Origin of the sequence: Pseudovibrio denitrificans JCM 12308, from assembly GCF_001310815.1 — a bacterium.
Lineage (GTDB): Bacteria > Pseudomonadota > Alphaproteobacteria > Rhizobiales > Stappiaceae > Pseudovibrio > Pseudovibrio denitrificans.
Genome location: NZ_BAZK01000007.1, coordinates 169836 through 226701, shown reverse-complemented (window position 1 = coordinate 226701; position 56866 = coordinate 169836). Strand labels below are relative to the sequence as shown.

Below are 56866 nucleotides of genomic sequence, written 5' to 3'. Positions count from 1 at the left end.
CATCACGCGTGACGCCTGGGCAACAGGCTTGCTTTATTTCGCTGAAAAGCCGGGTTTTGCAGACAAGGAGTAAATCAGCCGATAGTCTTCGAAGATTGCTTCAGAGATTTTATCGATGCCTTTTTCACGCGCTATTTTGCTTTATCAGATCAGCCTCACCAGCTTTCAGTTTCCCCGCGCTATGCTGGGCGTGCTGTTTCCTTATCTCGTCACCGTCTACCTTGCCGAAAGTCCGGAGCGGGTCAGCTATGCTATGACGGCTTCTATGCTGCCCAATCTGTTTGTGCTGCTGTTTGCTGGCGCTGCTGCTGATCGCCTGAACAAGCGCAGGCTGCTGGTTCTGCTGCACGTTGCCAATGCTCTGCCGGTATTCGGGTTGGTTTTGCTGCTGCACTTTGGCTGGGTTGGGTTTGAACAGCTGATCCTCTTTGCCCTGATCTCCGGCAGCATGCTGGCCTTCATCCAGCCAACGCTGGACGGCATGCTCAATCACATCTCCTCCCACAACATCGGGCGCAGCGTGACCCTTTCCGTCGGCATGCTCTATCTCGTTACGCTTGCCGGTTTTGCTCTGGCCAGCACCGTAGAATGGATCGGCCTTGCTCCATTGCTCGCCGCTTCTGGCGTGCTCTTTCTCACCGGCATCATCACCAGCCTGCGCTTGCCGGATACTTCGACTTTGCCCAAAACAGACAGGCCCAGCATCTTTCGTGAGATCCGGGAGGGGATCGGATTGGTGCTCTCCTCTAAGACGCTAAGATTACCGGTGCTTCTGATGAGCTCGGCGGGCCTTATTCTGGGTGGACCCTACGCCGTGCTGGTGCCTCTCATCCTGCGGGATACCTATCAGGCGACAGGGTTCGACTTTGCCCTGGCCTTCGCCACCTTCATGATTGGCGGAGCCTGTGCCAGCGGTTTGCTGCTGAGAGTAGGAGCCATTCGAAACCCGGTACCTTTGCTCATTGTGGGGTACAGCTTTGGCGGCTTTGCTCTACTCTTTTGGGCTCTCTCTCCACCTTACTGGGCTTTCCTCGCCAGCATCTTCTTTTGGGGTATTGGCGGCGGCATCTGCCTCAATATGAGCCGCACCATTTTGCAGGAGCAAGCGCCTTCAACCCACAAGTCCCGCGTGCTCAGCGTCATGTATCTGGGTGATGAAGGCGGCGCACCTCTCGGCAGCCTGATGACCGGCGCCCTCATACCCACCTTCACCCTCTCCACCGCCTCTGCCATCCCCGGCACCATGGTTCTCCTCATCTCCTTCCTCCTACTGCTCGCCCTCAGCCTTCAACGCCGTGGTACGCAGGCAACACCGGATGTGGGTGGATAGAGGCAGCACGGCATGTGTCTTGACTTCCCGTGCAAACCGCATAGTCTCAGCGGCATTCAAGACGTGAGGAGATAAAGCGATGAACAAGAACAGGACAATCCATTCGACCTGCCCTGTTTCTGTGAAAGTTCATCACCATGCCTTTATCTATCTCCCTCAACCACGTGTCTTGGGCGCTTCCTGACGGCACAGCCCTTTTTTCTGATCTCAACCTTCAGTTTGCTCCGCACCGCACCGGCCTGATCGGTCGTAACGGCACGGGCAAAACAACGCTGCTGAACCTTATCAGCGGTGCGCTTTCCCCTGCTTCCGGCTCAGTTTCCGTCAACGGTTCCATAGGCCTGCTTAAGCAGCAGCTGCAAAGCGGACCGCAGGAAACAGTGGCCGATCTGTTTGGCATTTCCGAAGCTCTGCACATTCTGCAAAAGGCAGAAGCGGGCACGGCTAGCATGGAAGAACTGGCACACGCAGACTGGACGCTGGAAAGCCGGGTGGAAACCGCCCTTGCCTCAATGGGATTGGAAATCGCAGCGGACCATCCCCTTGCAGCCCTTTCCGGTGGTCAAATCACCCGTTGCCGCTTAGCAGCCCTCCAGTTTCACGACGCAGACTTTCTGCTGCTCGATGAACCCACCAACAATCTGGATGCCGATGGACGGGAGGCTCTTGGAGCTTTTCTTGCCAAGTGGCGTAAAGGGGCGATCATCGTCAGCCACGACCGCGCCTTGCTGGAGCAGATGGATGGCATCGTGGAGCTAACCACACTGGGAGCCTCCGCTTTTGGCGGCAACTACAGCTTCTACAAGGCACAGAAAGCACTTGAACTGGCAGCCGCTGAGCAGGATCTGGCGTCCGCTGAAAAGCGTATCGGGGAGCTGAACCGCAAGATCCAGAGTGTGGCAGAACGCAAAGCCCGCAAGGATGGCGCCGGCCACCGTGCCCGTGCCAAGCGCGACCAGCCCAAGATCGCCCTCAATGCCATGCGCAACAAAGCGGAAAACACCCTCGGCGAAAACTCCGTTCTGGCGAGCCGATTACGGGAGGACGCTGAGCAACAGTCCAAAGCTGCCAGGGAAAAGATTGAGGTTCTGGAACCCCTCAGCATCACCATCGCCTCCTGCGGCATTGCCAATGGCCAACGGGTGCTGACAGCTGAAAGCCTGAGCATCGGCTACACAGCTGACCGGCCATTGCTGCGAGACTTTTCGATGGTCATCACCGGGCCAGAACGTGTCGCCATCAAAGGTGCCAATGGCTCCGGCAAAACCACCCTGCTGAAAACGCTGGTGTGCAACCTGCCGCCCCTCTCGGGCAACTGCCATCTCGATCCCTCTGCCCGCGTGCTAGACCAGCATGTAAGTCTGCTGGACCCGGAGCTTTCAGTGCTGGAGAACTTCCGGCTGTTGAACCCGGAGCAAGATGAAAACACCTGCCGCGCCATCCTTGCCCGCTTTCTCTTCCGCGGGGAGGCCTCAACACAGCAGGTTAAAACCCTCAGCGGCGGCATGATGCTCCGCGCTGGCCTCGCCTGCGTTCTGGGCGCCGCCCAACCACCAAAACTGCTCATCCTGGACGAACCCACCAACCACCTCGACCTCACCACCGTTGAAGCCATAGAATCCGCCCTCACCACCTACAACGGCGCCCTCCTCGTCATCAGCCACGATGCAACATTTCTAGAGAACATTGGTGTGACGCGAGAGGTGGTGTTGGGGGAGACGGTGGGGGTGTAGGCTCAAACGAGAAAGCGGAGGCTCGACACCTCCGCTTTCCAAATAATTAGAATTTGTAGCTCACTGAGCTTTTAAAATTTATGCCTTTATCTGGTGCAGCCCCGTCAGCGAAGTAAGGCCGGTAGTTCTTATTGAACAGGTTCTCAATAGATGCCCGGGCCTCAAGCCCTGCGAACCGACCTTCCTGCGGTGTCCATGTCAGGAACACATCGTGGACGGCATAGCCCTTACTCGGGCTATAAAGGCTGGTGTAATTGTCCGGAACTTTAACCTGCTCATCGACGAAACGACCTTTCCAGCCAAACGCAATATCCGCTTCTGGCACTTTGTAACCAAGACTGAGGACCAGCTTGGTCGGTGCGACTTCAGACACATACTGATCAGTTGATGCATCAACGTCCTTCAAAGTTCCATCATGCTTGCCCTGCATTCGGGAGAAAGCAATGCTGCCGAAGAAACGTTCGCTATCGTAATAAAGCTCCGCTTCAAAACCCTGAGTATAATAACCCGCGAGGTTGCCATAGGTTGGAACCGGATCATCATACTTCTTCGAGTTTTCACTCAGGAGACGATAGATGTTGTTAGAGACATCGTTTCGGTAAACTGCCACACGCGCCTTAACCGTATCGTTTTCGAGCAAAACATCTTTGAAGGTGGAAGCTACACCGATACGCTTGGCAGAAACACGCTCATTTTGCAGCTGCGTTGCTGTGGCGCGGGTGCTGCCAACATCATAAAACTCATCAATCAGGGGCGCGCGCAGCTTGTATGCATAGTCCCCGAAGAGTTTGATGTTAGGCGTGAGAGAGTAAACTGCGCTGATGCTTGGAGAGAACCCGAAACGCTCTACAGTGCCGTAATCATGGTTCATCGCCGGGTTGTTATACTTCGTTGCCAGATTGGCTTCACCCTTTGAGTGAATGTAGTCGTAGCGCAAGCCTGGTGTTAGTTCGAGCGCGCCATAACCGAGCGTGTATTCCCCCCAGGCAGACCAAATTGTCTGCGTCCCACTCGGGATGTTGTAGGGCTGTAGTCGGCCATCATTATACTCCGGTCGTCCAACATAACTCTTCTTGAAAGCCATGCTGTCACGAACTTCATGACGCAGCTGCACGCCGTATTTCAATGTGTTTTCAAAATCACCCCAGTTGAAAACGGAGGTGTTTTTAAGATCCAGCTTGTAGATGGAGTAATCCAACGTGCTGTCATCACCGCCAACATAAAGCCCAGCACTGTAGTCCGGGTCAGTAACTGGAACGCGGCGTGTGTCGTGCTGCGCGGTTTTGGAGTATGACACCTCGAACTCCAGATCAATCAGCTCACTGTCAGGATTGTACTCATAGGTCCCGCTGATTGACGTGTCCTTCATTTCACGATCAACGGCCTGCGTTTTCAGGTACTCATCAAAAGAACCGTACTTGTTCAAGGACCAATCTGATGCGGTGATCAAACCACGCCGTGCAGCCCAGGGCTTGTAATCATCGCTGTAAGAATGGATCCCGCTCAACTCGAAGAAATGATCTTCCCGTTCCAAGCTTGCCTTAAAGTGCCCGGTCAACAAGTTGCCCGCTGAAAGCGCGAGTTCTTCATCATTACCAGCGACAGAGTAATCATCATTGGAACGATGGGTACCTGCGATCAGAACCTCAAACCCCTGCTCTTCAGAACGAGCATAGGTTGCTGCAGATTTCACAAGTTCATTGCCATTGGAAGCAAAACCGACTTTAGCAAAGGCACCATAAGACTGACCATCACGCAGCATATCCGAAGCAGCTTTCGTGGTCATTTCAACCGAACCACCAAACGCACCATACTTTTCAGCAGAAAACGTGCCCTTAGTGATATCGATGACCTTCAGCAGTTCAGGGTCAATAAAGACGGAACCCTGCTGGTATTTTTCAAAGGACTTCTGCGCACCATCAATAGTGATTTCAATATCTTCAGAGTCACCAAAACCCATTATGTTGATGGACTGTCCTTGCACACGACTATTACCAATCAACTCAATGCCAGGAAGGCTGGAAAGCAAACCCGGGATCGTAGCAGACTGCGTGCGATCAATAAGGTCACTGCTGATTTCAGACTGAGCAATCGTGTCTTTGTTGTCCGCGGCACCCGTCACCACAATCGGATCCAGCGTTTCTGCATCTTCGCCGTCTTTTGTTTTGCTGGATTGAGCTTGAGCAGAATGCACAGATAGAGAGAGGGTGCAGGCGACAAGCACAAAGGTGCTGCAAGCCTGCTCCATCATTGGAGAGAACTTCATTATTTTACCGATGTTTATAGAAAGAGGTATTGGCTTGCGGCTGCCCTCTACCTATAAAACATGAGTTATATAATCAAGTTTTATTTTTGGAGTTTTGGATAAATTTTCTTCATCGTTTGCAATGCGAGGAAATCGATTCTCATTTCACGGCATCTACAACTGCATAAGTAGAATCTCAAATCAGCTCGCATTCCTGACCTCACAAATGCTTCACCTGCAGTGCCCCGCCCCAGCGGCTGTTGAGGTAGTCGGCGACGAGGGAGCGGTGGCATTCGTGGGGGAGGTTTTCAGAGCATAGAAGGCAGGCGTCATCAAACATGTCTGCCTTGAACTTGCTCTCCACCTTGCGCTCAGAAAGCAGGCCCATGAACCGGTCTTTGAAGATGGTCCAGTCACCCTTTTCCTTTTTGAAGGCCTTGAACATATCCTGATCAGGCGCCAACAGAGGTTGATGCTCATAGCCTATGCCGCCAATGGCCTCTAGAAAGAAGGAGAGATCATTGGACTTGGCAAAGCCAGCCAGTTGAGAGGTGTTGTTCAGTCGCACATCAATCACCTTCTTCACGCTCGCTTCTTGCAAGCGGCCAAAGAAGTTTTCTGCGGTGGTTTTGGTGAAGCCGATTGTGGTCAGGTTGCTCATGGTCGTCTCTCGGGCACAAGGTTCTTAGTATGGTTTAGTTCATCAGCAGCATAGGCGCCATGCTGGCGATCAAAAGCAGGGCCATGCCGATGTTGAACACCGCAATCCTATTGCCTTTAGCGAGCAAGTTGCGCAGGGCTGAGCCAGATAGCGCCCATACGCTGATACTGGGAATGTTCACCACCGCAAAGACGGCAATGAGCAACAACAGGCTGGTCATGTAGCTCTCTGCGCTGGTGTAGGAAACAGTCACAATCAGCGCCACCGCCCATGCTTTGGGGTTGAGCAACTGAAACAGAGACGCCTGCACGAAGGAAATCGGCGCAGCCATTTTTTCCGTTTCCCCTGGACCAAGCGCACGGCTACGGCCAATCTTGAGCGCCAGCCACAAAACATAAGCAGCGCAGGCAACCCTCAATGCGGTGTAGAGAACCGGGAACTCAGCAAGCACTTGTCCAAGCCCAACGCCGACGCCAAACACCATGGAGAGAAACCCGAGGCTGATGCCAAACACCAATGGCAAAGACCGGCTGAACCCGAAGTTTGCACCCGAAGCCAGCAGCAGGAAGTTGCCCGGACCAGGTGAGATGGACATAACAAAAGCAAAGCCCATCAGGCGAGGGCACTTTCAAAGCTCATGGAAGACTCCTTTTTGTGACCCAAGCTTTGACAGGTTCGCGCCGCCAACATAATGTCTGTGCATCTCTCTTTATTATTCAAAACGCTCAATTGCCATGGAAATGAATAGAAACGACATCCTCTCGGAGATTTTCACCGGACTGCGGATCTCAAGTGATACTTACTTCAGAACGCACTTTGCCGGAGACTTCTCTATCGCTATTCCGACAGAGCAACGGCGCATCCGGTTTCACCTTGTCCTACGCGGTTCCTGCTGGCTTTGCATGGAGGGTGAGCCGCCGGTGTATCTGGAGGAAGGCGACGTGGCGCTGATCCCCAATGGCGCAGCACAGATGATCAAATCAGACCCCGTTTTACCTTCGGTTGGGCTGGGTGAACTCCTCACTAACGGCGCCTTGCGCGATGGATGCTTGCATGTTGGCGAAGGGGCTGACACCACCTCCCTGTTCTGTGGATTCTGCCAGTTTGATGAAGAGTTGGATCACCCTATTCTCTCCAGTCTGCCCACCTCTTTAAGCTTCGCCTGCAGGATCTGGGGTCTGAGCCGTGGCTGGCCGCAACGCTCAAACTCATTGCGCTGGAAGCCAACTTCAACGGGCAAGGGTCCAGCGCGATCCTGAACCGGTTGATTGAGACCATCGTCATTCAAAGCACGCGAACACTCAGCGCCCGTCCCAGCAAAGATGCACAGGCTGGATTCATTGCAGCCTTGGGAGATAAGTCCCTATCCCGCGCCATTACGGAGATCCACCGTGCGCCGGAGCAGAACTGGCAAGTCACACATCTGGCAGAGATCGCGGGCATGTCGCGGGCCAGCTTTGCCCGCCACTTCATCCGCTACGTCGGCAAGCCGCCCATGGAGTACGTTCGCGACTGGCGCCTGATGCGGGCCCGCAGCCTGCTGACCGATACCAACCTCAGCAGCGAAGAAATCGCCAGCCGCTGCGGCTACAACTCCCTCCCCTCCTTCTCCAAACTCTTCAAAAAACGCTTTGGTGTAGGGCCGGGAACATTTCGGAGGAATGGTGGGAGAACTTAACTTCCAAACCGTGCCTGAGCTTCTGAGACCACGAGGTCGCGGAACCATTTGTGTGCGGGGGAAGTGCGGTTGCGGATGTGCCAGATGGCGCTGATGCCGACATCAACGACGGGCACCGGGCACTTGCAGGAGGCAAGGCCAGATTTAATACCCCCGCAGATCAGCTTGCGGGGCATGGTGGCGATCAGATCTGTGCCCGGCAATGTGGCCGCAAGAGCGTTGAAGCTGGGAGCGGAGTAAACCGTTTGGCGTTTGTGGCCCAACTCAGCCAAAGCACGGTCAATGAACGTCACCTCATCAGCCGTCACCAGCATGTTGGCGTGTGGAGCGGCAACATATTTCTCCAGCGTATCAGGGGCATCGCGAGTGATGGGGTCGTAGAACACCACGAACTCATCCTCAAACAGCGTCTGCGCGACAAACTCATGGGAGTCCGGTGGGGGCAGCGGCGTGAACAGCAGGTCAGCCTCTCCATCCACCAGCGAGGCCACCTCATGACGATGAGACAGGCGGCAGCGGAGCGTGACGTTGGGCGCTTCTTTGCGCAACCGCTTGATAACAGAGGGGATCAGCAGATTATGGTCTTCGTCACGGCAGTCAATCACGAAGCGGTTGGACGCAGTGGACGGATCAAAGCTGGAAGGCTCTCCTATCAGCGCCAGCGTTTGCAGCAGTTCCTCGACCATGGGCAGGAGCGCATCCATGCGCTCTGTTGGCACCACATTGCGGCCAGCCTTGACGAACAGTGGGTCTCCCAAAAGACCGCGCACCCGCTCCAAACCATGACTGACGGTGGATTGGTTCACCCCCATCATCTGGGCAGCCTGCGTCACTGATCCGGTTTCATGGATCAACTTCAACATCATCAGAGCGCGGCCATCGAGGCCCAAATAATTCATTTTCTGCATAGTTCTTATTGAATTAATGCATTTGAATTCATTAAGCCAGCCCCTCATGTTTCGGCAGAACACGCACTCTCACTTTCAAAGGAACAAATGATGCAGGATAAGAGAGTTTCTGTCGCTGTTGCGTATCACTCCGGTTTTGGTCACACCGAGACACTGGCAAAGTCCGTTGTAAACGGCATCAATACCATTGAAGGCGCGGATGGCGTTCTGGTGGATGTCACTGGCCTGAATAATGATTTCACCATTTTGGACAATGCAGACGCCATCATCTTCGGCTCACCGACCTATCTGGGCTCTGTCAGCGGGCCGTTTAAGATGTTCATGGACGCTACCGGTCAAATCTGGATGCACCGCGGCTGGCAGAACAAGCTAGCAGCGGGCTTTACGGTTTCCGCCTCCCCAGCAGGTGACAAGCAGAGCACCATCATCCAGATGTCCGTTTTTGCCGCGCAGCATGGCATGATCTGGGTGGGTGCCAACGATGAGCCGGGCAATAACTCCAGCACCAGCACCGCAGATTCCATCAACCGCCTCGGCGCGTATCAGGGCATGATGGCTCAGGCTAACGTGGATGAAGGACCAGAGGTGGCGCCTCCAAACGCAGACCACCGCACAGCAGAATCCTTTGGCAAGCGTATTGCTGAAGCTTCCATGCGTTGGGGCAAAGCACCAGCTACACCTGCGCCAGCACTGGAAGTGACCGCTTAGGCACTCCAACACCAACGTGAAAGTCGCCCCTCCAGCACCACGAGGCAGGAGGGAAAATCAACCCCAAAAACGGCTTTTGCAAACTGGCCCCTCACTCGTTGAGGGGCCTTCTCATCAGGCAGCCTGAAAGTCGTGCAGGATCACGTTGAAGCCTTCGTCCACCATTGGCGCTTCAAAGTATTTGGTGAACTGCTCAAACTGCTCTTCGCTCACCGTGAACTGATGTTCACCAGCCTCATTGCGCACCCATAAACGCGCTTTACATACCTCATCGGGTACAGAAAGATAATGCAGCTCGTGGGCAACGTTGGCGGCTTCAAACAAGCTCTTCAGCCATTTGCGATTGCGCATCGTGTTGGCGGGAAAATCCAGCGCAACAGAAACCCCATGCTGAAGCAAGCTGACAATGTGCGGACCAATTGCCTGCCGTAGGCGGGCGGAATATTTGACGTAATCTTCCAGCGTTTTCAGCTCATCAGGAAAGAGCGTTGCGTTCCAGTGATCCTCACTGATCAGCACTGCACGGTGGTCTTTCACCAGATGAGCCAGCAAAGTGGATTTACCAGAGGCAATCTTTCCGCACACCAGAAGCAGCTTTGTTTCCTGAGCAGTCATAATTACCTCCGTAAAATAAAATCAAAACTATAGAGCCATCATACCAAGATTCACCTCAGGTTGCACAATGCGACATAGCACCCCGAAAGCGCGTGAGGCAGGCCCAACACCATCACGCAAGCTTGGCCATGCTGCGTTGGATCTCAGAGAGCCATTTCTTACGTTTGCTTTCCTTGCAGAACTTCACGTAAGTCAGGTTAATCCAGTTGCGGTTCTTCACGCCCATCTTCCAGAAAGTGCCGGTCAGCAGAGCTTTCTTGATCGCATTGCCGAAGATCAGGCGATAGGCGATGCTTGGGGTGTTCATGGTGGTAATCATGGTGACACCACGCAAGCCAGAGAGTTTGCAGAGCATGCGGGTGCCGTGCTCGTTGTAGTCATAGGCAATGCCGGGAAAGATCACTTTGTCGATGAACTTTGGTGAGCGCAGGCATCAGCTCCCACCAGATTGGGAAGATGAAGATGATATGCTCAGCCCGTTGCAGGCGCTCTTTGTAGTTCTGCACTTGCGGGTCCAGCAACTCAGCGGATTGTTGCGGTTGAGTTCTGGCAGAAACGAAGGCTTTCAGATCTTTCGATCTCATCACCGGATCAAACTCATCCTTGTCCAGATGGATCAGATCCACCTCATGATCATTGCTGAGCAGCCCTTTCATGACAGAACCGAGCACTGCGTTGCAGTAGCTGCCCTCATAAGGGTGATTGAAGACGATTAGGACGCGCATGTTTTGCTCCTCTCTTGTTTTTTCGCAAAACTAGACTGGAGCAGCAGCAAACCGCGTTATCCTTTGTTAACGCCTTTCATACTTTTTCCGAATGCGGCTGAGAGAGACCGGCGTGACACCCAGATAAGACGCGATGTAGTGCTGAGGCACCGTTTCAAAGAGCTTGGGATTGGACTTCACCAGCTCCTCATAGCGCTTTTGCGGGCTGAACCTGATCGTGTTGAGGAACAAACGCTGGTAGGATGCCAAACGAGCGATGAGAATATCAAAGGTGAGATTGCGGAACTCTGGATTTTCATCAAGCGCTTTGAAAACGCTGTCTTTTTCAACCACTTGAACAACTGTCGGCACCACGGCTTCAATGCCAAACTCGCTGGCTTCAGCATTTAGGAAGCTCTCAAACGACGCAACCATTTCCCCTTCCATGAAGAAGAACAGGGTGACGTCTTCGCCTTCCTCATCAACGTAATAGAGACGCAGACATCCGGCTTCCACGAAGTGCAGTTTCCGGCTCACCTCCCCCTGATCAAGCAGAGAGGCTTTTCGGCCCAACTCAACTCGCGTCACGTCCGGGCGCAGGTACTCCATCAACTTATGCTGCAGCTCTTGCATGTTGGTTCCATTGGTCTTTTCGTAATCGGAATAGTGCTATTCCAACGATGCTTCTCGCAGATTGCCAGTCGTTTGACTCACCACTGGTCTTCATTACCAAAAATTCTACAGTCGCCAACTACGTATTTACACTTATTTATGACTGATAGGATTTCCGTCAAAATGTCCGGCGCTGGCGAGTGAAGCAATAGGTGATAGCCAATGGGCCAGCACATGATCGCTATCTTCCTTTGTCGAGGTACAAAAAACAATGGACGACGCTTCTGGTGGTCGACCGTGCACCGGTGAGGTCCTGCAACAGGAGCCTTGCCGATGATAGAGCTTCTTCTTGAGCCAGAGGTTTGGCTAATCTTTCTCACCCTGTTCGGACTAGAGCTGATTTTGGGCGTCGACAACGTCGTGTTCATTTCCGTTCTGTGTGAACGCCTTCCCGTGCATCAACGTGCAATTGCCAGAAACCTTGGTATCGGTCTGGCCGTGCTTGCCCGTGTTGGGCTTGTGTTCTCCATCAGCTGGGTGATGTCGCTCACCTACTCGCTGTTTCAAGTCAGCACCGTTGATATCAGTGGTCGAGATCTGATCCTGATCGGCGGTGGTGCCTTTCTGCTGGCCAAGAGCGTGTCTGAGCTGAAGCATCTTTTGTTGGTGACTGAGACCGATCATGCCCCTCACCTGGCAAACGGCCTGACGGTTGTGTTGCTGCAGATCGTGGCAATGGACGCCGTGTTCTCCATGGACTCGGTGATCACCGCTGTTGGCCTGACGGATGACCTGCCCATCATGGTTGCGGCAATTTTGGCCTCAGCGGTCTTCATGGTGCTGATGGCGGGTGCGATCAACCGACTGGTGACAAAGCACCCCGGCCTGAAAGCTCTGGCCCTGCTGTTCCTTGTTCTGCTTGGCGGTCTTCTTATGGCTGAGGGCTTCGAGATCCACATCAACAAGGGTTACGTCTACTTTGCGATGGCCTTTGGCTTGCTGTTGGAGATCATACACATTCAGCTGAGCAAGAAGATAAAAGCTGCTCAGGAACGCCGGAAGTCCAACATCCGGTATCTGAACAAGCCTTCAAGACCAGGCCGACTGGAAAACAGGCAAGCAAACCGCTTCGGCAGTTTAGCGAACCTATAGGGTTTGATCAGCATTTCTGCATAGGCAGAGCAGATGGAGACCGATACAGAGGAGAGCAACTGCTCTCATCTCAAGAAGAATCGGATCTCTGTCTGTGCTGGAATTACTCGCGATTTGCTTTATCGGTCTGCTCGGCGGTGTCGCCGTTGGCGTACAGGCGCCCATGGGTGGCGTTATGGGTCAACGGATTGGCGGTGCTGCAGCCAGCGTTATCATTCATGCTGGCGGCCTGATCGCATCGCTCGCGTTGCTGTTTGCACGCAAAGGAGAACAGATCAGCGAGTGGCGCACCATCCGTGGTACATGCTGGCCAGCGGTGTCTTTGGCCTCATCCTCTACCTCACTATCACGCAGACCCTGCCTAAGCTGGGCGCCACCTCCGCCGTGCTGCTGATCATCGTCGGGCAATTGCTCGCTGGCATGGTGATCGACCACTTCGGCCTTTTTGACTTGCCCATCCGCTCCATCGATCTCTCCCGCCTACTCGCCGCTGTCCTGCTCATTACCGGGGCCTACCTGATGGTGCGCTGAACAAAGGAACATCAGAAATGCAGAAAGTCGTCGTAACAGGAAGTTCTGGCCGCATAGGGAGCGCTATTGTCTCCGCCCTTTCTCCCTCTTACGACGTTATCGGCGTTGACCGTATCGCTGGTTCTGCAACGAACTGCATCGCCAACATTTCTGATAGCTCTACCATGCAACGCCTCTGCCAAGGTGCTGTCGCGGTGATCCACTCAGCCGCACTGCACGCCCCTCATGTAGGTGCGTTTTCAGAGGAAGAGTTTCATCGCATCAATGTTGAAAGCACGGTCACTTTGGCCAAGGCAGCACGCGCTGAGGGAGTTGAGCGGTTCATCTTCACCAGCACCACAGCGCTTTATGGATATGCGAGTACGCCCGCAAACGAAGCAGCCTGGATCACCGAGCAGACCGTTCCTCAACCCCGCACAATCTATCACCGCACCAAGTTGGAAGCGGAAGAGCGTTTAGCTTCATTGGCAAACTCTGCTTTCAGGATAAGAGCAATGCGCATGTCACGCTGCTTCACGGAAGAGCCTGCGCTCATGGCGGCTTACAGGCTGCATCGCGGGATCGACAAACGCGATGTCGCCACCGCCCACGTGGCAGCTCTAAGTGATGACGGCAAAAATTTTGACCGCTTCATCATCTCCGGCAAAACACCATTTCGCCCGGAGGATACGCAGGAGCTGAAAACCAACGCACCAGCTGTCATAGCCCGCAGAGCGCCAGAGGTTGTGCGGCTATTTCAGTCTCATGGATGGGCACTGCCTCAATCAATCGACCGTGTCTACGACCCCAGCTATGCCAAACAAGTACTGAACTGGGAGAGCAAGCGCGACAGTTTTGATTTCGCTGCCACGCTCAACTCTGCCTGATCAGCTGTCGCTCAGACCAACACCCGTTCAGACCCTTCTGAGAGATGATAGATGCAGCCCTGTTTGCGGGGGAGTTGAAGCAACTCCAATTGAGTGAGGCCCAGATAAAGCCCACGAAGTACGATAGATGTGATGCCATGCGTGACCACGATGGCCGGACTGGTCAGCTCCTCCAGAAAATGCTGCACGCGACCTGAGATCGCCTCATAACTCTCCCCTTGCGGGCTTGCGAAATGCCAGAGGCCGCTTTCATAGTCCTCGCCTACCCGGCTCTTCACTTCCTGCTTGGTCAGCCCTTCCCAATCCCCGAGGTTGATTTCCATCAGCCGGTCATCCAGCTTCTTCTCAATGGCAGAATCCAGCGCGATCTCTGCTGTATGCACCGTACGCGTCTGCGGGCTGACATACGCCGTGGTTGGCAACGCCTCAACACCTAAAAGCAGCTTATTTTGCTGCTGAGCCTGCTCCCGACCCAGATCCGTGAGCGGTGAATTCTGGTGCCCCTGAAATTTGCCCGCCACGTTCCATTCTGTCTGGCCGTGACGAAGCACAAAGAGTTCCGGATAGTTTGTCAAAGGATCACCCAGTTCAAATCATCTAAAGGAAGCCACGGATAGTGACGGCAACTGCCGGATGTGTCCAGTACAAAGCCAGTAAGCGTAAGCCTTGGGCAAGCCTAACTGCTAGTCTTAACCCATAAGGCTCTAGCTCTATGAAACTTCAATTGATTTTGATTAAAACCTGATATAGCAACTGAAAGCGTGCGTCATACCCGCATGACGAGTACTACGAACAAGCGTGTAAGCAAAAATGACAAGTGACAGTACAGCTCACATCGGCTCAGTAGAGGCAGTCGCCGCCACAGTGGCTATTATCGGTGGCAAGTGGAAGCCAATCCTGCTCTACCATCTCGTAACCGGCTCCAAGCGTTTTTCCGAGTTGAAGAAGCTGATGCCCGGTGCCTCTGACAGAATGCTCACCCGCTCCCTGAGAGAGCTGGAAGAGCACTTCATCGTGCGCCGTGAGGTGTTTGCCGAAGTACCGGTCCGCGTGGAATATTCGCTGACCAAAGATGGCATGTCGCTCATTCCGGTGCTCAATGCCCTGAGCGATTGGGGACAGGCCCGCAACGGCAACAGCGATGAAGCCGCAGAGCCGTCCTCGATCTTCGACGCATTGCTTCCAACATTTTCTGGGTAACTACATGAAGATTGCTTTTCTGGACCGCAGCACCATTGGACCAACCGTCCAAATCTCCAAACCAACATTTGCGCATGAATGGGTGGAATACGACAACACCTCCCCTGATGAGGTGCTGGTGCGGTTGCAAGGGGTTCAGATTTGCATCACCAACAAGGTTCCGCTTTCTGCAGATGTACTAAAACAGCTGCCAGACCTCAAACTGGTCTGCATTGCTGCGACTGGCTACGACAAGGTGGACATCGCCACTTGCGATGAGCTGGGCATCGTTGTTTCCAACGTGCGCGGCTACGCGGTCAACACCGTGCCAGAACACGCCTTCGCGCTGATCTTCGCTCTACGCCGCTCACTGGTTGGCTACCGGCAGGATGTGATCAACGGCGAATGGCAGAAGTCCGGTAAGTTCTGCTTCTTCAATCATCCGATCAAAGATCTGGCTGGCTCCCGCCTCGGCATCATCGGCTCCGGCACACTGGGCAAAGGCACTGCACGCATCGGTGAAGCACTGGGTATGGACGTGGTGTTCGCAGACCGCAAAGGCGCTGCTGAAGTTCGTCCGGGCTATACTGATTGGCAAGAGGTCATCACCACCAGCGATGTCATCTCTCTGCACACACCATTAACGCCAGAAACCCGCGGTATGATCTCAGCCGCAGAGTTCGAGGCCATGCAGCAAAAGCCGATCCTGATCAACACCTCCCGCGGTGGTTTGGTGGATGAAGCCGCTTTGGTGCAAGCGCTCGACAAACAGCAGATTGCAGCAGCTGGCTTCGACGTTCTGACCACAGAACCGCCTCAAGCCGACAACCCGTTGCTCAGCATTCTGGACCGACCAAACGTGATCGTTACCCCACACGTGGCATGGGCCTCTGAAGAGGCTATGCAAACCCTATGGGATCAGCTGGTCTCTCATATGGAGAACTTCCAGAATGGCAAACCAAGCAACGCAGTTGGGCATATTGGCAGCTGAGCTTAGCTGGCGGCGATAACAATCCCAACACCGCCGAGTGAGACCAGAATACAGCCTGCAAGTTCGACAGGCGTGATCTTTTCACGGAAGAACATCCAGGAAGCAGCCAGAGTGAAGACCAGTTCAATCTGAGCCAGTGCGCGCACGTAAGCCACCTGTTGCAATGTCATGGCGGTGAACCAGCCGATGGATCCCGCAATGCCTGCCAGTCCCACGAGCCCGGAGAGCCTCCAATTTCTGATAGCGGCCCGCAACTCTGCCGGACAGCTTACAGTCATCCAGCTGCCCATGACCGCAGTTTGAAACGCCGTCACACACACCAGTGTAAACGCTGCCTGCAGCAAGAAAGACTCAGCTTCAACGGAGAGCGAAGCGGTGCGATAGAACGCAGCTGACGCACCGAAGAATGCAGCAGATGCCAATCCGATCAAGGCCGGTTTGCCAATCAACGTAGACAGAACCACAGCACTTGACGGGCGCTCTTTGCCAAAGCTGATGAACAACACGCCGATAATGCCAAGCACAATCGCGCCAATGCCAAGCGGTGTCAGTTGCTCCCCCAGCAAGATGAACCCAAACATCGCCGCCTGAACGGGCTCCGTTTTGGAGTAAGCCGTACCGACTGCGAAATTGCGATAGGAGAACAGGTGCACCAGCAAAAACGTTCCGAAGATTTGCGCCAATCCACCCAAAGCGGCAGCCCAGTAGAAGGTCATCCCTACATCTGGAACAGCTTCACTAGTGAGTTTGAGGATCACCGCCAGATAAAGCACGGCAAGCGGAAACCCGAATCCGAAGCGAATGAAGGTCGCACCGGTCGTTCCAATTTTGCCTTTCAGGTGCTTTTGCAGCGCTGACCGCAGGTTCTGACTAAACGCCGCTGCGATCGTGATCGGAATCCAAAGTTCCATTTTGATAAATCCTCAACTCCACTCCCCAAGCATAGAGGAGACCGGCCTATACTCTCTATAGGTTTCTTGAAGCTGAACAGTTCACGAACTCATGTTCTATTGAGCAAAATAGAACAATTTTTCCGATCACATTTGAGTGTTTAGCACAGGCTGAGATAAATAAAGATAGATTTTACTTTCTAAATATGATCCATTGCAATGCGGGGGATATTGTAATGAAACTGATCGTATTGACCTTCTCGAACTTCATCGCATCCATAGCGATGGGCATCGCGCTAACCATTGTGCCTTGGGAACTTTCGGAGTCTCTTGGGGGTGAGCGTGTCCTTGCTTTCACCGCGACGTATGCCACTGCGATCCTCATCGTTCTCGCCCCCATCTCCGGCAGGATAGTCGACAGATTCTCACGTCGCTCCACGTTGATGATGTGCATTGTGGTGATGGCTGTGGTTCTTCAGATTTCCTCAATCACCTATGGCAATGCGTTTCTGAAGATCGCTAGTCTGAGCGTGTTCTACTTTGCGTCTCAGGTCTTCTTCCTGTTCTTTTACAACGCGCTGTCTGCGTTCATTCAGGAAGTGTTCAACGAACAGGAACGCGGCAAGGTGAATGGCTGGATGCAGGTGGAAATGCAGGCCTCCACATTCGTGGTTGGCTTGCTAATGATCTACGCCGTAAAGAACAGCGACTTCCAGTTTCTGCTGCAACTGAACAGCGGTCTGATGGTGATATCTGCCATGATGTTCTGCTTCATTCCCTATAAGAAACAGGAAAGGCCGGCTCGTGCGCGTGTCTCACGTCGTGTGTTCCGAACAATCCTGAAGCGGAAAGATCTCATTCTGCTTGGTGTCTGTGCCAACATCTCGTTTGTGTCGGTTATGATGCTTAATGTCGTGCATCCGATCTATCTGAACGGCGTACTCAAACTGGATGTTTCATCGCTTGCACAGCTTTCCATTTCTTATGGCTTGGGAGCTGCCCTCTCCGGCTTTCTCATCAGCCGGTTTGTTTCAACTCAGTCTGCTTTAACGATCATGCGAGCGTTTTTGGGCGTCTTCACTGCCACGCTTCTCACCATCAGTTTGCTTCCAAACTTCACGACCATCTTCATTGGTGCTGCCCTGCTTGGCGCAGCAGGTTCAGCTATCCGCGTTGCCTTCAACACCTATGTGATGAGTATGGTAGAGAAGGATATTTTTGGCAGCTATCTCTCCGTCATCAGCTCCCTGACGTATATCCAGCGCACCCTGTTTGGTTTCCTGCTCTCCATGCTGATCGTTGGTTTCCCAGCCTCAAACTATTACTGGTTTGTCTTCGCGATCGCATGCCTCGGGGTGGTTCTGTTACAAGTGCATGCCGTGCTAGCCTCCACGCGAAAGTTGGAGCTGAGTGAAGCGTGAGTTGCCCCCTCACTCAACCGATGCAGCTTCATAAGCCGCAAGCTTTTCCTGGATGCTTCGCTTGATATCCTCCAGAGCAAAGCTTGCATCGAGAGCCATTCGCGAACTTGTAAGAAAGTCTTGTTCAGTCCAATCGAAGGTACGTGCAACGCGCTCATATTCTTCCGTTAGAGATACACCCGTCGTCGCGCGAGCGTCTGTGTTGAGGCTGAACTTCACACCGGCCTGTTTCAATTGCCCCAGACTGTGGTCTTTCAGCTTTGGGAAGACGTCCGTTTGAATATTACAAGTCGGGCAGACTTCCAGATGTATGCCATCTTTCACCACCCTCTCCAGCACGCGTGGGTCTTCCACAGAACGCACGCCGTGGCCGATGCGGCTGACACCGAGGTTCTCGAGCGTTTCCAAAACGCTGTCAGCCCCGCGCGCTTCACCAGCATGGGCGATGGTGTTAAGGCCAAGCGTGTTGGCTCGGCGGAACGCAGCAATGTGCTCATCCAGTGGGAAATTGGCTTCATCAGCTGCCAGATCCAACGCGACAACACCTTGTGTTTGATAGCGAGCGACAAGATCGGCCACTTCATAGCTCTGTTCTTTGCTGAAATGGCGCAGCGTGCACAGGATCAGTCGGCAATAGATACCCTCCCGCTCACTGCTTTCAAACATCTGAGCAAGCACCGTTTCCACCACCTCTTCAGGCCGCAGACCATTTCGAGTGTGCAAGTGCGGGGCGAAGCGGATCTCTGCATAAAGCACGTTGTCTGCAGCAAGTTGGCGGATCAAACCATCTACGCTCACCTGCAAGGCCAACCTAGTTTGCATCAGCGCCAAAGCTGGATCGATACACTGCAGAAACTGCACCAGATCCTTGCACTTTTCAGGCGCAACAAACGCTTCTTTGTACTCAGCAAGTCTCATGCCTGGCTTTAGGAGAGAGGCGGTCTTGTAGTCAAGACTGCAGTCGATATGCGTATGCAGCTCCACCTTCGGCATTGAACGCAACATATTTGTCATTTCAAAGCTTCCTGCAGCATTTGCCAGAAAATGGTTCTGTCAGCGGTCAACGCCACCTGCGTCGTTTTTGGCTCATCATTGCAATGCCTGTCTTTGAGGATCGTCAGGCCACGCGACGGGCCTTCCCCACACACCACTCTGACAGCGTAAGGCTTCACCTCAGTAATCACAGAAGGGTTCAATGCCGCTGCCATGGTGATCGGGTCAGGCAAATCAAACCCTTCAACGCCCGAGGTTGAACTACAGAACTCGCGCAATACCTTTTGAGAGTTCACAGCGACCTTTGCTTTAGAGGTTCCGATAGCCAGCAGTTCCTCAGCATCAGTGTTGGAGATCCCAGCGTATTTGCGGGAGATGTCCCACCCCACCATCACTTTGGGAATAGCAGAACGGAACACGACATCCGCCGCTTCAGGATCAGCCCAGATGTTGAACTCAGAAACCGGCGTCACGTTGCCATAGCAATCACTGGTGCCGCCCATGATCGTCATTTTGGCGATGTTACCGGCAAAGTCCGGGTCCAGTTTCAACGCCAAAGCAATGTTGGTAAGCGGGCCAAGAGTGACCACCTCCAACTCCCCTTTATGTTGGCGCGCAGCTTCCACCAAAGCGACGGCTGCTGGGATGCCGGAAAGGTCGGCACTGCCTAAATCCAGCCCGATATCCCCCATGCCATCCTCACCATGGATATGCTGCGCCGTTTCCAGCGTGCGGCACAACGGGCTTGCAGCGCCCTCGTGGATCAGAGTCTCAAACTCACAAAGCCGGGCCGTGTAAGCAGCATTGCGAGAAGACAGATGCACCGGCACGTTGCCAGCCACAGTACTGATACCGGCCACCCGTTCTGGCGCCAGCGACAGGGCAATCATCAGCGCAACAGCATCATCAGATGCTGTATCCGTGTCGATCCAGAGCTTATTCAAATTCACCTCCTACTCTTTATGAGTTGAGTATTAGGCTGCTATAATATGCCTGATAATCGAATTTTTGGGATTCTGACTTGAGCAATAGGAAAGTCAATTTACTTGGACGCCTGCCCTCTCTCCGTGCATTTGAAGCAACGGTCAGGTGCGGAAACATAGCTGCGGCAGCCGATGAGCTGTGTGTGACGGAGGGTGCCATCAGCAAACATATCAAGACTCTGGAAACAGAGTTAGGCGCTAAGTTGTTCACCCGTGTCTCTCGCAGAAATTTGCCAACACCGGCTGGAGAAAAGCTGTTTCAGGAAACCCGTAGTGCATTTGCGCTGTTACGCCAGGCAGAGCAGAGCTTTTCTCACGACCTTTCAAGCAAGCCCTTCGTGCTGGCAGCCCCGTCCACGAGCTTGCTGCGCGTGATCATTCCAAACGCACATCTCATTCAGGCGGTAATCGGAGACAGACCCTTACAGTTTGTGGCTGATGACACCCACCGCGGCATAGTGGACGCCTCCTACTCCCTCAGCCTGCGCGTTGAAGAGCTGCCGGATGTACCGAATACAGTATTCAAGTTGGCCGATGAAGAGTTTGGATTGGTGATCTCTCCGCTACTGCTTTCACCGGAAATCGCGAACCCAGCCGCAACACTCACCAACTACAACTGCTTGATCCCAAAAGATCGTCCCCACATCTGGGAGAGCTGGGTGGCTGAGAGCAGCACAACGCTCGCACCTGCGGCCAACACAACGTACTTCGACGAGATGTACCTCGTCCTTCAAGGTGCAGAAGCTGGCCTCGGTCCTACCATTGCCCCGCGCCCTCTTGTGACAGAAGCCCTAAAAAACAACCGCCTCTGGACACCCTTCGGCTTCCACAAACGCAAAGGCACCTACTTCACCATCGCCCCACTGGAAACAGATTTGGACCCGGACTTCCAACGTGTCAGTGAGGTGCTGAAGGGGATGTTTGCACAAGACTAACGTCTTCGCCTACTCCCCACGTGGGAATCGTTGTGTTTCTTCCAGTATGTTCAGATCCATATGGTTGCGCATGTAGCGTTCGGAGGCTTTTTGGAGGGGTTGGTAGTCCCACGGGTAATAGCCACCTTCGCGCAGAGCCTCGTAGACCACCCATCGGCGGGCCTGACTGGCGCGGACATCGGCGTCGAAGCGTTTCAGATCCCAGCGCTCTGCGATCTTCTTCCGGAACGATTCCGCAATCTCTTGGTATTCAGGATCTTGTGCTAGATTGTGCAGTTCGTGCGGGTCGGTCTCCAGATCAAACAACTGGTCTTCATCCAGCAGGCATTTGTTGAACTTCCAGCGATCTTCGCGCAGAGAAACCATAGGCGCATAAGACGCTTCAGCTGCATACTCCATAGCGACAGGGGAGGTCCGCGGTTTCCCCTGGCCGAGCCCAACCAGAGTTTCTCCAGTCGTCCACGGCATCACCTCTTCCATGCTGATCCCTGCCAGATCGCAAAGGGTTGGACATACATCGATATTACTTACAGGCGTGGAGATCAGACCCGGTTGCATCTGCGGCGCGCAGATCATCAAGGGGACACGGGAAGAGCCTTCAAAGAAGGACATTTTGAACCAGAGCCCACGCTCACCCAGCATGTCTCCATGGTCTGAGACGAACAGAATGATTGCCTCCTGCCGGGTGCTTTCCAGCGCGGTCATCACCTCACCGATCTTGTCATCAATATAAGAGATGTTTGCGAAGTAAGCCCGGCGTGACCGGCGAATGTCTTCCTCGGTAATGTCATAGGATCGCCAGTCATTTGCATCGAATATCCGCTTTGAATGGCTGTCATGCTCCTCAAAAGACATGGCCGGAACCTGCGGCAACAGACGCTCACAGTCCTTATAGAGATCCCAGTACTTCTTGCGAGCTACATACGGATCATGCGGATGCGTGAAAGAGACGGTCAGACACCAGGGCCGTTCATCCTTGCCTCGTGCCAGATCATAGACCTTACGCGTGGCGTGATAGGCGACCTCATCATCATACTCCAGCTGATTGGTGATCTCAGCAGTACCGGCGCCCGTCACCGAACCCATGTTGTGATACCACCAGTCAATCCGCTCACCCGGCTTGCGATAATCCGGCGTCCAGCCGAAGTCAGGCGGATAGACATCAGTGGTCAGCCGCTCCTCAAACCCATGTAACTGGTCCGGCCCGACAAAATGCATCTTACCTGTCAGGCACGTCTGGTATCCGGCACGGCGGAGGTGATGCGCATAGGTTGGCAGTGATGAGACAAACTCAGCAGCATTATCATAAACGCCGGTCGCGCTCGGCAACTGCCCTGACATGAACGAGGCCCGCCCCGGCGCACAAAGCGGAGAGGCCGTATACGCGTTCCTGAAGCGGGTCGAGCGCTCCGCCAGTTTTCTGAGGTTCGGCGTGTGAAGCCACTCGGCAGGGCCATCTGGAAACAGGGTTCCATTTAGCTGGTCCACCATAAAGATCAGGATATTCGGTTTGCTCATAAGATTCCGGCTGCATTGCTGAGAAAGATTGCCGGCACACTTAAACCATGCGCTCTTATTGCATCACACGCTCTTTGAGCCGCGACGAGAACAGGTAATAGGCCCGATCAGGAAGGGCTTCGTCAAGGTGGGATCCAAGAGGAGTAAGCTCTCCTATCGCGAGATAAACTCCGGCAAAACAGCTTCTGTCAGCCACACGCCATTATCAGACCGGAAAAACTCGATACCTTTTTGGTGCATTTGCTCGGCATTGATTATCAGAACAATAGGCTTACCATGTCGTTGACCAACCTTGGTGGCGGTTTCCGTATCTTGGGAAAGGTGTACGTGATGGCGGCCTTGAGGCTTCAAACCTTGCTCGGAAATAGAAGCCAGTTGCGCTCTTTGGTGCCGTGATAAAGGGTTGCTGGTGGAGTAACTGGTTTCAGCTTCAAATCAACCTGAACTGAGTGGCCCTGATTGGCGCGAATGCGGGTTTTGTCCTCGGATAGCTTAAAGCGCTGCTTATCGCTTTCAATCACGATCTGCTCAATCACTTCAGGCGTCAGGACAACCTGAGGCCTGGCCTTTTCTATGAGTTCAGCAACGCTCGCCCACCCTTCTGGGTCCAGCTGCAGTCCAATTTCCTGCGGTTTGTGCCTCAGCACAAAACTAAGGAACTTGCTGATCTCAGTACTGTTGTTTTTCTTATTCTTCGACATGGCGCTATAACTTCGTGCTGGCAATAAATATGAGGTAATGGCTGCAAGCTAACGCAACACCCTCTGTTTTCCAAGCCACTCAACTTTCCGGTCTTTTTCTCATGTTCAGTCCATGGTATTGCCATAGTCCTCTGACTAATCAGCGCTATTCATTGTTTGAGAGTTGAACGACTGCTGCATGCCGTTTCGTCTTGTGTCATTGCTGAGAACTGCCCTGCTCACGTGCATCACTTTGATGCTCGTGTTTTCAGTCATGGGTCGCTCAACACCGTCGCATGATATGAACGCGTTGGCACAGACGACCTATCAGCAACATATGATGGCAGACGCGCATGATTTAGATGCAGATCATAGCCACGATATGCTTGAGGATGACCTACAAATCTCAGGTCACCTGCACGGGCATAACTCCGCTGATCACTCTCATGAAGCCCCCGCTGAGCCTGTCTTCACACGCCTGGTTATTACTGCTGAAGTTGGCAAGCATTCTGCTTTGCCCATCAAGAGCCTGCGGTTTGATCTTGCTTCCCGGCTGGAGCGCCCTCCCCGTTTTTTCCTTCTGTAGCACCAATCCCATAAACTACAGTTGGATTTTCCATGAACTTACATCTTCAGCGCGCAGGCGCTGAGCGGTGGACGTCAACGCGTCTTCTGCTGCTTTCCTGCATTCTACTGCTGGCAATCACATTGCCTGCGGCAGCCCACGGCATTGCGACCGGTGACAAGGGCTACATTCAAGAGATCTCCGGGATCAACATCATCCCCTTCATGTATCTGGGGGCCAAGCATATGGTCACGGGGTACGATCACATCCTGTTCCTGCTCGGGATCGTGTTCTTCCTCTACAAGACCAAGGACATCGGCGTTTATGTGAGCCTGTTCGCAATCGGCCACTCCACCACGATGCTGCTCGGGGTTTATTTCAACATCGGCATCAACGCCTACATCATCGACGCGATCATCGGCTTCTCGGTGGTTTATAAGGCGCTCGACAACATGGGCGCTTATCGGGTCTGGTTTAAGTACCAACCCAACACCCGCCTCACCACACTGATCTTCGGGTTCTTTCATGGCTTTGGCCTGTCCACCAAGATCCTCGAGTATGAGATCTCACCGGATGGACTGGTGCCAAACCTTCTGGCCTTCAATGTGGGGGTCGAACTGGGTCAGTTGCTGGCTCTGAGCGGTATTCTCATTGTTATGGGCTATTGGCGGCGCACGCAGACTTTCTGGCGCTACGCTTACTCCCTGAACACCACCATGATGACTGCAGGCTTTGCGTTGGTTGGATACCAGCTCACGGGCCTCATCCTATCTTTTTAATGTGAGGCTCCATGTACAACACAACTCCACCAAAGCGTTCTGAGCTGCCATCCTCTGCGCAACTGAAACGCTCCACCATCATCGCCGCTCTTTCCGCGCTGGTTCTTCTGGTCGTGGTGATCCTGCCCTCTGAGTATGGGGTAGATGCCACGGGTATGGGCCGTGTTCTGGGACTGACGGAAATGGGTGAGATCAAAACACAGCTGGCAGAAGAAAGCGCCGCCGATGCAGCCGCGACAACAGCCTCTGCTCCTTCCGCTGCCAATCAACCTGCAGCAGCACCTTCTCCTGAGCTGACGAGCCGCGTGGATGAGATTGAGCGCAAGCTGGCTGAGGTGATGCTGAAGCAACAGCTGCGCGAACGTGTTTCCACCACGCGTCGTCCCGTCGAGAGCGCGCCAACAGCCCCAGTACAGGCAGTTGCAACAACTCCCGTAGTTCAGGCTCCCACTCCAGCCCCAACGCCTGCCATCAAAAGCGATCAGGCCACTGTTCAGTTGGAGCCGGGTCAGGCATTGAGATCAAACTGGTGATGAAGGCAGGCAAGACAGCAACGTATCGCTGGACGGCCAACGGCAGTGTTTTGAACTACGACACCCATGGAGATGGCGGCGGTCGCTCCATTTCCTACGTGAAAGGTCGTGGTGTGCCGCAGGATGAGGGAGAGCTCACGGCTGCATTTGATGGCAACCATGGATGGTTCTGGCGCAACAGAACTAACAGCCCTGTCACTTTATCTCTGCAAACACGTGGAGAATACGAGTCGTTCAAACGAGTAAAGTAAGCGACTCACCAAGTTGACCTAATCGTCAATTCGGGTGGTTTTTCTATAGTGCTCCGGCAAAATGCCTGAGAAACTGAAAAATCACCCGGGTTTTCCCCCAAAGCGCACAATATTCGGCGACAATCTGTCATGGGGTTCAATACCTATTACTCGAGGTAATACTGATATATGTGTCGCCAAAGCGCTTTGGTACAAATAATATTGCAACTAACCCGCACATTCCCCTCAGTCATTTTGTGATTTGTCATATGAGCGGATTTTAAATCGTTATAATCTCCTCAAATCACGCAGATATGCGCTTGCATCATATACGTATTCCTACTTATTTCATTCTAACGCGTTTCGATGCACTTTCCATTCAAATCTTTTTGCACCCGGTGAAAAGTTTTTCACCTGCAAGGTTTGCCGCCACCCTCGGCAAGCCTCATTCGGGGCCTTACAGCAGCTATACCCCCTTTTAGCTGGTGCGTAACAACCGAACCACATGAGTAAAAGCGAAGCTCGTTCCCAGCTGTTATATTGCAGCGTTCCCTCCTCCCGGGCTTCGCTTTTTACTCACTCAACATGCGATCGGGAGACCTTTAAGGTGACGAAGCTGCGTCCAGGCGTCATTTTTGGCGAAGAATACAAAACCCTCATTCAGGCAGCACGCGAAGGGCAGTACGCTCTTCCAGCAGTAAACGTAGTTGGCACCAACTCAATCAACGCAGTGCTCGAAGCTGCGGCAGCCAACAAATCCGACGTAATCGTACAGCTCTCAAACGGCGGCGCACAGTTCTATGCTGGTGCAGGCATGCCGGATAGCTTCCAGGCCCGTGTTCTTGGCGCAGTATCTGCAGCCCAACACGTGCACCTGCTGGCAAAACACTACGGTGTTTGCGTTGTTCTGCACACAGACCATGCAAACCGTAAACTGGTGCCTTGGCTGGAAGCGCTTATCTCGCACGGTGAAGACTACTTCCGTGCAAATGGCCGTCCACTCTTTACTTCTCACATGCTGGATCTTTCAGAGGAAACTCTGGAACACAACCTGTCTGAAAGTGAGCGCCTGCTGAAGCGCATGGCTCCACTGCAGATGAGCCTTGAGATTGAACTGGGTTGCACCGGTGGTGAAGAAGATGGCGTTGGTTCTGATGAAGACATTGGAGCAGACAACCCGAAACTGTACACCCAGCCAGAAGATGTGCTGGAAGCGTACGACCGCCTCAACCCACTGGGTCACTTCTCTGTGGCTGCTTCCTTCGGCAACGTGCATGGCGTTTACAAGCCAGGCAATGTAAAGCTGCGCCCTGAGATTCTTCGTGAAAGCCAGAAACTGGTTCGCGAAACCCACAACCTGGGTGAAAACCCACTGCCACTCGTGTTCCACGGTGGTTCCGGCTCTGAAAAAGAGAAAATCGCGGAAAGCCTCGGCTATGGCGTGTTCAAAATGAACATCGACACCGACACTCAGTTCGCATTCTCTGAAAAAGCGGGCGCTTATGTGTTCGAAACGCCAAATGCGTTCAAACACCAGATCGACCCAGAGACCGGCACACCTTATAAGAAGGTCTACGATCCGCGCAAATTGCTGCGGGAAGGTGAACAAGGCATCATCACTCGTTTGACAGAAGCCTTTGACGACCTTCGCAGCGCTGGTAAATCTCTGGCGCAGTAAGAATGACCTCTCCGGCCACACGTTGGGGGTGTGGCCCGGACTTTAATGGAGTACAGGATGAAAGCGCTATTTATTGGCCAGTCCTATATTGACGTGACCTTTTTGTCAGAAACCATGCCGGAAGGTGATGAAAAGGCAATTGCGCAGGATTACGCTGTCAGCTTTGGTGGCAACGCTGTAACTGCAGCCTTCGTCTGCGCAAAACTGGGCATCGCCCCAGATCTGCTGTGCTCCATGGCAGATGATTGGCTGTCCCGCATGTTCCGCGATATGGCGGCCAAGTATTCCATTCCGATCCACGGTGCCAAGGTGAAGGAAAGCTCCCTTTCCTTCATCATGCCAAAAGACGGCAAACGTGCCATCGTACGCTGCCGTGACAACGACTTCCTGCATCCGTTCCCTGAACTGAACCTTGCTGGCTGTCAGGCATTGCACGTGGATGGTCACATCCCACATGCGGCTCTGCACTACGCAAAGCTATGCCGTAAGCACGGTATCCTCACCTCTCTGGATGGTGGTGCCGTTCGTGAGAACACCGAAGAGCTGCTCGACTACATTGATGTAGCGATCGTCTCCGAACTGTTCTGCGAGCAGCTCGGCAAATCACCAGAAGACACCCTTGAATACCTGCGTGCCAAAGGCGTGAAGGTGGGTGGTGTTACACAGGGTGAAGAAGGTCTGCTGTGGTACGAAGACAAGTGCCCAATCAAGCGCTTGCCTGCTCTGAAAGTTCCAAAGGAGCGCGTCCTCGACACCAACGGTGCGGGTGATACCTTCCACGGCGCTTATGTGTACGGCTACCTGGCAGATCCTCAAGGTACTTGGGAAGACCATTTCAAACTGCTCGTGCGGCTTCCGCACACGCCATTCAGTTCCTCGGCAACGAGGCCTCTCTGCCGACCGTTCTTGATCTGGACAACGTGCAGAAAAACTTTCCTGCGGGCGACTAATCTAAGCGGCTTTGCCATTGGTGAAGCCATTTAGAGCCAAATAAAAACAATAAGAACGAACAAAAACAATAATAGGCCCCACATCGGGCACATGTTCATGTGGCGCTCGCACACTCAAAAAGCCCCGTCTCTCCATGAGGCGGGGTTTTTATTTTCTCGCACGTGCTTTTGCTGAGCAGCGTTATCCCAAGTCGCCTACTGTCAGCTATACCCCCTCGATTCAGGCGGACCATAAACGATAGAAAGTCTTTGAAGGCGTCGATTTCCCACGAGAAGATATCACTGAGATTCAGGAAATCTCAGGCTTCTTATTCCTTAAATACAATAGCCCTAAATAATATTGGCTTTGTTTCACTAATATTCTTCGCCAGATCCTAAGAATATAAGTAAGCACATGATGAAGTCAGCTGATCACAGACTTCTTTCACACGAACATAAATTGCTTACCACTAACTGCTCGCCTGACGCGACAGAACAATTTCTGCATGCCAACTCAACAGGTTCTGGCGGCAGTATTTAACTCAGTTTCTATTGTTTAAAACAGGGTTTATACTATGACTCATCTTAAATACTCATGTGCATTCATCGCGTTATTGGCGAGTGCAGGCATGGCACACGCGGGCACAATTACCATCACCACTGACGGCAGCGATGTGGTGACCGCTTACACAGGCTCTTCAGACAACGCTACCACGGCCTATGATGAGACCACGGAAACCGATATTACCGAAAGTGCGAATGTAGACCGCATCTTTGCAACCGAGATCAACGGCAACGCCGCGAATATCGCAAGCAACGCTCAGACCATCAGCGATTTTGAAAAACTGTTCGGCACCGTTCAGACAACAGCCCCAGCAGCGATCTCTGATGCAGTGAAAGACCCGCTGAAAAATGCAACTGGAACGCCAGTTGAAGACGTTCGTGCGATTGAAGGGGCACTGAAAGACGGAACCACAGCCAAGACCGAATGGAAAGCCTATCTGGATCACGTGGAAGCCAAAGCAGCTGCTGGTGAAAAGATCACCATGGATGCCCCAGCAGATCCGGTAGCAGCTGACTTCACCAGTGGCGCTCTGCCGGCTGATATGGCCGCAGATCTGGCTGCACTTGGGACTGCTGTCGGCGATTACACAACCGAGCAACAGCCGCACGAGGACTACAGCGTATTCACCACAGCAAATGGTGCAAATGCATCTGGCCGCGCAACCGCTCAGGCGCTGGCGAATGGCGAAGGCCTGGCGAACGGTATTCTGGCTTCTTTCAACGCCGTTGATGCCAAGATTGGCGACATCAGTACACTGCCAAGCGACCTTCAAGCGCCAACGCCCGCAGACACCACTGTGGTATCTGCAGTCACCAAGCTGAACGAAAAGGTCGGTTCACTGGCTGATCTGAACTCAACCTTCACCGGCACGGCACGCAACAACGTTGTTGCCGCGGTGAACAGCAATGCGGAGCGGATTACAGCCAACAGCGATGCGATCGCCAACAACAGCTCACGCATCGTCTCACTGGAAGAAGATGTCGATGAACTACAGGCAGGTGTCGCCATGGCGATCGCAATTGCCAATGCGCCAATCATTCAGGGCGGCTACAACGGCCTCTCCCTCTCAGGCGGCTTCGGCCACTTCAAGGGCAAGTCTGCAGGTTCTATGAAAGCTGCGTTCATGCCGATGGATAACATGGCAATCACCGCTTCTGTCGCAACCGACTTTGATGACAACGTCGCAGCCGGTGCTGGTCTGGGTTTCTCATTCTAATTTAGCAGGAGAGGCATATGAGCCGACTTCTCACATTTCTCTGTGTCGCCTTCGCCATGGTTTTCCATAGCGGGGGTCTTCTCGCTCCTTCCTCCGCTCAAGCGAAAGAAGAATGGTCCGTGCAATGCAGCCGGCAGCAATGTCAGATGTATGCCGAGATCCGCCTGCAAAACGGAACGCTGTTTAACAACATCGCCTTCCGCAAGCTCAACGCCACCACTTACGCTGGTATTGTAAAACTGCCGTTGGGCATTCACATCCCTAGTGGCATCAACATCGGCATCGATCAGGCTGCCATTATTCAGGCGAAGCTGATCACCTGCAATCCAGATGGCTGCGAAGCTGCCTTTACTGCGAACCAGACGGTCGTCGACTTCCTCAAGCGCGGTGAAAAGATGTCCATCCTTGTACGCAAGGCAGGCGACAGAAAGCAGTTGGCCCTCAACTACTCCCTCATGGGTTTCACCCGCAACTGGAACGAGTTCCACAAACGCATGGAAATCCTGATGCCGTAGCCGGATGGTCAAATGGATTTCTGAGAGAGAGTAAGCTACTGATATGCCTAGGACCTGAGGGGAACTAGGCTGCTGTGACATATTCATTCAATACCGATAAATCCATTTCCATTCGCGACGAGACCGAGTTTCAGCGGTTTATTGGGTATGAGCTGGAGTTGTTTCCAGAAGAAGGCAAGGCAATTTGTGCGTTGGATATCGATGCGAAGTATGCCAACCGGAGCGGGGTGGTTCACGGCGCAATTGTGACCATGTTGCTGGACAACGCCTGCGGAGCCTCATGCAGTGCCTCTGTTGATCCAACCGGGAAACAGCCGTTTGTTACGCTGTCTCTCACCGTCAACTTCATTGCCCCGGCAATTTGCAAGCGGTTGGTGGCCAAAGGCAAAGTGGTTGGTGGCGGCAAGTCTACCCTGTTTGCTGAGGCAGAACTGTTTGATGAGAAGAACCAGCTGATTGCCACTGCGACCGGCCCATTCAAACGCGCCCCGCAAAGAGACGCGCGGCTTGATGATGCGTGAGCGCATGAAGCGGCTCGCCTGAACCGTCAGGACTTGGGGCTCACCCCTTCAAAGAACGTGGTTGTCAGCAACCGCGTGACTTCTTCAATGCTGGCCTCTCCTCTGGCGTTCATATCCCACGCAGTAAAGATGAGCATATCGTAAGTGTTCATCACCCACCGCGTCGGCATGTCATTGCGGATGTCACCATCTTGCTTGGCTTGCTCAATGGCCAGGATTGTCTCATTTTCCATCATCGCATAACGGGGATCTTTGCTCAGGACACGTTCCCCTTCCACCCAGAAGGTTGATAGGAATCGCAGCTTGTTGGCCAGCGGCATCATCAGTTCCACAGCACGCAGCATGGCTTTTTTGCCGCGAAGGTTTTCGTTCTCCATCGGCATCAACGCGTTGACCAAATCATCAAAGCTGACCGCCAGAATTTCCTCAACCAGCGCTTCACGAGAAGCAAAGTGTCTGTAAAGCGTGGCACGGCCAATTCCGGCAATCTCCGCTATTTCCGTGAGAGAAGCCGTTGGATTTACAGGCAGTTCTGCCAGTCCGGCTTCAATCAGGGCACTGCGGGACTTAACAGCCCTTTTATCACGCAACAACATTTTTACCCTCATTTTATGAGACATACTTGTCTCACATACAAACATTATGATACACACTCGTCTCATAAATCAAGATCTGTGTGATCACGAGGCGTTCACTCAGCGATAACCGGTCATTTCATAGGCCTTCAACAAACTCTGAAATCTGCCTCATTTAACCTATTGCTCAGGAGCACTGAATGTCCAAGCGGATTGTGTGGTTGTCAGCAGCACTGGTGCTGCTGGGAGCTGTTGGTACCTATGTTCTTTCGCTCGAAGACACAAGTGATGTCGACATTGAAGAAAAAGAAGTTGCGCTGCCGGTTGTCAGCTATGTGACCGCACAGGCAAACGACAACACCGGCCATATCTCTGTTTTCGCAGAAGTTCGCCCGCGCTGGACTGCTGATCTGAAAGCGCAGGTCTCCGGCAAATTGCTCACAGTTGCTCCCCAAGCACTGGAGGGCAAGCAGGTTGCCAAAGGCGAAGCCATGGCAGAGTTGGAAAAGCACACTTATGAAGCACAGCTGGAAGACGCCAGATACCAGCAGTCCACCGCTGAGTTCAATCTGAAGAAAAAGCAGAACAAGCACATTCTTGCGCTGAAAAACTGGCGCGCTGTGAACCCACAGGAAGAGCCGCCGGAGATGGCCGTGCATATTCCGGAGTTGCGCGTTGCCGAAAAAGCGCTGGAAGCTGCGGTTCAGAAGGTGAAAGTCGCTCAGTACGATGTGAACGCGACCACCATCAAAGCCCCGTTTAGCGGTTTTGTGACCAAGCGCCATGTCAGCATCGGCCAAAGTATCTCGGTGGGTGATACGCTCTTTACTCTGCTCGACGCAGAGCAGTTGGACATCACCGTTTCGCTGGATAAAGACCAGTGGGACCTGCTGGAGAAAGCGTGGAGGGAGTTTCCGGCCAAGATCTATAACTCCAGCAAGGAAATGGTTGGCCTCGCTAAAATCCAACGCGGCGGTGGGTTCCTTGACCCAAAATCCCGCAGGTATCAGCTGTTTCTGGAAGTGGTCAACACGCCTGAAACCTCCATTCTGCCGGGTGAGTTCGTCACCGTGGAACTGCAAAGCCGAACCGTTCAAGACAGCCTGAAGCTGCCAGCAACGGCGCTGACACAGGAAGGCTTCATCTGGTTCCTGAACAACAAAGACGAACTGCAGCGTTTTGAGGCCGACGTCATCTTCCGCGATGACACAGACATCATCGTTCATATGCCCGAAGTTTTGCGCGATTTAGGTGAAAAACGCGTTGTTCAGTTGCCAATGGCCGCATTCCTGCCGGGTCAGCATGTTGCCCCAACACCAGCGGGGCACTAACCCATGACGTGGCTCACAAACTGGTTCATCCGAAATCCGGTCGCTGCCAATCTCATAATGGCGTTCATCTTACTTGTCGGGGTGTCCTCTCTTATGAACATCCGCATCGAGGGCTTCCCCAAGCTACCAGCGGACACAGTAACGATCACCACCGTTCTACCAAATGGCTACACCGAGCAGGTTGATAAGCAGATCACGCGCAAGGTGGAGAAGGCGCTTGAAGGGTTGGCGGGTGTCAAACACATCAGCTCACTCTCGCAGCCGGGGCTCTCAACTGTCTCTGTTAAGAAGACCAGTGACACCAAACTCAGCACGCTTCTGGATGACATCCGCCTCAAAGTAGATGGCATCTACAATCTGCCGAAGAAAGCAGAGCGGCCTGTTATTGAAAAAGAGAGCATGGATATGCCTGCCATGTTCGTGCAGGTCTATGGGGATGCTGATTTCAAAACCTTGCAGCGCATTGCACGCCAACTGCGCAATAAGTTGCTGGCCAGCCCGGAAGTGTCGCGCCTGAAACAGTGGGGCCTGCAGACCGAGCAGATCAAGATCGGGCTGGAGCCGTACACGCTTGAGCGCCTGAACCTGACGCCTGAGCAGGTGATGAACCGCATCCGTGCCTCATCGCTCTATTTCCCAGGTGGTACGCTGAAGACCGAGGGCGGGTACATCTCTTTGCGCGCTGACAGTCAGGCCTATTATAAAGCCGACTTCGAGCGCATTCCGGTCATCGAGTGGGACGATGGCACGACGACAACTCTGGGCGATATCGCCACTGTAGAAGATGCGTTCGCTGACATTGATATGGAAGCCCGCTTCAACGGCAAAGAGTCTGTCGGGCTGGAAGTTCTGATTGGCCGCAAAGACAACCTTATTAATGTCTCTGAGGATGTGAAGAGCATCATCGCGGACTTCCGCAGCACACTGCCAAGCGGTGTAAAGGTGGATGTCTGGGGCAACTCCAGTGATTACATTGAGGATCGTCTCAGCCTTCTCAGCTCCAACGCCCTGCAGGGTCTGGCGCTTGTGCTGCTGATGCTATCGCTGTTCCTCAACATGAAGCTGGCCTTCTGGGTTGCGATGGGGATCCCGATCTCGCTGGCTGGTGCGTTTGCTGTGGCCACCACGGGATGGATCGACTACTCGCTCAACGACATCACCACGTTCGGCCTCATCATTGCCCTCGGTATCCTCGTGGATGATGCCGTGGTCGTGGGGGAAAGTGTCTTTGAACAACGCAAGCGTTATGCGAACCCGTTGAAGGGAACGGCTGCGGGCGTCCATAAAGTCGCTGTGGCCACCATCTTCGGTGTGCTGACAACGACGGCGGCCTTCTTCCCGATGCTGCTGATGAAGAGTGAGCTTGGCAAGATCCTTGGCAGCTTCTCCGGCATTGTTATTCTGGCGCTGCTGTTCTCGTTGTTTGAGAGTAAGTTCATTCTGCCAGCACACCTTGCTTACATCTCGTTGGATGAGAAGAAGCAGAACATCTTCTCCCGGTCCTGGGGCAAGGTGCAAGGCGTGGCGCGTGGTGGTTTGTTCTGGTTCCGTGACACCATCTACTTTCCAACCCTCAAATGGGCGATCCGTCAGCGTTATGCTGTTCTGGTCGGCTTCATTGCTGTGGCGGCGCTCGTGTTCGGGTTGATGTGGAAGGGTAAGATCCATTCAGTGTTCTTTCCGGAAATTCCGGGGCAATACATCGTGGTGAACATGGAGATGGATCCGCGGGCTCCGTTCAACCTGGCACAGAGCAACATCACGCTCATCGAAGACATGGCCCATGCGGTTGATCGGCAGTACGCCGAGAAACAGCCGGACGTGGGTGGCGTCATTCAGAACATCTTCCGCATTGTTTCAGACAGCACCAATGCGACCATCTACGCAGAGCTTCGCCCTCTGGAAGAACGCGGAGAAGCTAAGACAGCGGATATTCTGCGTGAATGGCAGGACCGCACCGGTACTTTGGAAGGTGTTTCCAAACTCACCTTCTCGGGCTTTGAAGAGATCGGTGGCGGTTTCAAGATCCGTCTGTTTGGCGAAGACGCAGAGCAACTGAAGCTAGCAAGCGCGGAGCTGATGGAACAGCTTGGCCAACGTGCCGGTGTCAGCAATCTGCGCGACACCTTTAAGGCAGGCCAGCCAGAACTGCGCCTGACAGTGAAACCTGAAGCACGCCATCTCGGCTTTACCGCTGAGCGGCTCGCCAGTCAGGTCTCCAACCAGTTTGGCGGTGGTGAGGCACAGCGCATCCAGCGTGGCAACTCAGAGGTTCGCGTCATTGTCCGCAACACGCTGGATGCACGTGATGCCATTGAGGATCTGCTGCAATCCCGCTTGCGCAGTGCAAACGGGGATTGGGTCACTCTGCAATCTGTCGCCAACATCGAGGCACGATACGTGCCTGGGTTCGTGTACCGCAGAAACGGCGATCAGGTCGCCACTATCGAAGCTGACATCAACAAACAGATCGTTGCTCCTGCCGAGCTCGGTCAGGATATCTTCACCTCCGTTGTGCCCCAACTACAACAGAAGTATCCCGGCGTGAAAATTAAGCAGGGTGGCGAACTGGAGGAAATGGGTGAAGTGAAAGGCAACATGAACCGCGCCTGATCATCACCTGTTTCCTCATCTTTGTGCTGTTGGCGATCCCGCTGAAGTCCTACTTCAAGCCGCTGATCATTATGTCCGTGGTACCATTTGGTGTTGTCGGGGCCATATTGGGCCACGCCATCATCGGCATCCCGTTCAGCATGATGTCTATCTTCGGCTTGTTGGCACTGATCGGTGTGATCGTCAACGACTCCCTCGTCATGGTCACTCACTACCTTCATCTGCGTGAGGAGGGTGTCGAGCACATCGAGGCGACGGAGCGCAGCGGCATGGATCGCTTCCAGGCAATCTTCCTGACAACGGCGACAACTGTCGCTGGTCTGATGCCGCTGATGAGCGAAACCTCCGAGCAGGCCATGTACCTGATCCCGGCTGCGGTCTCCCTTGCTTATGGGGAGATTTTCGGGACGCTTATTACTTTGATCCTGATTCCAGTACTTGTCGCCATAGCAGAAGATATTCGCGTCTTTTTCTTCGGCAAACGCGATAACGCATTGGAATATGCGCAAATGGAGCGAAAAGAAGCCCGTGAGGCTGAGGAAAAGCAGGCGATTTTAGAAAAATCCCCAAAGAATAACGGAGATATAAAACCTGAGGGTTTCCCTCTAGAAAAAGCTTAAATGAACCTTACGATACGGCCTCCCCTAGCGGAGGCCGTTTTTTGTTAAGGACTTACCTTGCGAAATCTGCTATTTAACCCACTGTGAATCCGCAGAATTTCGCCGCTAAGTATATATTAGCGATTTCTCAAAGGTTAAACTTCACTATATTTGAATATGCTAATATAGATTATATATTAGAAATGCATCATGCACTTATATATTGCGAAATATCAAAGAGAAAAAATCTACTAATTCAAAATTGATTGCACTCAATTTGTACTTTTTCTAATTCCTCTAGGTTCCTGCGCGTACGAGCGGGCACGTATAACGTAACGGTGTCTGCTCCAATCAATAGCTGCCAAAAGCAGCTGTTAGACCGGAGTACGCAAATGGCTGGCATAAGCCAAAACACCCAGACTACCACTCCAGAAGTGAGCAAAGGTCGCGAGCGCACAGCATTCCTGTTGCTGGCGGTTGTCCTGGCTCCAGTTCTGATGACTGCAGCGGTTGCCGGATATGGTTTCCTTATCTGGATGTCGCAGATCCTGCTTGGCCCACCATCATTCTAAGAGGTGACAGTGGCCAACCTTTCTCGCAGAGCATTCTTTACCCGTCTAAGCGCTAAACCAGAAGTGGCGAACCCGTTTCGTCCGCCATGGACAAGCGAACAGCGGATTGAAGACAAATGCACCGGTTGCTTTGAATGCGTCAAAGCCTGCCCGGAAGGCATTCTATTCAGCGATGATAACCGGCCATTTCTGAAACCTGGTGTTGGCGAATGCACATTTTGTGAAGAGTGCGCAAAAGCGTGCCCTGAAGACGGTCTCTTCGACCTTTCAGAAGCACCCTGGAGACTTACAGCAGACTTAAAGCAAGAGGCCTGCTTGCTGCAGAAAGGCGTTTCCTGCCGGACCTGCACTGACTGCTGTGACCCAAGAGCTCTCCGGTTTGACCTGCGCACACCACCAGCAGGACAGATCCAACTGGACGCAGACCAGTGCAGCGGTTGCGGCGCTTGCCTCGTTGCCTGCCCAGTGGATGCCATCAGTTTGAACGACCAAAGCAACACGAGCCAGGAAAGCTTAGCAAATGCGTAATGCAACAGCCGTTGAGCGCGAAGAACCTGCCGGGGTCTGGCACATTTCCAGTGTGCTGATCCAGGCAATCCCGGAAAAGCGGGACCAGGTTTGCGCGGCCATCGAACAGATGCCTTCTGCTGAGATCGCGGATGTGCCTGACACCGAAAAGATTATCGTGACGTTGGAAACCACGAGCGAGCGCGACATCGCCAATGCGCTGACCGAGATCCAGAAAATGGATCACGTGATCACCGCATCACTCATTTTCCATCAGACCGACACCACCGACCTCAATTCAATTGTGATTTCTGATCAGGGTGACATTCAACCCGAGGGGACTTGCTCATGATTAAACTAACAAGACGCGCTGTCATCAAGCGCAGGCCGTTGCAGCTGCAGCAGCCGCGGCCGGGGCAAGCCTTCCGGCACAAGCGTCTAACCTTGTTACCGACTCCAGCAAAACCGACCTGAAATGGTCTAAAGCTGCTTGTCGTTTCTGCGGCACCGGTTGTTCCATCATGGTGGCAACCAAAGGCGGCCGCGTTGTTGCAACACATGGTGACGCGAAGAGCCCGGTTAACCGCGGTCTGAACTGCGTAAAAGGTTACTTCCTTTCCAAGATCATGTACGGCAAGGACCGTCTTGAGCAGCCACTGCTGCGTAAGAAAGACGGCAAGTACAACAAAGAAGGCGAGTTCACACCAGTATCCTGGGATGAAGCTTTCGACATCATGCTGACAAAGCCAAAGAAGCGATCAAAAAGAACGGCCCTTACTCTGTAGGCATGTTCGGCTCAGGCCAGTGGACTGTTTGGGAAGGCTACGCAGCTGCAAAGCTCTGGAAAGCCGGCTTCCGCTCCAACACCATTGACCCGAACGCACGTCACTGCATGGCTTCTGCTGTGGGCGCATTCATGCGTACCTTCGGCATCGATGAGCCAATGGGCTGCTATGACGACTTTGAGAACGCAGACGCATTCGTGCTCTGGGGTTCCAACATGGCAGAAATGCACCCGGTTCTGTGGACCCGTCTGACTGACCGTCGTCTGTCCAACCCGGATGTTAAAGTTGCTGTTCTGTCCACCTACGAACACCGCAGCTTCGACCTTGCTGACATCCCAATGGTCTTCACTCCACAGACCGATCTCGTGATTGCGAACTTCATCGCAAATTACATCATCGAGAACGAAGCCGTGGACATGGACTTCGTCAGCAAGCACACCAACTTCCGTCTTGGCAATCAGGACATCGGTTACGGTCTGCGCCCAGAGCACCCGCTGCAGAAAGCTGCGAAAAACGCAGACAAAGCAGGCGGTTCTAAAGAGATCTCCTTCGAAGAGTATGCTGAGTTCGTTAAGCCATACACTCTCGAATACGCTGAGAAGATGTCTGGTGTTCCTGCAAGCCGCTTGCTGGAACTGGCGAAGCTTTACGCTGATCCAAACAAGAAGGTTATGTCCCTCTGGACCATGGGTGCGAACCAGCACACACGCGGTGTTTGGGTCAACCAGATGTTCTACAACATCCACCTGCTCACCGGAAAAATCTCCAAGCCAGGTTGCGGTCCATTCTCTCTGACTGGTCAGCCATCCGCTTGTGGCACTGCACGTGAAGTTGGTACCTTCGCACACCGTCTGCCAGCAGACATGGTTGTGAAGAACCCTAAACATCGTGAAATTGCAGAGAAAATCTGGAAACTGCCAGAAGGTACTATTCCTGCAAAGCCTGGTTACCACGCTGTTCTGCAGTCCCGTATGCTTAAAGACGGCAAGCTGAACTTCTACTGGACCCAGGTCACCAACAACATGCAGGCTGGCCCGAACGTTGTAGAAGAAATCTACCCAGGTTGGAGAAACCCAGAAAACTTCGTCGTGGTTTCTGATCCATACCCAACCGTTTCTGCAATGGCAGCTGACTTGATCCTCCCAACCGCTATGTGGGTGGAAAAAGAAGGTGCATACGGTAACGCTGAGCGTCGTACCCAGTTCTGGAACCAGCTGGTAAACGCACCAGGTGAAGCAAAGTCTGACCTTTGGCAGACCGTTGAATTCTCCAAGCGCTTCAAAGTTGAAGACGTATGGCCAGAAGAACTGCTTGAAAAAGCACCAGAATACCGCGGTAAAACACTGTTCGACGTCCTGTTCGCAAACGGTCAGGTTGACAAGTTCCCAGTGTCTCAGCTGAACCCTGATTACGAGAACCAGGAAGCAAAAGACTTCGGTTTCTACATTCAGAAAGGCCTGTTCGAAGAATACGCCACATTCGGTCGCGGCAAAGCGCACGATCTGGCAGACTTCGACACATACCATCAGGAGCGCGGTCTGCGCTGGCCTGTCGTAAACGGCAAAGAAACCCAGTGGCGCTTCCGCGAAGGTTCTGACCCGTACGTTGGCAAGGGCAAAGGCTACGAGTTCTACGGTCATAAAGACGGTAAGGCTCGCATCTTCGCACTGCCTTACGAAGCACCACCGGAAATGCCTGATGAAGAGTACGATTTCTGGCTCTGCACCGGTCGTGTGATCGAACACTGGCACACCGGCACCATGACCCAGCGCGTACCTGAGCTTTACAAAGCTGTTCCAGACGCTCTGTGCTACATGCACCCGGATGATGCAAAAGCAAAAGGCCTGCGCCGTGGTTCTGAAGTGCGCGTGATCTCCCGTCGTGGCGAAATCACCACCCGCATTGAGACCCGTGGCCGTAACAAGCCGCCAAAAGGCCTCGTGTTTGTACCGTTCTTCGATGCAAGCCAGCTCATCAACAAGGTGACTCTGGATGCAACCGATCCACTTTCTAAACAGACCGACTTCAAGAAGTGCGCGGTCAAGATCGTAGCCGTGTGAGGTACGCCATGAAACTTCTGAAACTTGTTGTAGCAAGCCTCTTTGCACTTTCAGTCCTCGGTGGAGCAAGCTCTTTCGCAGCTGACTCCATCAACGAACTGCGCAACGCGGACATCCTGACTCAGGATGCCGCACCGCGTATCCCGAAAGTCGTGAACAGCGACGAACGTCAGGTGCGTAACTACCCTGAGCAGCCACCTTTGATCCCGCACAAGATCGACGGCTACCAGATCGATAAGCGTCTGAACAAATGCATGACCTGCCACAGCCGTAAAGCGATTGGCAGTCTCAGGCTCCAATGATCTCTATCACGCACTTCATGAACCGTGATAACCAGTTCCTGGCGTCTGTATCCCCTCGCCGCTTCTTCTGCACCCAGTGTCACGTACCTCAGACCGAATCCAAGCCTTTGGTTGAGAACACATTCGTTGACGTTGATGAAGTGCTCAAAGGCGAAGCTAAGAAGTAGGAGCGCCAGGCATGATTTCAATTATCAAACGGTTCTGGCAGATCATCAGCAAACCTAGTGTCCATTACAGCCTTGGCTTTCTGACACTTGGCGGGTTTGTCGCCGGCATCATCTTCTGGGGTGGTTTCAACACCGCCCTGGAGGTCACCAACACAGAAGAATTCTGTATTGGTTGTCACGAGATGGAAAACACTGTCTATCAGGAACTCAAGACCACCATTCACTATACCAACCGGTCTGGTGTGCGTGCGACTTGCCCTGATTGTCACGTGCCTCACAACTGGACATCCAAGGTTGCCCGTAAGATTCAGGCATCCAAGGAAGTTTACGGCAAAATCTTTGGCACAATCAGCACGCCAGAGAAATTCGAGAGCAAGCGTCTTGAGCTGGCAAGCCACGAGTGGGCTCGCTTCAAAGCAAACGACTCCCTCGAGTGCCGTAACTGTCACAGTGAAGAGTCCATGGACTTTACACGTCAGAGTGTGAGGGCTTCTGAACAGCACGAGAAATTCCTCGTGACTGGCGAGAAGACCTGTATCGACTGCCACAAAGGCATCGCACACAAGCTACCTGATCTGAGCCTGCTGAAAGAAGGTCACTAAGAGCACGGTTGTTTGATTGGTTACGGTCAAACACCTCAAACAGCTCTGGCAACAGAACTGGACATCAAAGCGTGAAGTGCAAGTGCACGTGGCGATATCCGGGGCCTGTCACCAGCTCAGATCCAAGAACCCTGCGGTTTGAAACCGCGGGGTTTTTCTTGTCCACACCTATTCCCATATTTTATCAATTAAAATTATAAGAAAGTCACTCATCTCAGAATTTTCTGAAAAATACCCCAGAGTCACCTCATTTCCAGCCATTTTGCGAATGTTTACAAACATTAACCTTTGCAAGATCCGCCTGAATTTTTCTTGATAATTTCACCCTAGGGTTACGTTCCATATCCCTAGGTAATCTCCCCAGTTTCACGCAAGTGCTTTTTGACACTCCGGTAAAATACTAGCACCATATGCTTCTGGGAAATCGAGAATATTAGAACATTCCCTATCTGCAAGTCGTTGATTTTGCGGAACTAATAAACTCGTCTTCAGTTCAGACCGGCAAGCGACACGCCGTGCCTGACAGAATTTAGAACGGGTGACGCGCACGCGAGCTACACCCATCTGAAAGGACATAAGAAGATGAACGCATTGAAGCTTTCCGCTGCTGCCGTGGCCCTCATCGCAGGCATGAGCACCGCTCACGCCGCTAATATCACTGTATCTGACGGTACTGTAACCACCACCGGTGGCTCCGTCACCAGTGGCTCTGCAAGCGGTTCAACAACTACTGGCCAGACCGGCACAGCAACCGGCATCACTGCAACTATAAGTGATATTAATGAATCCGACCTCAGCAGCGCTCTTCAGCTCAAAATCAACGCCAAAGTTGATGAGTCGGATCTGAGCGATGCACTTACAACAAAGATCAACGGCAAAGCTGACCAGAGCGCACTTGAAGCAGAGAAGCTGCGTATCAATGCAAATGCGTCTGCAATCAGCACAAACCTGAGCGATATTGCAACCAACAAAACCGCAATAGCTTCAAACAAAGCTGCACACGAGCTGAATGCAACTAACATCCAAACCAACGTTGACGACATCAAAACCAATGCAAATGCAATTGCAGTCAACCTGGCTTCCATCGACCAGAACAAAGCCAACATCACAACAAACACGAGCAACATTGCCTCCAACACGACTCGCATCGGCGTGAATGAAGGACATATCGCAACAAACACCACCAACATCGCCACCAACGCCACCAATATCGCGTCTAATACCTCCCGTATTGGTGTGAACGAGCAGAACATCGCGACAAACACCACCAACATCGCAACCAACGCTGCGAACATCTCCTCCAACACCGATCGCATTGTGTCACTGGAGAACGATGTTGATGAGCTGCGCAGTGGTGTGGCCATGGCAGTTGCGATTGCAAACGCTCCAGTCCTTCAGGGCGGCAAGCATGGCTTCTCCGTGTCCGGCGGTTTTGGTCACTTCAAAGGCAAAGGCGCTTCTGCTCTGAAGGTTGCCTTCCTGCCGACCGAAAACATGGCTGTCACTGCATCTGTGGCAACAGACTTCAGCAACAACGTCACTGCTGGCGCTGGTCTGGGCTTCTCCTTCTAACGAGGATGTAGATCATGAAACCGATCTGGACCCTGCTGACAGCGGCACTTCTCTTTTTCCTTCAGGGTGCAAGCGCGTACAGCACCACTGAGCCTTCCAATGAAGAGGACTGGTCTGTCAAATGCAGCAGCGACTTGTGCGAAGTCTACGCTGAGATCCGGCTTGACAACGGGGCTCTCATTAACTCCATCATGTTTCGCAAACTTGATAAGGATGTTTACGCCGCCATTCTCAAGCTGCCGCTCGGAATTCACATTCCCAGTGGAATCCAGATTGGTATCGATGATGATGCCTTGTTCGATGCAAAGCTGATCACCTGTCAGCCGGATGGGTGCGAGGCTGCCTTCAACGCCAACAAGGCCATCGTCAACTTCCTCAAACGCGGCAAAGCCATGTCTATCGTGGTCACAAAATCCAGTGACCGCAAAAAGCTGGCGCTGAAATACTCCCTGATCGGCTTTACCCGCAGCTGGGATGAGTTCACCAAACGCATGGCAGTGCTGCTGCCAGATGAGACAACTGGCTAATTTTGCCTGCCAAGACCCACGGTTGAAGCCTTAAGCTTTAAGGTTTATATTGAGGAAGATAGGAATGGGAGGCTCTCGCCCCCCACTCCCGTTATGTGATTTTGAAGAGGGCTCGGAGGCGGATGGTCAATCTTTTCCGAGCCTTTTTCATGCTGAACTTGAGTTCAACTCTCACGCAACTACCACCTCCTTACCAGGCTTTGCTTCGATCGGAGTGCCTAACTCTCCGATTGCGCGGACTGACACGCGCTGCTGCTTCGTAAGGAAGTGGCTGTAGAGAGCCTATCAAGCCGGGGATGTCATCGCGTCCCCCGATCCTCTCCCGCCCAAACTGCTTAGTGCATTCCCCAGGCCAATCTCATCAGCGTTTAACGCTTCCTTTTGCCTAACATTGCTTGGCATTTGCCCGCTCCCCATTGCGCAAACTAAGATTAGCTCAGTACCCGAGCACCGAACCAAAGCGGAGTTACCACCTCTTCAGGAAGGTGATGCCAATGACCGGCCACAAAGCAAAATCAGCTCATGTCGCGAGCATCGAAGCGTTTTACGCTGAGAAGCTTGCAGACACGAAAGGCAGGAACACCTTTCAGCAGGTTCTTGCGCCGGATTACGATGCTCAAGAAATCTCCGAGGACCTCCTAGGCTCCAGCTTTGGTTGCGGCAACCCGCTGGCATTTTCTCAAATCAAAGAGGGAGAGACAGTACTGGATTTAGGGTCTGGCGCAGGGCTCGATCTCATCCTCGCAGCAGAGAAAACCGGGCCATCAGGCAAAGTGATCGGTATCGATGTCAGTGAAGATATGATCGTGCAGGCCAGAAGCAATTGCGATAAGCATGGTCTTCAGAACATCGAGTTGCATCAGGGCGTAATCGAGGACCTTCCCTTCCCAGACGTCTCCATTGACTGGATCATCTCAAACTGCGTTATCAACCTGTCCGCCGACAAAGCCGCCGTCTTTGCGGAAGTTTATCGGGTGCTAAAACCCGGTGGGCATCTCATGATTTCCGACATGATTGCAGAGGCGTTGCCTGACTGGATGCACTTGCATCAGGACCTTCTCTCCGCCTGCATTTCGGGCGCCGTGTCAGAGGCAGATTATCTTGAGCTTGCTCATCAGGCTGGGCTCACAGACTTGAAAATACTCGACCGCATGACTTATGAGGATGCTGCGTTGAAGCAGTTGATTGAGGAAGAGTTGCCGATCGCTCTGGATGAACTCTCCAAGCATCTGGGTCTTTCCAAGGAAGCGATGCTGACCAAGGCCGTGAACGAGCTTTCCGGGAAGGTGAAAACCATCAAGCTCTACGGTTCCAAGCCAACGGCATAACCCGCACTAAGCCCGCCTGCCCAGCACAACGTAATAGCCGACACCCAGCCCCATCAGCCCCAGCGCGATCAAGGCCGCGCCTACGTCATACGCAAAGCAGGAAGTGAGCGCCAAGAGTGAGAGTGCCAGCGTGACATAGGCCGTCCTCTGTCCGCCCGGTGCGTTGTAAGGCCGATGTAAATCAGCATGATTTCGCTTCAGCAAAATATAGCTGATACTTTGCAGCGCATAAGAGAGCGTCGCACCAATGACCGCGATGTTGATCATCAGTTCGCCCTTCCCCGTCAGCGAGCAAATAAACCCGATTACGCCGGGAATGATCAGCGCCCAGTGAGGCACTTTTCGCGAGCTGATCGCTGACATGAAGCGTGGCAGATACCCTTCACGAGACATGGCAAAGACCAGACGACTGTAGCCAAAGATGATGGAGAAGAAGGAGGCAGTCAGCCCGGCAAGTCCAACCAAGTTGACGAAATCTGCCAGAACGGAGTCCTCTCCCAGCACATGCTTTATTGCATCCACCAGTGGGGCACCATAGTAGCCGACCTCTTCGGAGGTCGCGGCACCGGGAACGAACACCACAATCAGAAACGCGCTTATCAGCAGAAAGAGCATGGCCCCGATAATCCCACGCGGCAGATCCACGGCAGGGTCATTGGCTTCCTCAGCTGCCAACGGAACCCCCTCCACGGCCAGAAACAGCCACATCGCAAACGGAAATGCCGCCCAAACGGACACTGCATCAAAGGCGAGAAGGTTTTGTTGTGCCGATTCAGTGCTGTCAGCGACAACCAGATTGGCTAGGCTGAAGTGTGGTCCAAGAGTGATTAGAGTGATCGCTATGGCGAGCACTGCAAAAGCCGTCACCACCAGCATAAAACGCAAGGCTTCTCCAACACCCAGCAGATGCACTCCGATAAACAGGAGATAGAACACGGCATAAACGACAGGTCCGTTGATCCCCAACAGCGCTTCAAGATACTGGCCGATGAAGATCACAATAGCTGCCGGTGCAATGGAGTATTCCAGCAAAACCGCTAGCGCCGTCGCAAAGCCTCCGGTGTCACCCATGACCTTCCGCGAAATCCGGTATCCGCCCGCAGCGCTTGGCAAGGCTGCAGACATTTCCGCAAGGCAAAGGACGAGGCAGAAGTACATGAGCCCCATCAACGCCACGGCGATCATCATGCCGAACCAGCTTGTCACCGCGAACCCGAAGTTCCACCCCGCAAAACTGCCCGAAATCACATAGGAAACCCCAAGCGTTGCCAGTAAAAACCAGCCCGCTGCTCCTTTTTGAAGCTGTGAAGTCTCGCTATCTTTCATAGAGAATGAAGCCCGCCACAAACGCTGAAACCAGCCGAACAGCACCAGCTTACCCCGCCATAACCGATGCCCGACACCCGCCAATTCTCTCGGACTGCACCATTAGCATCAGTTGACGTATTGTTGACCCTTCTCGTCATTTCTGCATAAATTCCCATCATAGGGAATCTATTATGCATCGCTCTGCCTGTTGGGACGGGCATAAGCTAGGCTTGATGGGATAAACTTTGCACTGGGAGGGGCGAAGAGATGGCTAAGAAAGAGATTGTTCTCATCCATGGCACATGGGGCATGCCAGCAACTGGATGAGATGCGCGCAGAGTTGGAAGCGCGTGGCTACACCGTGCACACACCTATTTTGCGGTATCATGATCTACCCGTTTGGAGGGCGCTCTCAAACTCGGCACAGTGCGACTGCTGGACTATGTGAACGATCTGGTGGACTTCGTAAAAACGCTTGATGAGCCGCCAATAATCGGAGGGGTTTCCATGGGCGGCCTGCTGGCTCAGCTTGTGGCTGCGCGCATTGAAAACAAAGGCGTTCTGCTGCTTTCCCCGGCACCTGCCTGGGGTATGTTCCCGTTCTACCCATCCATGCTGCGCACGTTTTACAAGCACTTCCTGCAATGGGGCTTTTGGCGCAAACCGCTCTACCCACATTGGGAGGAATTCCGCTGGTCGGTGGTCAACGAGCAGACTGAAGAGAAGGCGAAAGAGTTCTTCTACTCCCTCAAGCTGGAATCTGGCCGCGCTACATGGATATGGGCTTCTGGTTCCTTGATCCGCAGCGATCATCCTGGGTTGATGTGGATGCAATCACCGCCCCCGTCCTCATCCTCGGCGGCGCCAAAGACCGCGTCGTCGCCCCACGCATAGCCCGCGTCACCGCCAACCGATACAAAAAGAACGGCAAGCTCGTGGTTCTGCCGGACTCCGACCACGTGATGATGGTGGGCAAAGAGCTCAAGAACACAATGCGAGAGTTTGATCAATGGGTTGCGGAGAACAACATCGTCCCGCAAACAGAAGAGCTGGAAGAGAACTGATCACACCTCAAGAGGCGGCAAGGTCGGCTAACAGCGTTTTCGCCAATGCCTTGTTTGCCTCGGTCAGAGCTGGCTGGAAGCCGATGTTGGTCATCCAGCCGCCACCGAATGAAAGTGACATGATCTGGAATGCTGTGTGCTCCAAACGGCTTTCGTCTGCTTGCGGTGCGATTTCACGAAGGAAGCCCGCAACGCTTTGGTGGAAAGCATCGTAGATGGATTTCACCGCAGGTCGGATCTGATCATCATGCAACGCTTCCGGCAGCAACGCTGCGACCAGTCGCGTGCTTGGGTGCGTGTTGAACTCTGAGCTGAACAGATACTCCAGCAGTACGCTTTGCAGATCTTCACTTTGCTGATCCCGCAGAAAATCCAGTGCGTTTTCTTCAAAACGGGCAACAATCCGCTCCACCAGCGCAGCCACCAGGGCCTCACGCTTGCCGACGTAGTGGAGCACCATGCGCCGGTCCATCTCCGCCTGTTTGGCAACCACTTCCAGCGTCGCTCCGCGTAAGCCGTAAGCCTCAATGCATTGCTCAAAAGCGTCGAGGATCCGGTTGGTGTTCTCTACCTTTAAGCTCTTACGCCCCACAGCCGCTTCCCATGCCCATCCGCACCTAACATCTTGCTACACAGCATAAATCAGGAGGACTGATCGGCAAGTAGGCGAAGGGAGGTATTCGGGTAATATCCATAACTGAACTTAGAGCCGCGTCCAGAACGGCTGACGTGCCCTTACCTCTTCCAGACGCGCTCGTAGTTCAGCAGCGAGTTCATCTTGATTTCGAGGTGGTGTGCATCGCTCTTCATCCGGGATCTCAAAGAAACATAACTGGTCTGGTCTCAGGCGTTTGTAAATGTAATCCCAAAGCTGATCCTCGCTCATTGTGGCACACTTCAAAGCCAGAAAATGCTGATGCCACGGTGTGATACGAAACCATACTTCATCACACCGAATAGACGTATCTACATCTCGAAGCGCAAAGGCACGCCCTTGATCCTCAACCCATTCGAGTGCCGCAATCATATGATCCGTGATTTCCGGCGTCCAACGATACAAATCCTGCATTTTTTCGGCATAGCCACACTGTACTAACAGCTCCATCGTTGGCACCATTATCGCCGCAACATCAAATGGATCTAGTTCTGAGGACAGATCCTCTCGATAATCCAACATACAGCGCAGAAAGATCCGGAAGATTTCGTCTTTCTCTTTTAAGAGCTTTTCTGGATCGACCAGATTAAGGTGCTCTTCGATTTTTTCAAAAGGCACAATGACATTGAACGTGTTGTTGGTGACATCCTGAAGGACATTAAAACGTACCAACAACCAGCAAGCGCTCGTGTAAGGTGCTTGACCGTAATCGTATATATCTTCAGCACCATCCTTTGCTTGAGGATCAACGAGAGATTCATTCAAAACACGAGCAATTTGAAAACATAGGCTGGAGAGTAATTCTGCTTCAGGTGCCATCGATCTTCCTCGTAGATATCTACTCCTTATCACACAAAAACCCCGTGGAGGGGATCCACGGGGTCTCTTAGCACTGCCTGATAAGGGGGGTTAATCAGGCAGGAGCTTGAGCTGTTTGGCGGGTACAGACGGAAGCGAGTTCCTCTTGCGCTTGATATTGCGAGAGGAACACCCGGCCAGAGAGCTCATCCAGAAAATGCGAGCGTTGCAGACGATCCATCACCGGGCCTTTCACCTCAGAAAGGTGCAGCTGGATACCTGCATCCTGCAGGCGATGGTTGATGGCTTCCAGAGATTCCAGAGCGCTGAAGTCCACCTCATTCACCGCAGAACATTGCAGCACCACATGCTTGAGGCAGTCATCATCCACCGCACGGTCGTAGATGTAATCTTCCAGAAAACGCGCGTTGGCGAAGTAGAGGCTCTCATCGATGCGGATGGTCAGCAGCTGTGGGCTGGTGAGCACCTCATGACGATTGATGTTGCGGAAATGCTCAGTCCCCGGCACCAGCCCAACCTCAGCAATGTGAGGCCGCGAGGTTTTGTAGAGGTAGAGCCCAATGGAAAGGATCACACCCGCAGACACACCCGTTTCAACACCAAAACCAAGCGTCAGCAGAATGGTTGCAGCCACAGCTGAGAAGTCTGACTTGGAGTAGCTCCAGCTGTGCTTGAGGATGCTGAAGTCTACCAGAGACAGCACAGCCACGATGATGGTCGCTGCCAATGTTGCCTTGGGCAGGAAGAAGATAAGAGGCGTGAGGGAAACAGCGGCGATAGCAAGGCCAACCGCAGTGTAAGCACCAGCTGCAGGCGTTTCCGCACCAGCATCAAAGTTCACCACAGAACGGGCAAACCCACCGGTCACCGGATAACCACCCGTGAAGGCCGCACCGATGTTTGCAGCACCAAGACCGATCAGCTCCTGATCCGGGTCGATGCGCTGACGCTTTTTGGCGGCCAATGTTTGGGCAACAGAGACAGACTCCACAAAGCCGATGATGGAAATGAGCAGAGCTGGCACAAACAAAGCGCCGATCAGCTCACTGGAAAAGCTTGGCATGGTCAGCGGTGGCAGGCTTTGTGGCACAGAGCCGACGATCTTTACGCCGGACTGATCGAGCCCGAAAATCCAGACAACAGCAGTTGTCACCACAACAGCACCTACGGGACCAGCTTTGGTGAGAACATCAGCAAGACGTGGCTTCAGGCCCATCTCCAGCAGCATAGGCTTCATGCCCTTGCGCACCCAGAACAGGAACAGCGTGGCGGACACGCCAATCAGGAGCGTGGCTAGGTTCACCTCACCCAGATGCTCAAAGATGGACACCACAATCTCCACCAGCGTATGCCCTTTGGCATCCACGCCCAAAATGTGCTTGAGCTGACTGCTGGCAATCAACACACCGGAGGCGGTGATGAAACCTGCGATCACTGGATGGGAGAGGAAGTTGGCGAGGAAGCCGAGCTTGAACACGCCCATCAGCAACAAAATACCGCCAGAGAGCATGGCAAGCGTCAACGCGGCAATGGCGTAGCCAGCTGTTCCGCTTTCTGCGATCTGCCAATGGCAGCGGCCGTCATCAAGGAAACAACAGCCACAGGGCCAACGGCCAAAGCGCGGCTGGTGCCGAAAATCGCGTAAAGAATAATCGGGAGGATAGATGCGTAGAGCCCCATTTCCGGCGGCAGACCGGCAAGCAGGGCGTAAGCAAGAGATTGCGGGATCAGCATGATCGTCACAATCACTGCAGCAATCATGTCATTGGAAAAACTGTCTTTATTATAGTTTCTGCCCCAATCGAAAACGGGCAGGTATCGCCGAAAGGCCGAGGAAAACATGGGTCTGCCTTCAAAGTGCTTTTGATTAATCCGGGGAAGAAGCTCCCCCGGATACATGATATTGATTCAGCAAAGGCCGCAACTTGTATTTTAGCTTGCGCTAACTTTCTCGGGCTTGATCATCCATTCCTTGCCGCGCAACATTGCCCACCAATAGACCGGTGGCAGGATCTGCTCTTTCAGGATCCACGCAGCTCGGGTCGGCTTGGTGCCATCCAGCAGCCATGTGGGGAAGCTCGGCAGCAAGGTGCCGCCATACCCGAACTCAGCCAGAACGATCTTGCCGCGTTCCACTGTCAGTGGACAGGAGCCATAGCCGTTGTACTGCGCAGAGGGTGTCTTGCCTTCCAAATCGGCCACAAGGTTTTCAGCAACAATCGGTGCCTGCATGCGGGCAGCCGCAGCTGTCTTCGCGTTGGGCGCGTTCATCACATCACCCAGTGACCAGATGTTGGTGTAGGTCTTGTGGCGCAGGGTGATGTGGTCCACATCCACCCAGCCTGCCGCATCAGCTAGAGGCGAGACGCGGATAAAATCCGGGGCAGACTGTGTGGGCAGACATGGATCATGTCGAAGTCCACTTCCACCCGCTCAACCGGCGTATCGGGCTTAGCCACATCAAACCACGCTTTCTTCGCTGGCCCGTCGATGGCAACCAGATTGTTGAAGAAGTTGAGGTTTGCGCCGTACAGATCAATGTACTTCTCCAGCGCAGGCACATACTCCTTCACGCCAAACAGAACACCACCAGCGTTGTGGAACTGGATGTCGATGTTCTTCAACACACCTTGCTTGCGCCAGTAGTCACCTGAAAGATAAAGCGCTTTTTGCGGAGCACCAGCACATTTGATCGGCATCGGCGGCTGGGTGAAGATCGCACGGCCCTCTTTCATGCCGCTGACCAGTTCCCAGGTGTAGGGCGCCAGATCATAGCGGTAGTTGGAGGTTACGCCGTGCTTGCCAAGCGTGGACACAAGACCTTCCACCTTGTGCCAGTCTAGCTTCAGACCGGGGCACACCACAAGGCGATCGTATTTCACGACACGGCAGCCATCCAGAATGACCGCATTGTCCTGCGGTTCAAACGCGGCCACCGCGGATTTGAGCCAGTGCACGCCTCGCGGTATCAGAGAGCCCATGGTTTTGGCGGTCTGGGAGCTTTAAAGACGCCACCGCCAACCATGGTCCAACCCGGCTGATAATAATGAATATCAGCAGGATCAATCACAGCGATATCAAGATCGCTCTTTCGGGATTTCAGGCTGGCCGCCACGGCGATGCCCGCCGCCCCACCGCCAACAATCACAACGTCGTAGGACGCATCAGCGCGATCTGTCGGGGTTCTGCCGCCATTGGCAATGCGGCGCACAACGCCTGCCATGTCGTAGCCAGCAGATTTGGTCGCTGCCAGAATGTCGGCTACGGTCATCGTCTCAGCCTGACTGAGAGACCAAAGGGTGGCGCAGCGCGTGCCAGTGCGGCAGTAGGCCAGCACAGGGCGCGGAATTTCGTTCATTGCCTTACCAAAGGCATCGGCATCTTCATCAGACACCTTGCCGGAGATCACCGGCAGATAGCGGGTTTCCAGACCCAGCTTTTTCGCCGCTGCTTCAATCTCGTCAAACACCGGCTGGTCTGCGCCTTCCCCATCGGGACGGTTACAAACGATACTGCGGAAGCCCAGGTCCGCAATTTTCTGAACGTCTTGCGCAGTGATCTGCGGACAGACAGAAAGTGATGAGCTGATACTTTTGATATCCATGATGTTTCCCCTCCTCACATCATCAGATCAAAGTGCGTTGACTGGCACTTTAAGCATTGGAACACCGTCCTCATCGGTCGGCACTTCGCCTGCACGCATGTTCACCTGCAAGGAAGGAATGATCAGTTTTGGCACATCCAGCTGCGCATCACGTTCTGTACGGAACTTGATGAAGTCCTCGCGCGAATGGCCTTTGCCAACATGGATGTTGTGCTCTTTCTCATCACCGACGCTGGTTTCCCATGCGATGTCGCGGCCATTGGGGCCGTAGTCGTGGCACATGAACAGACGCATTTCGTCTGGCAGTGTCAGCACTTTCTGAATGCTGTCGTAGAGCGTTGCAGCATCACCGCCAGGGAAGTCCGCACGGGCAGAACCGCCATCCGGCATAAACAAGGTGTCACCTGCAAAAGCAGCGTTACCGATCACGTGCACCATACAGGCAGGTGTGTGGCCTGGCGTATGAATGGCAAACGCAGTCATGGTGCCGATCTGATAGCTGTCACCGTCCTTGAACAGCTTGTCAAACTGGCTTCCATCGCGCTGGAATTCAGTTCCTTCATTGAACACCTTGCCAAAGGTGTCCTGTACCACAGTGATGTGCTCACCAATGCCGATCTTACCGCCCAGCTTTTGCTGAATGTAAGGCGCAGCAGAAAGGTGATCTGCATGAACGTGGGTTTCAATCAACCACTCAACAGTGAGGTTGTTGTCCTGCACGTATTTGATGATTTCATCTGCATTATCATAGGTGATACGGCCCGCTGCATAGTTGATATCCATGACGGAATCCACGATGGCAACGGACGACGAGGCAGGGTCTTTCACAACATAGCTGATCGTGTGTGTGGCCGGGTCAAAAAAGGCCTTCACTTCAGGCTCGACAGCCATGTTTACGGGGTAGTTAGTCATAACTTCCTCAATAAGTTAACATGTGCGCAGTGGCGGTCGATGGTACGTGCACCAAAGTTGTTTTCGTGTTCGACCGCCTGCACAGCCGCCTAAGCTTTTCTTATTATAATTTTTTGTCGGAAATCAGTTTGCGATCTCCGCGGGCAAGCTTAAACGCGGCAGGTTTTAATTCCGAAAATGGAGTAGAGCGGGCAAATCCGCACAACGGAAACCAGCAGCATTACGATGCCGACAATGATTGCGCCATAGAAGAAAAGTGGCTGCGCAAACAAAGAAATTGTGGTTGACAGCGGCAGTGCAATCAGCACGACACCGATGATAAAACGAAGAATGCGATCAATAGTTCCAACGTTAGCCGTCATAGTCTCGTCCTCCAGGTACGTGGCTCAACGGATAACGAGTCTTTTCTATCGCTTCAGTGACGAAGTCACCAAACTCCGCCCCAATCGCTGCCTTTTTTGTAGAAGCACCTTAAAAATCAACGCGAAATGCCTGCAGCTCATAATGCCAGCTGCCCATCCCAGAACAATCCGTAGGTTTCAGAGACCCGTTTTCTGGCTAGCATGGCGGCAAAGTAGATGCGCGGCACGTGCTGTGACCCGGAATGTGGGCCAGAAAGCAGTTGGGGTTCCAGTTGACCGAAGTTTCCGTCACGAACAAAGACTTTTACACGCAGCTTCATAAATCCAACCCCGGCTATGGTACATCCTCGTCCTACCTGATGGACGTGATCCTGCCACTGGCCGCTGATCTCAAGCCAGCAAGAATTCTCGACTACGGCTGCGGAAAAAGCTCGTTGGTGGAAGAGCTAGCTGCTCAGCTTGGCTGTGCCTCCCACCGTTATGATCCCTGCATTCCCGAATACAGTACGCCTCCTGAAGGGGCGTTTGATCTTGTGCTGAACACCGATGTGCTGGAGCATGTGCCGGAGGCGGAACTGGATGCCGTACTGGCCGACATTCGCACTAAATCAGAGAATGTGATCTTCCATATCCCAACACTCTACGCCACAGCCTTGCTGGCAGATGGCTCCAACGCTCATTGCACCGTGCACTCGTCCGTATGGTGGCAGGAGAAGCTTGCCCAGCACTTCCCTTATGTTGAGGTCTTGCGCAGCATCAACAACGACCAGCAATTCTATGTCACCTGGGATGTTTCAGCTGAAGCACGCCAGAACCTGAAGATGGTGTACCGCCAACGCAGACGGGCGCACTCCGTTGCCAAACGCAAACACATCCTGCGTATGCTGCGCATGCGGCTGCTGAGAGGCCATGTTCCAAAACACGAACTGCAGAATGACATTGCCGGAAAGCGTATAGCTGTGGTTGGCAACGCGCAGTCATTGTGCGCGAAGGATTACGGGCCGGAGATTGATCAGCATGACATCGTTATCCGGATCAATCGCGGTGCAATCCCGCACATCAAAAGCCACGGACAAAAGTTGTCATGGGTGGCAACCAGCCTCGATATTCCCAAAAGCTTTGTCTATAACCAGCAGGCGCAGCGGGTCATTTGGACACCGGCAGAACGCAGCTTTTCTCTGCCTCATTGGCTCGCCAAACACAGCGACATTGTCTACCTGCTGAAGACAGCGGAACTGAAGCGCTATCACGCCCGAACCGAGAAAAAACCCAGCACAGGCTTCCGGCTGCTGTGTTTGCTGGAGGAACTGGGTGGTTACAAGCAGATAGATATCTACGGCTTTGACTTCTTCGCCTCGCCCACAAACACCAATCACATCGAGCCTGAAAAAGCACGATCAGATCATGATTACGATCGCGAGAGCCATGAAATCCAAAAGTGGATGGCGCGCGATCCGAGGGTTACTCTCAAGAGCTAAGCGTCAAGTCACGCCTTTGCCAGAACTTCCAGTCCGGAGCGATCGGTGATTTCGATGGTGCCGCGGGATTGGGTGATCCAGTCGCGGCGTTGGAATTCTCGCAGTTGGCGGGAGACGACTTCGCGGGCGGTGCCCAGTTCGGCGGCCATTTGCTGATGGGTGGTGGCGATCTGAGTGCCGCTGCCTGCAAGCTCCAGCAGTTTCTGGGCAAGCCGGATGTCCATGCGCTGGAAGGCGATTTCCTCAATCACCAGAAACAGGTCCGTGATGCGCTTGGAGTACGCGGAGAACACGAAGCGGCGGAAGGTTTCGGATTGGGCGATGAGATCATCAAACACCATGCGCGGAATGGCGACGGCCTGCGTGTCCGTTTCCGCGATGCCTTCTGCGGAGTAATCCTCGTAGGCCAGCAGACATGCCGTGGTCAGAACGCAACTTTCGCCCGCATGCACACGGTAGAGAATGATCTCACGTCCGCCTTCAGAGAGTTGCTGCACGCGCACAGAACCTGACAGCAAAAGCAGCAGGTTTTCCGGGGCCTTACCGGGGCCAAAGATGACGGTGCCAGCAGGAACGGAAACGATGGTGCTGCGGTTGACCAGAATTTCTCTGATGTGATTTTCCAGTTTGGAAAGGCCTTGGAACCGATCGATCCAGTTGGCTGCAGCAGTTGTCATGATCCCCTCCCGAGACGCCCTCAAAAATGCGTGCTTCTTTGGCATAGTGCATAAAAGCGTTTAGCGCAATCAGGGCCTTTGGCAGAAGAATAATCTAACGACCAACCTCAGGTAACTACTTTCAGGAATAAATTTTCAAACCGCCTATTCGGGACGCTCGCCAACAACTCCAAGCGCTTCTTCTGCAGAAAGGCGCTCCTCTGGTGAGAGCTTCAGCAGGCCTTTGATCGCACCCTTGATGTTTTCCGGCGTGCCATTCAGCCGTGCCTCCAGCTTTTCATCCAGTTCGGACTGGTCTGTGCTGCTGCCACTGCGGAACTCCTGCAGCTCTGCAATCAGCTCTTGCTGTGCGTTCTTACCTGCTGCTGCAGCCACCAACACAAGGCCACCGGCCCAGGAATCTACTTTGGAGGAGAGTTCCGCGCCATCAACAAAACGCTCAGGGGGTTGGTTGTTGGGCGTGCCACCAATCTCAAGCTCAAAATGCTGGCCGTCCTCACAATCAGCCGCAACGCCTTCATGCGCCGTTGCACAGTCAAAGCTGGTGATCACCGGCGAGGTGTCTTCATCTTCACGGAACTGGATGGTGTCAGTGCTTAAATCCTGATGGAAGATGTTGCGCTTTTGAAGAAACGCGACGCCAGCAAGCAAGCCACCAGCAAAATCATTCAGCGGCTCTTCATCCATGCCTTTGTCTTCTGGCAGGCGATCATCCAGCGAGCCACCATTCAGCTTCTCGCGAATGACAAAAGGCTCGCCAAACTCGGTGAGGCCAGCGCCTTTCAGCTTCAGGATGTTTTCGCTGCCCGGCGCCTCATCAAACTCACCAAGCGCAGTGAGAATTTTGGCCTCATGCACCAGCAGTTCAGCACCCACAAAGGTTGGCGGAGAATCCGGTCCGGCAGCGTAAGCATTGGGGCGTTTGATCACCGCATTTTCCATATGCGGATAGTCCTGCACCACGCCGGAGGCATCATAGGACAGCACGTTTTCGGCATTGGCCGCACCGCCTGTAATAGGGGGGCTCACCTTACCGGTAACATCCACGGCATGCTCTTCAGAGATGCTGAACATGTTGCCGTAAGGCTGCTTGCCACCGTTGGTGTTGCCGGGCTGGAAAGCGGTGGGCACAGAGCTTGGCTCAATCACCATGCTGCCATCTGGCTTGCTCTGCACTCGGATTGGGCTGTCATCAGGAGGGGTTTCGCGAGGTTCACCGCGCACGCTGCCGCCCGCTCCGGAAGGATCCGGCGGAAGGTCGATACTAAGCACTTTGGCGACGGCGTTGAGCCACTGGTCATATTCAGCCATTGTCACCTCCGGGAACTTCACCGGCCTTGCGAACCACTCGAGATCTCCTCTTCTCAGCCTGCCGTGAAGGGAAGTATCGTTGTTCGCCTATGCGCTGAAAAGCAAACAGCCAAAACAGCGTGTAAGCTGACCTACCAAAATCATGAGAATTGCAGCTACTGCTGCTCCTCTTCCGGCTCGTCCTCAATCAACGCCAGTGCCTGCTCCGCAGTCATGCGCTCGTTCAGGTCTACCTTCAGCAAACCCTTGATCACCGCCTGAATGTTTGGCGG

The 56866-nt window shown here is 53.4% G+C and carries 54 protein-coding genes and 7 pseudogenes (1 of these 61 running past the window's edge); 36 read left to right on the top strand and 25 right to left on the bottom strand.

All coding sequences use genetic code 11. The annotated features are described in order from the left end of the window. Window positions 1-115: 115 nt before the first annotated feature. Window positions 116-1330 (top strand): MFS transporter, encoded by a 1215-nt coding sequence (locus tag JCM12308_RS11215; protein ID WP_054783760.1) that lies wholly within the window; start codon window positions 116-118, stop codon window positions 1328-1330. Window positions 1331-1467: 137 nt separating this feature from the next. Beyond that, on the top strand, window positions 1468-3063 hold the full coding sequence (locus tag JCM12308_RS11210) for an ABC-F family ATP-binding cassette domain-containing protein (RefSeq protein WP_054783759.1): 1596 nt from the start codon (window positions 1468-1470) through the stop codon (window positions 3061-3063). A gap of 46 nt (window positions 3064-3109) precedes the next feature. On the opposite strand, the gene JCM12308_RS11205 is transcribed toward JCM12308_RS11210, so the two are convergent. The 3 genes from JCM12308_RS11205 to JCM12308_RS11195 form a co-directional block, all read right to left on the bottom strand. After that, entirely contained in the window at window positions 3110-5329 is a 2220-nt protein-coding gene (locus JCM12308_RS11205; RefSeq protein WP_054783758.1) for a TonB-dependent receptor domain-containing protein, read from the bottom strand. Window positions 5330-5528: 199 nt separating this feature from the next. Beyond that, window positions 5529-5969 carry a DUF488 domain-containing protein gene (locus JCM12308_RS11200; protein ID WP_054783757.1) on the bottom strand — a complete coding sequence of 147 codons (441 nt, stop codon included), beginning with the start codon at window positions 5967-5969 and terminating at the stop codon, window positions 5529-5531. Between the two features lie 34 nt (window positions 5970-6003). Beyond that, the gene (locus JCM12308_RS11195; RefSeq protein WP_054783756.1) at window positions 6004-6582 is read right to left on the bottom strand and encodes a LysE family translocator; all 579 of its coding nucleotides are present in this window, start codon (window positions 6580-6582) and stop codon (window positions 6004-6006) included. A gap of 121 nt (window positions 6583-6703) precedes the next feature. Between JCM12308_RS11195 and JCM12308_RS29645 the strand changes: the two genes are divergently transcribed. Both JCM12308_RS29645 and JCM12308_RS29640 read left to right on the top strand, forming a co-directional pair. Then, a complete protein-coding gene (locus JCM12308_RS29645; protein WP_208978462.1) occupies window positions 6704-7228 on the top strand; it encodes a cupin domain-containing protein in 525 nt (174 codons plus the stop codon). 5 nt (window positions 7229-7233) lie between these two features. Beyond that, window positions 7234-7647, top strand: coding sequence for a helix-turn-helix domain-containing protein (locus tag JCM12308_RS29640; RefSeq protein ID WP_208978461.1), 414 nt, complete (start codon window positions 7234-7236; stop codon window positions 7645-7647). Here the strand turns inward: JCM12308_RS29640 and JCM12308_RS11185 are convergent. Continuing rightward, window positions 7644-8555, bottom strand: a complete 912-nt coding sequence (locus JCM12308_RS11185; protein WP_054783755.1) for a LysR family transcriptional regulator — start codon at window positions 8553-8555, stop codon at window positions 7644-7646. The two genes, JCM12308_RS29640 and JCM12308_RS11185, sit on opposite strands and share 4 nt — an antisense overlap. A 90-nt stretch (window positions 8556-8645) precedes the next feature. Between JCM12308_RS11185 and JCM12308_RS11180 the strand changes: the two genes are divergently transcribed. After that, complete coding sequence (locus JCM12308_RS11180; RefSeq protein WP_054783825.1) at window positions 8646-9263, top strand: flavodoxin family protein; 618 nt, start codon at window positions 8646-8648, stop codon at window positions 9261-9263. Window positions 9264-9377: 114 nt separating this feature from the next. Here the strand turns inward: JCM12308_RS11180 and JCM12308_RS11175 are convergent, their stop codons facing one another. The 4 genes from JCM12308_RS11175 to JCM12308_RS11165 form a co-directional block, all read right to left on the bottom strand. Beyond that, window positions 9378-9878, bottom strand: coding sequence for a P-loop nucleotide/nucleoside kinase family protein (locus tag JCM12308_RS11175; RefSeq protein WP_054783754.1), 501 nt, complete (start codon window positions 9876-9878; stop codon window positions 9378-9380). Between the two features lie 112 nt (window positions 9879-9990). Further along, complete coding sequence (locus JCM12308_RS32870; RefSeq protein WP_308417732.1) at window positions 9991-10281, bottom strand: hypothetical protein; 291 nt, start codon at window positions 10279-10281, stop codon at window positions 9991-9993. Then, a complete protein-coding gene (locus JCM12308_RS32865; RefSeq protein ID WP_308417731.1) occupies window positions 10256-10603 on the bottom strand; it encodes an NAD(P)H-dependent oxidoreductase in 348 nt (115 codons plus the stop codon). Before JCM12308_RS32865 ends, JCM12308_RS32870 begins: the two co-directional genes overlap by 26 nt. A 66-nt stretch (window positions 10604-10669) precedes the next feature. Then, the gene (locus JCM12308_RS11165; RefSeq protein ID WP_008549056.1) at window positions 10670-11215 is read right to left on the bottom strand and encodes a Crp/Fnr family transcriptional regulator; all 546 of its coding nucleotides are present in this window, start codon (window positions 11213-11215) and stop codon (window positions 10670-10672) included. Between the two features lie 312 nt (window positions 11216-11527). On the opposite strand from JCM12308_RS11165, the gene JCM12308_RS11160 reads away from it, so the two are divergent. The 3 genes and pseudogenes from JCM12308_RS11160 (at window position 11528) to JCM12308_RS11150 (ending at window position 13743) form a co-directional block, all read left to right on the top strand. Beyond that, window positions 11528-12346 carry a TerC family protein gene (locus JCM12308_RS11160; RefSeq protein ID WP_054783753.1) on the top strand — a complete coding sequence of 273 codons (819 nt, stop codon included), beginning with the start codon at window positions 11528-11530 and terminating at the stop codon, window positions 12344-12346. A 163-nt stretch (window positions 12347-12509) separates the two neighbouring features. Then, window positions 12510-12877, top strand: a pseudogene (locus tag JCM12308_RS33285) (DMT family transporter). A 17-nt stretch (window positions 12878-12894) separates the two neighbouring features. Then, window positions 12895-13743: an NAD-dependent epimerase/dehydratase family protein gene (locus JCM12308_RS11150; RefSeq protein WP_054783752.1), complete on the top strand. Its 849-nt coding sequence runs from the start codon at window positions 12895-12897 to the stop codon at window positions 13741-13743. Between the two features lie 11 nt (window positions 13744-13754). Here the strand turns inward: JCM12308_RS11150 and JCM12308_RS11145 are convergent, their stop codons facing one another. Then, entirely contained in the window at window positions 13755-14318 is a 564-nt protein-coding gene (locus JCM12308_RS11145) for a histidine phosphatase family protein (protein WP_054783751.1), read from the bottom strand. 235 nt (window positions 14319-14553) lie between these two features. On the opposite strand from JCM12308_RS11145, the gene JCM12308_RS11140 reads away from it, so the two are divergent. Continuing rightward, window positions 14554-14943 (top strand): winged helix-turn-helix transcriptional regulator, encoded by a 390-nt coding sequence (locus tag JCM12308_RS11140; protein ID WP_014284797.1) that lies wholly within the window; start codon window positions 14554-14556, stop codon window positions 14941-14943. Between the two features lie 4 nt (window positions 14944-14947). After that, entirely contained in the window at window positions 14948-15913 is a 966-nt protein-coding gene (locus JCM12308_RS11135; RefSeq protein WP_054783750.1) for a D-2-hydroxyacid dehydrogenase, read from the top strand. A gap of 2 nt (window positions 15914-15915) precedes the next feature. On the opposite strand, the gene JCM12308_RS11130 is transcribed toward JCM12308_RS11135, so the two are convergent. After that, entirely contained in the window at window positions 15916-16824 is a 909-nt protein-coding gene (locus tag JCM12308_RS11130; protein WP_054783749.1) for an EamA family transporter, read from the bottom strand. Window positions 16825-17039: 215 nt separating this feature from the next. On the opposite strand from JCM12308_RS11130, the gene JCM12308_RS11125 reads away from it, so the two are divergent. Beyond that, window positions 17040-18224, top strand: coding sequence for an MFS transporter (locus JCM12308_RS11125; RefSeq protein WP_054783748.1), 1185 nt, complete (start codon window positions 17040-17042; stop codon window positions 18222-18224). Between the two features lie 9 nt (window positions 18225-18233). Here the strand turns inward: JCM12308_RS11125 and add are convergent, their stop codons facing one another. Together add and JCM12308_RS11115 are read right to left on the bottom strand one after the other, a co-directional pair. Beyond that, window positions 18234-19238 (bottom strand): adenosine deaminase, encoded by a 1005-nt coding sequence (gene add / locus JCM12308_RS11120; protein ID WP_054783747.1) that lies wholly within the window; start codon window positions 19236-19238, stop codon window positions 18234-18236. After that, window positions 19235-20167, bottom strand: coding sequence for a nucleoside hydrolase (locus JCM12308_RS11115; RefSeq protein WP_244271878.1), 933 nt, complete (start codon window positions 20165-20167; stop codon window positions 19235-19237). The genes add and JCM12308_RS11115 overlap by 4 nt, the downstream gene beginning before the upstream one ends. Window positions 20168-20238: 71 nt before the next feature. Here JCM12308_RS11115 and JCM12308_RS11110 point away from each other — a divergent pair, with 71 nt between their 5' ends. Then, complete coding sequence (locus tag JCM12308_RS11110) at window positions 20239-21135, top strand: LysR family transcriptional regulator (protein WP_054783745.1); 897 nt, start codon at window positions 20239-20241, stop codon at window positions 21133-21135. A 9-nt stretch (window positions 21136-21144) separates the two neighbouring features. On the opposite strand, the gene betC is transcribed toward JCM12308_RS11110, so the two are convergent. Together betC and JCM12308_RS11100 are read right to left on the bottom strand one after the other, a co-directional pair. Next, window positions 21145-22653 carry a choline-sulfatase gene (gene betC / locus JCM12308_RS11105; RefSeq protein ID WP_054783744.1) on the bottom strand — a complete coding sequence of 503 codons (1509 nt, stop codon included), beginning with the start codon at window positions 22651-22653 and terminating at the stop codon, window positions 21145-21147. 153 nt (window positions 22654-22806) lie between these two features. Then, window positions 22807-23354, bottom strand: a pseudogene (locus JCM12308_RS11100) (RNA 2'-phosphotransferase). Between the two features lie 178 nt (window positions 23355-23532). Between JCM12308_RS11100 and JCM12308_RS11095 the strand changes: the two are divergent. The 9 genes and pseudogenes from JCM12308_RS11095 to JCM12308_RS11060 all read left to right on the top strand — a co-directional run bounded on the left by JCM12308_RS11095 (window position 23533) and on the right by JCM12308_RS11060 (window position 30864). Next, window positions 23533-23919 (top strand): hypothetical protein, encoded by a 387-nt coding sequence (locus JCM12308_RS11095; protein ID WP_208609195.1) that lies wholly within the window; start codon window positions 23533-23535, stop codon window positions 23917-23919. A gap of 32 nt (window positions 23920-23951) precedes the next feature. Further along, window positions 23952-24677 carry a HupE/UreJ family protein gene (locus JCM12308_RS11090; RefSeq protein WP_054783743.1) on the top strand — a complete coding sequence of 242 codons (726 nt, stop codon included), beginning with the start codon at window positions 23952-23954 and terminating at the stop codon, window positions 24675-24677. A gap of 11 nt (window positions 24678-24688) precedes the next feature. Next, window positions 24689-25210 (top strand): hypothetical protein, encoded by a 522-nt coding sequence (locus tag JCM12308_RS11085; RefSeq protein ID WP_306303336.1) that lies wholly within the window; start codon window positions 24689-24691, stop codon window positions 25208-25210. Continuing rightward, on the top strand, window positions 25210-25461 hold the full coding sequence (locus tag JCM12308_RS32755) for a hypothetical protein (protein WP_306303335.1): 252 nt from the start codon (window positions 25210-25212) through the stop codon (window positions 25459-25461). Before JCM12308_RS11085 ends, JCM12308_RS32755 begins: the two co-directional genes overlap by 1 nt. Window positions 25462-26047: 586 nt before the next feature. Further along, window positions 26048-27118, top strand: a complete 1071-nt coding sequence (fbaA, locus tag JCM12308_RS11080) for a class II fructose-bisphosphate aldolase (protein ID WP_008549066.1) — start codon at window positions 26048-26050, stop codon at window positions 27116-27118. Window positions 27119-27175: 57 nt separating this feature from the next. Then, a pseudogene (locus JCM12308_RS11075) lies at window positions 27176-28068 on the top strand (sugar kinase). 554 nt (window positions 28069-28622) lie between these two features. After that, window positions 28623-29828 carry a YadA C-terminal domain-containing protein gene (locus tag JCM12308_RS11070; protein ID WP_054783742.1) on the top strand — a complete coding sequence of 402 codons (1206 nt, stop codon included), beginning with the start codon at window positions 28623-28625 and terminating at the stop codon, window positions 29826-29828. Between the two features lie 17 nt (window positions 29829-29845). Then, entirely contained in the window at window positions 29846-30343 is a 498-nt protein-coding gene (locus JCM12308_RS11065; protein ID WP_208609194.1) for an invasion associated locus B family protein, read from the top strand. Between the two features lie 74 nt (window positions 30344-30417). Continuing rightward, window positions 30418-30864 (top strand): PaaI family thioesterase, encoded by a 447-nt coding sequence (locus tag JCM12308_RS11060; protein ID WP_054783741.1) that lies wholly within the window; start codon window positions 30418-30420, stop codon window positions 30862-30864. A gap of 26 nt (window positions 30865-30890) precedes the next feature. On the opposite strand, the gene JCM12308_RS11055 is transcribed toward JCM12308_RS11060, so the two are convergent. Continuing rightward, window positions 30891-31460 carry a TetR/AcrR family transcriptional regulator gene (locus tag JCM12308_RS11055; protein ID WP_054783740.1) on the bottom strand — a complete coding sequence of 190 codons (570 nt, stop codon included), beginning with the start codon at window positions 31458-31460 and terminating at the stop codon, window positions 30891-30893. Between the two features lie 179 nt (window positions 31461-31639). Here JCM12308_RS11055 and JCM12308_RS11050 point away from each other — a divergent pair, with 179 nt between their 5' ends. The 12 genes and pseudogenes from JCM12308_RS11050 to JCM12308_RS11000 all read left to right on the top strand — a co-directional run bounded on the left by JCM12308_RS11050 (window position 31640) and on the right by JCM12308_RS11000 (window position 44404). Then, window positions 31640-32770: an efflux RND transporter periplasmic adaptor subunit gene (locus tag JCM12308_RS11050; protein WP_054783739.1), complete on the top strand. Its 1131-nt coding sequence runs from the start codon at window positions 31640-31642 to the stop codon at window positions 32768-32770. A 3-nt stretch (window positions 32771-32773) separates the two neighbouring features. Beyond that, window positions 32774-35383, top strand: coding sequence for an efflux RND transporter permease subunit (locus tag JCM12308_RS11045; protein WP_208978459.1), 2610 nt, complete (start codon window positions 32774-32776; stop codon window positions 35381-35383). A 23-nt stretch (window positions 35384-35406) separates the two neighbouring features. After that, on the top strand, window positions 35407-36003 hold the full coding sequence (locus JCM12308_RS32230; RefSeq protein ID WP_208978458.1) for an efflux RND transporter permease subunit: 597 nt from the start codon (window positions 35407-35409) through the stop codon (window positions 36001-36003). Window positions 36004-36374: 371 nt separating this feature from the next. Next, complete coding sequence (locus JCM12308_RS11040) at window positions 36375-36554, top strand: periplasmic nitrate reductase, NapE protein (protein WP_054783738.1); 180 nt, start codon at window positions 36375-36377, stop codon at window positions 36552-36554. A gap of 9 nt (window positions 36555-36563) precedes the next feature. Further along, the gene (locus JCM12308_RS11035) at window positions 36564-37082 is read left to right on the top strand and encodes a ferredoxin-type protein NapF (protein WP_008549417.1); all 519 of its coding nucleotides are present in this window, start codon (window positions 36564-36566) and stop codon (window positions 37080-37082) included. Continuing rightward, on the top strand, window positions 37075-37413 hold the full coding sequence (locus tag JCM12308_RS11030) for a chaperone NapD (protein ID WP_008549174.1): 339 nt from the start codon (window positions 37075-37077) through the stop codon (window positions 37411-37413). Before JCM12308_RS11035 ends, JCM12308_RS11030 begins: the two co-directional genes overlap by 8 nt. After that, a pseudogene (napA, locus tag JCM12308_RS11025) lies at window positions 37410-39906 on the top strand (nitrate reductase catalytic subunit NapA). Before JCM12308_RS11030 ends, napA begins: the two are co-directional and overlap by 4 nt. A gap of 8 nt (window positions 39907-39914) precedes the next feature. After that, window positions 39915-40375, top strand: a pseudogene (locus tag JCM12308_RS11020) (nitrate reductase cytochrome c-type subunit). A gap of 11 nt (window positions 40376-40386) precedes the next feature. Continuing rightward, on the top strand, window positions 40387-40977 hold the full coding sequence (locus tag JCM12308_RS11015) for a cytochrome c3 family protein (protein WP_008549330.1): 591 nt from the start codon (window positions 40387-40389) through the stop codon (window positions 40975-40977). Between the two features lie 582 nt (window positions 40978-41559). Continuing rightward, window positions 41560-42549 carry a YadA-like family protein gene (locus JCM12308_RS11010; protein ID WP_054783737.1) on the top strand — a complete coding sequence of 330 codons (990 nt, stop codon included), beginning with the start codon at window positions 41560-41562 and terminating at the stop codon, window positions 42547-42549. Window positions 42550-42563: 14 nt separating this feature from the next. Then, window positions 42564-43076 (top strand): invasion associated locus B family protein, encoded by a 513-nt coding sequence (locus JCM12308_RS11005; RefSeq protein ID WP_083417324.1) that lies wholly within the window; start codon window positions 42564-42566, stop codon window positions 43074-43076. Window positions 43077-43570: 494 nt separating this feature from the next. Then, on the top strand, window positions 43571-44404 hold the full coding sequence (locus tag JCM12308_RS11000) for a methyltransferase domain-containing protein (protein WP_054783822.1): 834 nt from the start codon (window positions 43571-43573) through the stop codon (window positions 44402-44404). Between the two features lie 6 nt (window positions 44405-44410). Here JCM12308_RS11000 and eat read toward each other — a convergent pair whose 3' ends face one another. Continuing rightward, window positions 44411-45814: an ethanolamine permease gene (gene eat / locus JCM12308_RS10995; protein ID WP_208978457.1), complete on the bottom strand. Its 1404-nt coding sequence runs from the start codon at window positions 45812-45814 to the stop codon at window positions 44411-44413. Window positions 45815-46111: 297 nt separating this feature from the next. On the opposite strand from eat, the gene JCM12308_RS29630 reads away from it, so the two are divergent. Both JCM12308_RS29630 and JCM12308_RS29625 read left to right on the top strand, forming a co-directional pair. Continuing rightward, window positions 46112-46606, top strand: a complete 495-nt coding sequence (locus JCM12308_RS29630; RefSeq protein WP_208978456.1) for an alpha/beta fold hydrolase — start codon at window positions 46112-46114, stop codon at window positions 46604-46606. Then, on the top strand, window positions 46537-46776 hold the full coding sequence (locus JCM12308_RS29625; RefSeq protein ID WP_208978455.1) for an alpha/beta hydrolase: 240 nt from the start codon (window positions 46537-46539) through the stop codon (window positions 46774-46776). Before JCM12308_RS29630 ends, JCM12308_RS29625 begins: the two co-directional genes overlap by 70 nt. A 7-nt stretch (window positions 46777-46783) precedes the next feature. On the opposite strand, the gene JCM12308_RS10985 is transcribed toward JCM12308_RS29625, so the two are convergent. From JCM12308_RS10985 to JCM12308_RS10960, 6 genes and pseudogenes are all read right to left on the bottom strand, one after another. Continuing rightward, window positions 46784-47368 carry a TetR/AcrR family transcriptional regulator gene (locus JCM12308_RS10985; RefSeq protein ID WP_208609192.1) on the bottom strand — a complete coding sequence of 195 codons (585 nt, stop codon included), beginning with the start codon at window positions 47366-47368 and terminating at the stop codon, window positions 46784-46786. Between the two features lie 111 nt (window positions 47369-47479). Beyond that, on the bottom strand, window positions 47480-48250 hold the full coding sequence (locus JCM12308_RS10980) for a hypothetical protein (protein ID WP_054783736.1): 771 nt from the start codon (window positions 48248-48250) through the stop codon (window positions 47480-47482). 94 nt (window positions 48251-48344) lie between these two features. Then, window positions 48345-50092 (bottom strand): annotated as a pseudogene (locus tag JCM12308_RS32225) (SulP family inorganic anion transporter). 90 nt (window positions 50093-50182) lie between these two features. Next, window positions 50183-51854: pseudogene (locus tag JCM12308_RS10970) on the bottom strand (bifunctional protein tyrosine phosphatase family protein/NAD(P)/FAD-dependent oxidoreductase). Between the two features lie 27 nt (window positions 51855-51881). Next, entirely contained in the window at window positions 51882-52766 is an 885-nt protein-coding gene (locus JCM12308_RS10965) for an MBL fold metallo-hydrolase (RefSeq protein WP_054783735.1), read from the bottom strand. Between the two features lie 149 nt (window positions 52767-52915). After that, on the bottom strand, window positions 52916-53128 hold the full coding sequence (locus tag JCM12308_RS10960; RefSeq protein ID WP_008549161.1) for a YgaP family membrane protein: 213 nt from the start codon (window positions 53126-53128) through the stop codon (window positions 52916-52918). Window positions 53129-53400: 272 nt separating this feature from the next. Between JCM12308_RS10960 and JCM12308_RS10955 the strand changes: the two genes are divergently transcribed. Next, a complete protein-coding gene (locus tag JCM12308_RS10955) occupies window positions 53401-54606 on the top strand; it encodes a glycosyltransferase family 29 protein (protein WP_208609191.1) in 1206 nt (401 codons plus the stop codon). A gap of 8 nt (window positions 54607-54614) precedes the next feature. Here JCM12308_RS10955 and JCM12308_RS10950 read toward each other — a convergent pair whose 3' ends face one another. The 3 genes from JCM12308_RS10950 to JCM12308_RS10940 form a co-directional block, all read right to left on the bottom strand. Next, complete coding sequence (locus JCM12308_RS10950) at window positions 54615-55283, bottom strand: Crp/Fnr family transcriptional regulator (RefSeq protein WP_054783733.1); 669 nt, start codon at window positions 55281-55283, stop codon at window positions 54615-54617. A gap of 144 nt (window positions 55284-55427) precedes the next feature. After that, window positions 55428-56594 (bottom strand): protein kinase domain-containing protein, encoded by a 1167-nt coding sequence (locus tag JCM12308_RS10945; RefSeq protein ID WP_054783820.1) that lies wholly within the window; start codon window positions 56592-56594, stop codon window positions 55428-55430. A gap of 155 nt (window positions 56595-56749) precedes the next feature. Then, window positions 56750-56866, bottom strand: the 3' end of a protein-coding gene (locus tag JCM12308_RS10940; RefSeq protein WP_054783732.1) for a protein kinase domain-containing protein. Its footprint extends 1491 nt past the window's final position; only the last 117 of its 1608 coding nucleotides appear in the window; its start codon lies beyond the right edge, outside the window; the stop codon is at window positions 56750-56752.

Excerpts from the sequence above, each read along its gene's own strand:
- JCM12308_RS11205 (WP_054783758.1), bottom strand. The coding sequence starts at position 5,329 with ATGAAGTTCTCTCCAATGATGGAGCAGGCTTGCAGCACCTTTGTGCTT.
- JCM12308_RS11090 (WP_054783743.1), top strand. The coding sequence starts at position 23,952 with ATGAACTTACATCTTCAGCGCGCAGGCGCTGAGCGGTGGACGTCAACG.
- JCM12308_RS10980 (WP_054783736.1), bottom strand. The coding sequence starts at position 48,250 with ATGGCACCTGAAGCAGAATTACTCTCCAGCCTATGTTTTCAAATTGCT.
- JCM12308_RS11070 (WP_054783742.1), top strand. The coding sequence starts at position 28,623 with ATGACTCATCTTAAATACTCATGTGCATTCATCGCGTTATTGGCGAGT.
- JCM12308_RS11065 (WP_208609194.1), top strand. The coding sequence starts at position 29,846 with ATGAGCCGACTTCTCACATTTCTCTGTGTCGCCTTCGCCATGGTTTTC.
- JCM12308_RS10945 (WP_054783820.1), bottom strand. The coding sequence starts at position 56,594 with ATGGCTGAATATGACCAGTGGCTCAACGCCGTCGCCAAAGTGCTTAGT.
- JCM12308_RS11150 (WP_054783752.1), top strand. The coding sequence starts at position 12,895 with ATGCAGAAAGTCGTCGTAACAGGAAGTTCTGGCCGCATAGGGAGCGCT.
- JCM12308_RS11085 (WP_306303336.1), top strand. The coding sequence starts at position 24,689 with ATGTACAACACAACTCCACCAAAGCGTTCTGAGCTGCCATCCTCTGCG.
- JCM12308_RS11140 (WP_014284797.1), top strand. The coding sequence starts at position 14,554 with ATGACAAGTGACAGTACAGCTCACATCGGCTCAGTAGAGGCAGTCGCC.
- JCM12308_RS11210 (WP_054783759.1), top strand. The coding sequence starts at position 1,468 with ATGCCTTTATCTATCTCCCTCAACCACGTGTCTTGGGCGCTTCCTGAC.
- JCM12308_RS11180 (WP_054783825.1), top strand. The coding sequence starts at position 8,646 with ATGCAGGATAAGAGAGTTTCTGTCGCTGTTGCGTATCACTCCGGTTTT.
- JCM12308_RS32865 (WP_308417731.1), bottom strand. The coding sequence starts at position 10,603 with ATGCGCGTCCTAATCGTCTTCAATCACCCTTATGAGGGCAGCTACTGC.
- JCM12308_RS11030 (WP_008549174.1), top strand. The coding sequence starts at position 37,075 with ATGCGTAATGCAACAGCCGTTGAGCGCGAAGAACCTGCCGGGGTCTGG.
- add (WP_054783747.1), bottom strand. The coding sequence starts at position 19,238 with ATGACAAATATGTTGCGTTCAATGCCGAAGGTGGAGCTGCATACGCAT.
- JCM12308_RS11160 (WP_054783753.1), top strand. The coding sequence starts at position 11,528 with ATGATAGAGCTTCTTCTTGAGCCAGAGGTTTGGCTAATCTTTCTCACC.
- JCM12308_RS11130 (WP_054783749.1), bottom strand. The coding sequence starts at position 16,824 with ATGGAACTTTGGATTCCGATCACGATCGCAGCGGCGTTTAGTCAGAAC.
- JCM12308_RS11040 (WP_054783738.1), top strand. The coding sequence starts at position 36,375 with ATGGCTGGCATAAGCCAAAACACCCAGACTACCACTCCAGAAGTGAGC.
- JCM12308_RS11045 (WP_208978459.1), top strand. The coding sequence starts at position 32,774 with ATGACGTGGCTCACAAACTGGTTCATCCGAAATCCGGTCGCTGCCAAT.
- JCM12308_RS11010 (WP_054783737.1), top strand. The coding sequence starts at position 41,560 with ATGAACGCATTGAAGCTTTCCGCTGCTGCCGTGGCCCTCATCGCAGGC.
- JCM12308_RS32755 (WP_306303335.1), top strand. The coding sequence starts at position 25,210 with ATGAAGGCAGGCAAGACAGCAACGTATCGCTGGACGGCCAACGGCAGT.
- JCM12308_RS11055 (WP_054783740.1), bottom strand. The coding sequence starts at position 31,460 with ATGTTGTTGCGTGATAAAAGGGCTGTTAAGTCCCGCAGTGCCCTGATT.
- JCM12308_RS10950 (WP_054783733.1), bottom strand. The coding sequence starts at position 55,283 with ATGACAACTGCTGCAGCCAACTGGATCGATCGGTTCCAAGGCCTTTCC.
- JCM12308_RS11185 (WP_054783755.1), bottom strand. The coding sequence starts at position 8,555 with ATGCAGAAAATGAATTATTTGGGCCTCGATGGCCGCGCTCTGATGATG.
- JCM12308_RS11165 (WP_008549056.1), bottom strand. The coding sequence starts at position 11,215 with ATGCAAGAGCTGCAGCATAAGTTGATGGAGTACCTGCGCCCGGACGTG.
- JCM12308_RS11200 (WP_054783757.1), bottom strand. The coding sequence starts at position 5,969 with ATGAGCAACCTGACCACAATCGGCTTCACCAAAACCACCGCAGAAAAC.
- JCM12308_RS11135 (WP_054783750.1), top strand. The coding sequence starts at position 14,948 with ATGAAGATTGCTTTTCTGGACCGCAGCACCATTGGACCAACCGTCCAA.
- JCM12308_RS10960 (WP_008549161.1), bottom strand. The coding sequence starts at position 53,128 with ATGACGGCTAACGTTGGAACTATTGATCGCATTCTTCGTTTTATCATC.
- JCM12308_RS11015 (WP_008549330.1), top strand. The coding sequence starts at position 40,387 with ATGATTTCAATTATCAAACGGTTCTGGCAGATCATCAGCAAACCTAGT.
- JCM12308_RS10965 (WP_054783735.1), bottom strand. The coding sequence starts at position 52,766 with ATGACTAACTACCCCGTAAACATGGCTGTCGAGCCTGAAGTGAAGGCC.
- JCM12308_RS11005 (WP_083417324.1), top strand. The coding sequence starts at position 42,564 with ATGAAACCGATCTGGACCCTGCTGACAGCGGCACTTCTCTTTTTCCTT.
- JCM12308_RS11050 (WP_054783739.1), top strand. The coding sequence starts at position 31,640 with ATGTCCAAGCGGATTGTGTGGTTGTCAGCAGCACTGGTGCTGCTGGGA.
- JCM12308_RS11215 (WP_054783760.1), top strand. The coding sequence starts at position 116 with ATGCCTTTTTCACGCGCTATTTTGCTTTATCAGATCAGCCTCACCAGC.
- JCM12308_RS11000 (WP_054783822.1), top strand. The coding sequence starts at position 43,571 with ATGACCGGCCACAAAGCAAAATCAGCTCATGTCGCGAGCATCGAAGCG.
- JCM12308_RS11195 (WP_054783756.1), bottom strand. The coding sequence starts at position 6,582 with ATGGGCTTTGCTTTTGTTATGTCCATCTCACCTGGTCCGGGCAACTTC.
- JCM12308_RS11175 (WP_054783754.1), bottom strand. The coding sequence starts at position 9,878 with ATGACTGCTCAGGAAACAAAGCTGCTTCTGGTGTGCGGAAAGATTGCC.
- betC (WP_054783744.1), bottom strand. The coding sequence starts at position 22,653 with ATGAGCAAACCGAATATCCTGATCTTTATGGTGGACCAGCTAAATGGA.
- JCM12308_RS11095 (WP_208609195.1), top strand. The coding sequence starts at position 23,533 with ATGCCGTTTCGTCTTGTGTCATTGCTGAGAACTGCCCTGCTCACGTGC.
- JCM12308_RS29645 (WP_208978462.1), top strand. The coding sequence starts at position 6,704 with ATGGAAATGAATAGAAACGACATCCTCTCGGAGATTTTCACCGGACTG.
- JCM12308_RS11125 (WP_054783748.1), top strand. The coding sequence starts at position 17,040 with ATGAAACTGATCGTATTGACCTTCTCGAACTTCATCGCATCCATAGCG.